The sequence below is a fragment of the Patescibacteria group bacterium genome, assembly GCA_041662965.1.
In the GTDB taxonomy this organism is placed as follows: Bacteria; Patescibacteriota; Patescibacteriia; order Patescibacteriales; family GWC2-42-12; genus JACPHD01.
In genome coordinates this window covers 57,672-113,733 of sequence record JBAZRI010000002.1, presented here as the reverse complement: position 1 = coordinate 113,733, position 56,062 = coordinate 57,672, and the positions used below count along the sequence as shown (strand labels likewise).

General features: G+C 39.6%; 61 protein-coding genes, 12 tRNA genes, 1 rRNA gene and 1 pseudogene (2 of these 75 only partly in view). 38 read left to right on the top strand and 37 right to left on the bottom strand.

Annotated features, from left to right (window positions below; genetic code table 11):
* The 6 genes from WC639_01940 to WC639_01915 all read right to left on the bottom strand — a co-directional run.
* Positions 1-128: the 5' end (the start) of a methyltransferase domain-containing protein gene (locus WC639_01940; GenBank protein MFA6306537.1), read on the bottom strand. 427 nt of this gene lie to the left of the window's left edge; the window shows 128 of its 555 coding nt (coding positions 1-128); the start codon lies at positions 126-128; its stop codon lies beyond the left edge, outside the window.
* Between the two features lie 56 nt (positions 129-184).
* Positions 185-802 carry a ribonuclease HII gene (locus WC639_01935; GenBank protein MFA6306536.1) on the bottom strand — a complete coding sequence of 206 codons (618 nt, stop codon included), beginning with the start codon at positions 800-802 and terminating at the stop codon, positions 185-187.
* Positions 803-926: 124 nt separating this feature from the next.
* Positions 927-1,838 (bottom strand): FAD-dependent oxidoreductase, encoded by a 912-nt coding sequence (locus tag WC639_01930; protein ID MFA6306535.1) that lies wholly within the window; start codon positions 1,836-1,838, stop codon positions 927-929.
* A gap of 171 nt (positions 1,839-2,009) precedes the next feature.
* Positions 2,010-2,324, bottom strand: a complete 315-nt coding sequence (gene trxA, locus WC639_01925; protein MFA6306534.1) for a thioredoxin — start codon at positions 2,322-2,324, stop codon at positions 2,010-2,012.
* A 57-nt stretch (positions 2,325-2,381) separates the two neighbouring features.
* A tRNA-Ala gene (locus tag WC639_01920) sits at positions 2,382-2,457 on the bottom strand.
* 90 nt (positions 2,458-2,547) lie between these two features.
* Positions 2,548-2,619, bottom strand: a tRNA-Arg gene (locus WC639_01915).
* Positions 2,620-3,011: 392 nt separating this feature from the next.
* On the opposite strand from WC639_01915, the gene WC639_01910 reads away from it, so the two are divergent.
* A complete protein-coding gene (locus tag WC639_01910; protein ID MFA6306533.1) occupies positions 3,012-3,398 on the top strand; it encodes a polymer-forming cytoskeletal protein in 387 nt (128 codons plus the stop codon).
* A gap of 15 nt (positions 3,399-3,413) precedes the next feature.
* On the top strand, positions 3,414-4,163 hold the full coding sequence (locus WC639_01905; GenBank protein MFA6306532.1) for a diacylglycerol kinase family protein: 750 nt from the start codon (positions 3,414-3,416) through the stop codon (positions 4,161-4,163).
* A 296-nt stretch (positions 4,164-4,459) separates the two neighbouring features.
* Here WC639_01905 and WC639_01900 read toward each other — a convergent pair whose 3' ends face one another.
* From WC639_01900 to rpmH, 4 genes are read right to left on the bottom strand one after another with little or no spacing between them, the layout of a single operon-like run.
* A complete protein-coding gene (locus WC639_01900) occupies positions 4,460-5,176 on the bottom strand; it encodes a YidC/Oxa1 family membrane protein insertase (protein MFA6306531.1) in 717 nt (238 codons plus the stop codon).
* A 12-nt stretch (positions 5,177-5,188) separates the two neighbouring features.
* Positions 5,189-5,437 carry a membrane protein insertion efficiency factor YidD gene (yidD, locus tag WC639_01895; GenBank protein ID MFA6306530.1) on the bottom strand — a complete coding sequence of 83 codons (249 nt, stop codon included), beginning with the start codon at positions 5,435-5,437 and terminating at the stop codon, positions 5,189-5,191.
* A 1-nt stretch (position 5,438) separates the two neighbouring features.
* Positions 5,439-5,789 (bottom strand): ribonuclease P protein component, encoded by a 351-nt coding sequence (gene rnpA / locus WC639_01890; protein MFA6306529.1) that lies wholly within the window; start codon positions 5,787-5,789, stop codon positions 5,439-5,441.
* 44 nt (positions 5,790-5,833) lie between these two features.
* Positions 5,834-5,971, bottom strand: coding sequence for a 50S ribosomal protein L34 (gene rpmH, locus WC639_01885; protein ID MFA6306528.1), 138 nt, complete (start codon positions 5,969-5,971; stop codon positions 5,834-5,836).
* A 303-nt stretch (positions 5,972-6,274) separates the two neighbouring features.
* Here rpmH and dnaA point away from each other — a divergent pair, with 303 nt between their 5' ends.
* Both dnaA and dnaN read left to right on the top strand, forming a co-directional pair.
* The gene (gene dnaA, locus WC639_01880) at positions 6,275-7,621 is read left to right on the top strand and encodes a chromosomal replication initiator protein DnaA (protein ID MFA6306527.1); all 1,347 of its coding nucleotides are present in this window, start codon (positions 6,275-6,277) and stop codon (positions 7,619-7,621) included.
* 293 nt (positions 7,622-7,914) lie between these two features.
* Positions 7,915-9,066, top strand: coding sequence for a DNA polymerase III subunit beta (dnaN, locus tag WC639_01875; GenBank protein ID MFA6306526.1), 1,152 nt, complete (start codon positions 7,915-7,917; stop codon positions 9,064-9,066).
* 59 nt (positions 9,067-9,125) lie between these two features.
* Here the strand turns inward: dnaN and WC639_01870 are convergent, their stop codons facing one another.
* Positions 9,126-12,074 carry a penicillin-binding protein gene (locus WC639_01870; protein MFA6306525.1) on the bottom strand — a complete coding sequence of 983 codons (2,949 nt, stop codon included), beginning with the start codon at positions 12,072-12,074 and terminating at the stop codon, positions 9,126-9,128.
* A gap of 187 nt (positions 12,075-12,261) precedes the next feature.
* Between WC639_01870 and WC639_01865 the strand changes: the two genes are divergently transcribed.
* The 8 genes from WC639_01865 (at position 12,262) to WC639_01830 (ending at position 16,003) form a co-directional block, all read left to right on the top strand.
* Positions 12,262-12,681, top strand: a complete 420-nt coding sequence (locus tag WC639_01865) for a pilin (GenBank protein MFA6306524.1) — start codon at positions 12,262-12,264, stop codon at positions 12,679-12,681.
* Between the two features lie 221 nt (positions 12,682-12,902).
* Positions 12,903-13,289 carry a hypothetical protein gene (locus WC639_01860; protein ID MFA6306523.1) on the top strand — a complete coding sequence of 129 codons (387 nt, stop codon included), beginning with the start codon at positions 12,903-12,905 and terminating at the stop codon, positions 13,287-13,289.
* 56 nt (positions 13,290-13,345) lie between these two features.
* Positions 13,346-13,768 carry a hypothetical protein gene (locus tag WC639_01855; protein ID MFA6306522.1) on the top strand — a complete coding sequence of 141 codons (423 nt, stop codon included), beginning with the start codon at positions 13,346-13,348 and terminating at the stop codon, positions 13,766-13,768.
* Positions 13,753-14,208 carry a pilin gene (locus WC639_01850; GenBank protein MFA6306521.1) on the top strand — a complete coding sequence of 152 codons (456 nt, stop codon included), beginning with the start codon at positions 13,753-13,755 and terminating at the stop codon, positions 14,206-14,208. The genes WC639_01855 and WC639_01850 overlap by 16 nt, the downstream gene beginning before the upstream one ends.
* Before the next feature lie 81 nt (positions 14,209-14,289).
* Positions 14,290-14,664, top strand: coding sequence for a hypothetical protein (locus WC639_01845; protein ID MFA6306520.1), 375 nt, complete (start codon positions 14,290-14,292; stop codon positions 14,662-14,664).
* A gap of 43 nt (positions 14,665-14,707) precedes the next feature.
* Positions 14,708-15,133 carry a hypothetical protein gene (locus WC639_01840; GenBank protein ID MFA6306519.1) on the top strand — a complete coding sequence of 142 codons (426 nt, stop codon included), beginning with the start codon at positions 14,708-14,710 and terminating at the stop codon, positions 15,131-15,133.
* A 28-nt stretch (positions 15,134-15,161) separates the two neighbouring features.
* Positions 15,162-15,548 (top strand): hypothetical protein, encoded by a 387-nt coding sequence (locus WC639_01835; GenBank protein ID MFA6306518.1) that lies wholly within the window; start codon positions 15,162-15,164, stop codon positions 15,546-15,548.
* A gap of 5 nt (positions 15,549-15,553) precedes the next feature.
* Complete coding sequence (locus WC639_01830; protein MFA6306517.1) at positions 15,554-16,003, top strand: pilin; 450 nt, start codon at positions 15,554-15,556, stop codon at positions 16,001-16,003.
* 115 nt (positions 16,004-16,118) lie between these two features.
* On the opposite strand, the gene WC639_01825 is transcribed toward WC639_01830, so the two are convergent.
* Positions 16,119-16,661 (bottom strand): hypothetical protein, encoded by a 543-nt coding sequence (locus tag WC639_01825; GenBank protein ID MFA6306516.1) that lies wholly within the window; start codon positions 16,659-16,661, stop codon positions 16,119-16,121.
* A gap of 316 nt (positions 16,662-16,977) precedes the next feature.
* Between WC639_01825 and WC639_01820 the strand changes: the two genes are divergently transcribed.
* From WC639_01820 to WC639_01800, 5 genes are all read left to right on the top strand, one after another.
* The gene (locus WC639_01820; GenBank protein MFA6306515.1) at positions 16,978-17,538 is read left to right on the top strand and encodes a hypothetical protein; all 561 of its coding nucleotides are present in this window, start codon (positions 16,978-16,980) and stop codon (positions 17,536-17,538) included.
* A gap of 122 nt (positions 17,539-17,660) precedes the next feature.
* Positions 17,661-17,732: transfer RNA gene (locus WC639_01815), tRNA-Cys, on the top strand.
* Positions 17,733-18,414: 682 nt separating this feature from the next.
* Positions 18,415-18,786 (top strand): TraR/DksA family transcriptional regulator, encoded by a 372-nt coding sequence (locus WC639_01810; GenBank protein MFA6306514.1) that lies wholly within the window; start codon positions 18,415-18,417, stop codon positions 18,784-18,786.
* Positions 18,787-18,796: 10 nt separating this feature from the next.
* A complete protein-coding gene (gene lspA / locus WC639_01805) occupies positions 18,797-19,252 on the top strand; it encodes a signal peptidase II (GenBank protein MFA6306513.1) in 456 nt (151 codons plus the stop codon).
* Positions 19,245-20,153 (top strand): hypothetical protein, encoded by a 909-nt coding sequence (locus WC639_01800; GenBank protein MFA6306512.1) that lies wholly within the window; start codon positions 19,245-19,247, stop codon positions 20,151-20,153. The genes lspA and WC639_01800 overlap by 8 nt, the downstream gene beginning before the upstream one ends.
* Here the strand turns inward: WC639_01800 and tsaE are convergent.
* From tsaE to WC639_01760, 8 genes are all read right to left on the bottom strand, one after another.
* Positions 20,150-20,569 carry a tRNA (adenosine(37)-N6)-threonylcarbamoyltransferase complex ATPase subunit type 1 TsaE gene (gene tsaE / locus WC639_01795; GenBank protein MFA6306511.1) on the bottom strand — a complete coding sequence of 140 codons (420 nt, stop codon included), beginning with the start codon at positions 20,567-20,569 and terminating at the stop codon, positions 20,150-20,152. The genes WC639_01800 and tsaE overlap by 4 nt on opposite strands.
* A 1-nt stretch (position 20,570) precedes the next feature.
* A tRNA-Val gene (locus WC639_01790) sits at positions 20,571-20,642 on the bottom strand.
* Between the two features lie 12 nt (positions 20,643-20,654).
* A tRNA-Leu gene (locus tag WC639_01785) sits at positions 20,655-20,738 on the bottom strand.
* Between the two features lie 6 nt (positions 20,739-20,744).
* Complete coding sequence (gene rplS, locus WC639_01780) at positions 20,745-21,095, bottom strand: 50S ribosomal protein L19 (protein ID MFA6306510.1); 351 nt, start codon at positions 21,093-21,095, stop codon at positions 20,745-20,747.
* 39 nt (positions 21,096-21,134) lie between these two features.
* Positions 21,135-21,776, bottom strand: a complete 642-nt coding sequence (locus WC639_01775) for a hypothetical protein (protein MFA6306509.1) — start codon at positions 21,774-21,776, stop codon at positions 21,135-21,137.
* Position 21,777: 1 nt separating this feature from the next.
* Complete coding sequence (locus WC639_01770) at positions 21,778-22,728, bottom strand: RluA family pseudouridine synthase (GenBank protein ID MFA6306508.1); 951 nt, start codon at positions 22,726-22,728, stop codon at positions 21,778-21,780.
* Between the two features lie 140 nt (positions 22,729-22,868).
* Complete coding sequence (locus WC639_01765) at positions 22,869-23,900, bottom strand: glycosyltransferase (protein ID MFA6306507.1); 1,032 nt, start codon at positions 23,898-23,900, stop codon at positions 22,869-22,871.
* Positions 23,901-23,951: 51 nt separating this feature from the next.
* Positions 23,952-25,385, bottom strand: coding sequence for a flippase (locus WC639_01760; protein ID MFA6306506.1), 1,434 nt, complete (start codon positions 25,383-25,385; stop codon positions 23,952-23,954).
* A 78-nt stretch (positions 25,386-25,463) separates the two neighbouring features.
* Between WC639_01760 and WC639_01755 the strand changes: the two genes are divergently transcribed.
* The 4 genes from WC639_01755 to WC639_01740 all read left to right on the top strand — a co-directional run bounded on the left by WC639_01755 (position 25,464) and on the right by WC639_01740 (position 28,482).
* Positions 25,464-25,916 carry a pilin gene (locus tag WC639_01755; GenBank protein MFA6306505.1) on the top strand — a complete coding sequence of 151 codons (453 nt, stop codon included), beginning with the start codon at positions 25,464-25,466 and terminating at the stop codon, positions 25,914-25,916.
* Between the two features lie 109 nt (positions 25,917-26,025).
* Complete coding sequence (locus WC639_01750) at positions 26,026-26,445, top strand: pilin (GenBank protein MFA6306504.1); 420 nt, start codon at positions 26,026-26,028, stop codon at positions 26,443-26,445.
* A gap of 30 nt (positions 26,446-26,475) precedes the next feature.
* Positions 26,476-27,477 (top strand): beta-galactosidase, encoded by a 1,002-nt coding sequence (locus WC639_01745; protein MFA6306503.1) that lies wholly within the window; start codon positions 26,476-26,478, stop codon positions 27,475-27,477.
* A gap of 141 nt (positions 27,478-27,618) precedes the next feature.
* Positions 27,619-28,482, top strand: coding sequence for an ROK family protein (locus tag WC639_01740; protein ID MFA6306502.1), 864 nt, complete (start codon positions 27,619-27,621; stop codon positions 28,480-28,482).
* Positions 28,483-28,824: 342 nt separating this feature from the next.
* Here the strand turns inward: WC639_01740 and WC639_01735 are convergent, their stop codons facing one another.
* The 16 genes and pseudogenes from WC639_01735 to rpsO form a co-directional block, all read right to left on the bottom strand.
* Positions 28,825-29,271, bottom strand: a complete 447-nt coding sequence (locus WC639_01735) for a pilin (GenBank protein MFA6306501.1) — start codon at positions 29,269-29,271, stop codon at positions 28,825-28,827.
* Positions 29,272-29,385: 114 nt separating this feature from the next.
* Positions 29,386-31,077, bottom strand: a complete 1,692-nt coding sequence (locus WC639_01730) for a hypothetical protein (protein ID MFA6306500.1) — start codon at positions 31,075-31,077, stop codon at positions 29,386-29,388.
* Positions 31,078-31,607: 530 nt separating this feature from the next.
* Positions 31,608-32,315 (bottom strand): tRNA (guanosine(37)-N1)-methyltransferase TrmD, encoded by a 708-nt coding sequence (gene trmD, locus WC639_01725; protein ID MFA6306499.1) that lies wholly within the window; start codon positions 32,313-32,315, stop codon positions 31,608-31,610.
* A gap of 146 nt (positions 32,316-32,461) precedes the next feature.
* On the bottom strand, positions 32,462-32,791 hold the full coding sequence (locus WC639_01720; GenBank protein ID MFA6306498.1) for a KH domain-containing protein: 330 nt from the start codon (positions 32,789-32,791) through the stop codon (positions 32,462-32,464).
* A 158-nt stretch (positions 32,792-32,949) separates the two neighbouring features.
* Entirely contained in the window at positions 32,950-33,327 is a 378-nt protein-coding gene (gene rpsP, locus WC639_01715) for a 30S ribosomal protein S16 (protein MFA6306497.1), read from the bottom strand.
* 98 nt (positions 33,328-33,425) lie between these two features.
* Positions 33,426-33,500, bottom strand: a tRNA-Gly gene (locus tag WC639_01710).
* Between the two features lie 84 nt (positions 33,501-33,584).
* Positions 33,585-33,655 (bottom strand) — tRNA-Pro (locus WC639_01705).
* Between the two features lie 20 nt (positions 33,656-33,675).
* Positions 33,676-33,747 (bottom strand) — tRNA-Phe (locus WC639_01700).
* 17 nt (positions 33,748-33,764) lie between these two features.
* Positions 33,765-33,837: transfer RNA gene (locus WC639_01695), tRNA-Met, on the bottom strand.
* Between the two features lie 37 nt (positions 33,838-33,874).
* Positions 33,875-34,111 carry a GIY-YIG nuclease family protein gene (locus WC639_01690; GenBank protein ID MFA6306496.1) on the bottom strand — a complete coding sequence of 79 codons (237 nt, stop codon included), beginning with the start codon at positions 34,109-34,111 and terminating at the stop codon, positions 33,875-33,877.
* 47 nt (positions 34,112-34,158) lie between these two features.
* A tRNA-Ile gene (locus WC639_01685) sits at positions 34,159-34,232 on the bottom strand.
* A 252-nt stretch (positions 34,233-34,484) separates the two neighbouring features.
* Positions 34,485-35,973, bottom strand: a 16S ribosomal RNA gene (locus WC639_01680).
* Positions 35,974-36,623: 650 nt separating this feature from the next.
* Positions 36,624-37,538, bottom strand: coding sequence for a galactose-1-phosphate uridylyltransferase (galT, locus tag WC639_01675; GenBank protein MFA6306495.1), 915 nt, complete (start codon positions 37,536-37,538; stop codon positions 36,624-36,626).
* 205 nt (positions 37,539-37,743) lie between these two features.
* Positions 37,744-40,002: a polyribonucleotide nucleotidyltransferase gene (locus WC639_01670; GenBank protein MFA6306494.1), complete on the bottom strand. Its 2,259-nt coding sequence runs from the start codon at positions 40,000-40,002 to the stop codon at positions 37,744-37,746.
* Between the two features lie 82 nt (positions 40,003-40,084).
* Positions 40,085-40,582, bottom strand: coding sequence for an NYN domain-containing protein (locus tag WC639_01665; protein ID MFA6306493.1), 498 nt, complete (start codon positions 40,580-40,582; stop codon positions 40,085-40,087).
* A gap of 277 nt (positions 40,583-40,859) precedes the next feature.
* A pseudogene (gene rpsO / locus WC639_01660) lies at positions 40,860-41,120 on the bottom strand (30S ribosomal protein S15).
* Between the two features lie 133 nt (positions 41,121-41,253).
* Here rpsO and xerA point away from each other — a divergent pair.
* The 9 genes from xerA to WC639_01615 all read left to right on the top strand — a co-directional run bounded on the left by xerA (position 41,254) and on the right by WC639_01615 (position 48,442).
* Entirely contained in the window at positions 41,254-42,177 is a 924-nt protein-coding gene (xerA, locus tag WC639_01655) for a site-specific tyrosine recombinase/integron integrase (protein MFA6306492.1), read from the top strand.
* 314 nt (positions 42,178-42,491) lie between these two features.
* Positions 42,492-42,563: transfer RNA gene (locus WC639_01650), tRNA-Arg, on the top strand.
* Positions 42,564-42,780: 217 nt separating this feature from the next.
* Positions 42,781-43,323 (top strand): DUF4430 domain-containing protein, encoded by a 543-nt coding sequence (locus WC639_01645; GenBank protein MFA6306491.1) that lies wholly within the window; start codon positions 42,781-42,783, stop codon positions 43,321-43,323.
* Between the two features lie 54 nt (positions 43,324-43,377).
* Positions 43,378-45,477, top strand: coding sequence for a prenyltransferase/squalene oxidase repeat-containing protein (locus WC639_01640; GenBank protein MFA6306490.1), 2,100 nt, complete (start codon positions 43,378-43,380; stop codon positions 45,475-45,477).
* 21 nt (positions 45,478-45,498) lie between these two features.
* The gene (locus WC639_01635) at positions 45,499-46,020 is read left to right on the top strand and encodes a DUF6580 family putative transport protein (protein ID MFA6306489.1); all 522 of its coding nucleotides are present in this window, start codon (positions 45,499-45,501) and stop codon (positions 46,018-46,020) included.
* A gap of 165 nt (positions 46,021-46,185) precedes the next feature.
* Positions 46,186-46,659 carry an HNH endonuclease signature motif containing protein gene (locus WC639_01630; GenBank protein ID MFA6306488.1) on the top strand — a complete coding sequence of 158 codons (474 nt, stop codon included), beginning with the start codon at positions 46,186-46,188 and terminating at the stop codon, positions 46,657-46,659.
* 12 nt (positions 46,660-46,671) lie between these two features.
* A tRNA-His gene (locus WC639_01625) sits at positions 46,672-46,746 on the top strand.
* Positions 46,747-47,214: 468 nt separating this feature from the next.
* Positions 47,215-47,736, top strand: coding sequence for a hypothetical protein (locus tag WC639_01620; protein ID MFA6306487.1), 522 nt, complete (start codon positions 47,215-47,217; stop codon positions 47,734-47,736).
* A 175-nt stretch (positions 47,737-47,911) separates the two neighbouring features.
* A complete protein-coding gene (locus tag WC639_01615; protein MFA6306486.1) occupies positions 47,912-48,442 on the top strand; it encodes a hypothetical protein in 531 nt (176 codons plus the stop codon).
* An 89-nt stretch (positions 48,443-48,531) separates the two neighbouring features.
* On the opposite strand, the gene WC639_01610 is transcribed toward WC639_01615, so the two are convergent.
* Positions 48,532-49,029, bottom strand: coding sequence for a GreA/GreB family elongation factor (locus tag WC639_01610; protein MFA6306485.1), 498 nt, complete (start codon positions 49,027-49,029; stop codon positions 48,532-48,534).
* 76 nt (positions 49,030-49,105) lie between these two features.
* On the opposite strand from WC639_01610, the gene WC639_01605 reads away from it, so the two are divergent.
* From WC639_01605 to WC639_01570, 8 genes are all read left to right on the top strand, one after another.
* Complete coding sequence (locus WC639_01605) at positions 49,106-49,408, top strand: hypothetical protein (GenBank protein ID MFA6306484.1); 303 nt, start codon at positions 49,106-49,108, stop codon at positions 49,406-49,408.
* A gap of 2 nt (positions 49,409-49,410) precedes the next feature.
* On the top strand, positions 49,411-50,646 hold the full coding sequence (locus WC639_01600) for an NAD(P)/FAD-dependent oxidoreductase (GenBank protein ID MFA6306483.1): 1,236 nt from the start codon (positions 49,411-49,413) through the stop codon (positions 50,644-50,646).
* 204 nt (positions 50,647-50,850) lie between these two features.
* On the top strand, positions 50,851-52,302 hold the full coding sequence (locus tag WC639_01595) for an ATP-binding cassette domain-containing protein (protein ID MFA6306482.1): 1,452 nt from the start codon (positions 50,851-50,853) through the stop codon (positions 52,300-52,302).
* A gap of 71 nt (positions 52,303-52,373) precedes the next feature.
* Positions 52,374-53,336 carry a matrixin family metalloprotease gene (locus WC639_01590; GenBank protein MFA6306481.1) on the top strand — a complete coding sequence of 321 codons (963 nt, stop codon included), beginning with the start codon at positions 52,374-52,376 and terminating at the stop codon, positions 53,334-53,336.
* A gap of 93 nt (positions 53,337-53,429) precedes the next feature.
* Positions 53,430-54,710 carry a bifunctional DedA family/phosphatase PAP2 family protein gene (locus tag WC639_01585; protein MFA6306480.1) on the top strand — a complete coding sequence of 427 codons (1,281 nt, stop codon included), beginning with the start codon at positions 53,430-53,432 and terminating at the stop codon, positions 54,708-54,710.
* A complete protein-coding gene (locus WC639_01580; GenBank protein MFA6306479.1) occupies positions 54,685-54,972 on the top strand; it encodes a DUF5654 family protein in 288 nt (95 codons plus the stop codon). Before WC639_01585 ends, WC639_01580 begins: the two co-directional genes overlap by 26 nt.
* 266 nt (positions 54,973-55,238) lie before the next feature.
* A complete protein-coding gene (locus WC639_01575; protein MFA6306478.1) occupies positions 55,239-55,673 on the top strand; it encodes a PPC domain-containing DNA-binding protein in 435 nt (144 codons plus the stop codon).
* Positions 55,655-56,062, top strand: the 5' portion of a protein-coding gene (locus tag WC639_01570) for a GerMN domain-containing protein (protein MFA6306477.1). It continues 495 nt past the right edge of the window; only the first 408 of its 903 coding nucleotides appear in the window; the start codon lies at positions 55,655-55,657; its stop codon lies beyond the right edge, outside the window. Before WC639_01575 ends, WC639_01570 begins: the two co-directional genes overlap by 19 nt.

The window sequence follows — 56,062 nt, the reverse complement described above, 5'->3', positions numbered from 1 at the left end:
CCTGGAAAAACAAAATGGCCGGAAGAGCCGCAGCCCAAATCCGCGATTTTCATTTTTTCTCCGACTTGAGCTTTGCTAAAAAGCAAATTGACGTCAATCAATGTATTGCCTCCTGTTGATCCTATCATATAAAAAAATTATTGCTATAGCTCTATTATAATATACTTTTTTCTATAAAACAAGCTTATCTACTGCCATATTTAACCTTATTAAAACTTAACCGGTGAATCGCGCATGGACCATATTGCCTTAATTTCTCCAAATGAAATTTAGTGCCATAGCCTTTATGCCGGCTAAAGCCATAATTAGGATATAGCTTGTCCATCTCCAGCATTATGCGGTCTCTGGCCACTTTGGCGATAATTGAAGCCGCGGCAATGGTAAAGAGCCTTTCATCGCCCTTAATATAAGTCTGCTGCGGAATTGAACAGTTCGGCAATTTAATTGACCCGTCAACTATAATAAAATCCGGCTTACTTTTTACAGAACTAATCGCCTTTTTCATGGCTAAAAATGTAGCCTGCAATATATTAATTCTATCTATTGTGTTATGATCACAAACGCCTATGCCGACTTCAATAAAATTTTGCTTAATTAACTCAAACAAAAATTCTCTAGTCTTTTCGCTTAATTTCTTTGAATCATTAACCATTAATAAATCACTATTTATCTTAACGCCGGCATTAAAAATAACGCAAGCCGCTACCACCGGACCGGCTAACGGCCCTCGGCCGGCTTCATCTAAAGCGCCTATTATATTATAACCTTGAGAAAATAATTTTTTTTCCTCATTTAAATCCATTATAATATTTTATAGGATTATTTATCTTAATATTAGATAAAATATATGATTTATATTATCAAATTATTATCATCTATATTATCATTTTATGCTCAAATAAGTGAATCTGCTCAACCTATGCCAACTATTCTTTCGTCTGCAAATACTTATAAGCTGACAATGCGGCCACTGCTCCTTGTCCGCAACCGATAATAATTTGTTTAAATTCGCTTTGCGTCACATCTCCGGCCGCAAAAATGCCATCACAACTAGTTTTGCCATTTAAGTCCACAACAACCTGTCCTAAACTATCTCTTTCTACCAAATCCGCCACCACATCTGTTTTAGGCTGATACCCAATCTCAATAAATAAGCCGTCAGCATCTAATTCTCTTGATTTTTGGCTAATATTACTAATTATTTTTAATTTCTCTAATTTTTCATTACCTATTATTTCCTTAATTTCGCTGCTTAATATTATCTCTACATTGCTTTTATTTTTAACCGCCAAAATCATGGTTTCAAAAGCCTTAAGCTTGGACTTGCGGTAAATCAAATAAACTTTTTCTGCGATTTTAGACATAACTTCAGCCGCGTCCAAAGCCGCATTACCGCCGCCAACCACGGCCACATTTTTTCCTTTAAATAAAGGTCCGTCGCAATTAGCGCAGTAGCTTATTCCCCTGCCAGTTAATTCATTTTCTCTGTCTAAATTCAATTTTTTAGACTCAAGGCCCATGGCGATAATGATCGTTTTAGCCGAATAACTGTTTTTACCGGTTTCAACTAAAAAACTGCTGTCGCTATTTTTGCTAATTTTTTTTATTTCTTCAGTCTTAATATCAACCCCCAAATTTTTCACTTGCTGGCTCATTTTATTTATTAAATCAACGCCACCGATAAATTCAATGCCTGGATAATTTTTTATATCAGAAGCCCAAATAACTTGGCCGCCTATATTTTTAGAAATTACCAGCGCTTTCATCATTCTTCTGGCGGCATATATTGCGGCCGTCATCCCCGTTGGACCGGCTCCAATAATTATTGTATCAAACATAAAATTTATATAATTATAACAATCTATCCTTATTTACCCCCAACTTATGCACTTAAATATATTTTGCTAATATTAAACACCTCGCTAAACTTAAGTCTACAAATTTGTGGACTTATCCACGTTTCATATAAAAACTTTAAGTCCACAAATTTGTGGACTTAAAGTTATAATCTATTTATTTTTTGCGATCAACTGCTCAATCTCTTCTTTGTCTCCATAACCTATCTTTTTATCAACCACCTTACCATTCTTAAAGACTAAAAATGTCGGGATGCTCATAACATTATATTGAGTGGCTATTTCCTGATTTTCGTCTATATTAAGTTTGCCGATCTTAATCTTCTCGTCTTTATTCTCCTTAATTATCTCTTCCAATATCGGAGACATTATCTGGCAAGGACCGCACCATAAAGCGAAAAAATCAACTAATACTAGGCCGGCAAAATCCTCAACTTCTGGCTTAAAATTGTCTTTATTAAATGTCATATATTTTTTGAGTTATTTATTAGAGTTTTTGATAGAACAGGCAATTGTTCAATCTGTTGGTGGACCGTACCGGATTTGAACCGGTGACCTTCTGCATGCCATGCAGACGCGCTACCAGCTGCGCCAACGGCCCTTATAAACAATCAAATAATTATAATTTTATTTAATATTAGCTAAAATATTAATATTTATGCTAACTTTAGCAAAATAAAAAACAACCATGTGCCCTCGGGAGGAATCGAACCTCTATCTAGGGCTTAGGAGTCCCTTGTTCTATCCATTGAACTACGAGAGCTCATAATAACCTACAATAACTCCATCTATGATCAAACTGAAATTAATTTAAACAACAACTTTCTCCTAAGCTTTAAAGTTGTGTAACTACACCTGCCAAACCATGTTATCTGCGCAGGGTAAATCAATTATAATTGAAAATCAAAAAAAAATAAATCCCCACGCCTTTTGGGAATAGAACCACGCAAAAAGGCTTAAAACTTCCTTCGCCCCCGTAAGCCAGAGGCACTTAGGAAGGTGTGAGGATAAACACCGTATATGGATATTTTAACTCCAATTACATAATAACTTAATTATTTTATTTTGACAAACCGACTAGACTTGCCTAGAATTAATATAGCTAAATTCCTAAAGTCTGTTTATCTATAATAACTTATAATTTACATATACTTTATGTTCAACAAACAAGACCAAGGAGAAGTTTTCAATGAATTTGAAACTGTCATCGGGCCATCAGTTAAAGTTAAGGGCGATTTTAACGGCCAAGGCAATATTATCGTGGAAGGCACGGTTGAAGGCAGCCTAAAAACTAATGGCAATCTGGAGGTCGGCAAAACAGCCAAAATAACCGCCAACGTAGAGGCTAAAGAAGCAAAAATCGGCGGCCAAGTCGCGGGCAACGTTAAAATTAAAGGCTTTCTGGAGATTACGGCCACGGCTAAAATTTTCGGCGACATCGAAACTTCCGGTTTATCAATTGAACGCGGGGCTGTCTTTAACGGCAAATGCGTTATGACGGCCGGAACTGAAGAAATTAAAAAAATAAATAAAGATAAATAGGCCTAAATTTTTATAATGAACATTTTTGTTTACGATTCTTTTTTGAATCAAAAAAAATACGACCGCTTGTTGGCGCGCGTTGAAACCAGAATCACTGATTTAGGATTAAACGGCAAAATCTCCAGACTTAGCCCGACCAGAAACATCCAAGAAACAATTAGCAGCGAACTTAGGCGCGGAGCTAAAACTATTATCGCGGTCGGCAATAATAAAATCGTTAATCAAATTATAAATTCTTTGGCCGGCAGCCAAGTTCCTTTAGGCATTATACCGATCGGCGAAGACAACAATCAGATTGCTAAAAGCTTAGGCATTGAATCGGCCGAAGCGGCTTGCGATATTTTATCAGCCAGGCTGCTGGTTAAGCTTGACCTGGGGTTGGCTAACCAAACATATTTTTTATCTAATATTAGCATAAATAATCAAGGAACCGTGATTGACATGAATAAAAATTACACTATTGAAACTACGGAAAAAGGTTTAATCTATATTTTTAATTTAATCGGAGAACAAATCAAGCTGCCGCCTAACGTAAAATTTATCCCCGATGACGGACTTTTGGAATTAGTTGTAAATACTTACGGCAATAAAAATTTTTTTACCAGGCAAGACCACCAATCAATTTTTAAAATTAAAAAAATCACCATCCATAATTTAAAACATCAATTGCTTTTAGACGGATCAATTCCCATAAACGCGCCGGCCGAAATCACGGTTGTTAAAAAACATTTAAACGTAATCGTGGGGAAAAATAGAAGCTTTTAAAAAATCTATTCCTAAATTTTTCTAGGTTCGCCTTAAAATACAATTAAAAATCACCAAGGGGGTTCGGGGGTTGGAGTTGGCGCCATTGCTTACAGAGATAAGATAAATCAGCTAGATAGCCAATCGGAAACCCCCGAGACTTCCTGCCTGCCGGCAGGCAGGTTTGCTTACTTTTTAGTCATAAAAAGTAAGTCCTAGCGAAGCGCCACGAATATAAAAATTTATAAAAAAGTACACCATATAAAAAACCACCCCTTACTGGCAAGAGCGGTTTTTTTATATTGTACAAATATCTTTTATACTGTCTCTTTCTTCTTAAACAAATACAATTGCTGTAAGGCTGTTAAAAGAGTAGTGACCAGCCAATAAAGCGCCAACCCTCCGGGAAAAGACAATCCGATAAAAACAGTTAAAGCCGGCATCATATAGAGCATCTGCTTATTCATAATCGCCATCATATTTTCATCTTTGGCGCCCTGGCTTTTAACTTCCGGACGCTTTATAGTCATCATTTTCGCCTGCCAAAATTGAGCTAAACCGGCTAAAACAGCTAAAACTACATTGGGTTTTGCCAAATCAATAAAACCCAAAGATATGGTGTTAATTAATTCCGGCTGATGAATAAAAGAGTAAACCAAATTAAGAGATTTACCGCTTAAACCTGCTCTAAAAACCATAAAAACCGCCCATAAAAACGGCAACTGGATTAATAGCGGCAAACAAGAAGAAAGCGGATTTACTTTTTCCTGTTTGTACAACTGCATCATGGCTCGGCCCTGTTCTTCTTTATTGTCCGCGTATTTTTTCTTGATTTCATCAATTTTGGGCTGTAATTCCTGCAAAGATTTTTGTGATTTTATCGACTGTTTGGACAAAGGCAATAAAATTAATTTAATGACCACTGTCATGATTATTATGGCCAAGCCGATATCATGCCCCGGGACGATATTATATAAAAAAACCAAAAGATTAAGTATGGGCTGATAGAAAATAAGGTTAAAAATTTGAGACATAAATAATAAAAATTATTTCAGAGGGTCAAAACCTCCGGAATTAAATGGATTACAGCGCAAAACCCGCCAAATCGCCTTGCTTCCGCCCTTTAAAAAGCCGTATTTTTCTATAGCCTCTATGGCATAATCAGAGCAAGTCGGGTGAAAACGGCAAAAACCGTTAGGATATAAAAATTTAAAAATACCATGATCAAAAGAAAGCGTTTTCTGATAAATCTTTAAAATTTTTACCGCGATATAGCGCGGATAAAATTTAAGCATGTTATTTGCCGAGCTTAAATAATTTTAATGCAACCAATAATTTTTTCAGCTCGCTTTTTATAAATTCGTATTTTTGGCTTAAGACGGCCGGAGCCACTATAATCACCAGATCAAATCCTTGGATAATTTTTTCATCAAATTCTTTAATAATTGCTCTTAGCTGCCTTTTTAATTTATTCCTATCTGTAGCTTTTTTGCTAACATTAGCACTAATTACAATGCCATAACGATTAACCTCTAGCTTATTAGCTAAAACTTTTATACCAAAAATTTTAGCATAAGAAGATTTCCCCAGCTTAAATATTCTCTTAAAATCTTTTTCTTTGGCTAAACGGAGTCGCCTGGCTAACATAAATATTAAATATAAACGAATTGCCGAACAGGCTTTAGTTAGCTTTATTTTGACAGCCTTTTTCTGCCTTTAGCTTTTCTTCTTTTAACAACATTACGGCCATTTTTTGTCTGCATTCTTTTTCTAAAACCATGTTTTCTTTTAGCTCGTTTTTTATTCGGCTGATAAGTTCTTTTTGGCATAAAATATAAACAAATATTATTAATAAAAATTTAAAGAGATAAATATACGGCTTTATCTCAAATAAAACATAACATTTAACCTTTTTAAAGTCAAACTAAAAAATATTATTACGCTTTTTTAAAAATAAAAAGCTAATATAATCTTTTCCACTATTTATTAACAGTTTGTAAACATTAAAGTCTATTTTACATTTATAATTAAGCTGTTATAATGGCTATTGAAATGAACTCGCTAATTATTTTATCAATTTTATATTACTATTAGATATTTTTATTTTAAATAAATCGTAACCCCCTCGCGCTATGAACAATGAACAACTTTGGCAAGCTATTTTAGGTGAAATTGAACTTAGCTTGTCCAGGGCTAACTTCACTACTTGGTTTAAAAGCACTTTTATCTCTTCTCTGGAAAATAACCGCGTCATTATCTGCGTGCCCAATACCTTCACTAAAGCCTGGCTGGAAAAAAAATACCACAAAGAAATCGCCAATGCTTTCAAAAGCGTCGGTTCCGGAGAAATTAAGGAAATTCTTTACAAAGTTGAAGCTAAAAAAGACTCAACGCCGGAAAATTTTATAAAAAGAGTTAAAACTGAAAATACGATCGAGAGCAAACCGAAAATTGTTAACCGCTTCGGCCTTAACAACCGTTACGTGTTTGACAGTTTTATTGTTGGAAAAAACAACGAATTGGCGCATGCGGCTTGCCAGGCCGTAGCCGCTAACCCGGGCCATGCTTATAATCCGTTGTTTATTTACGGCGGCGTCGGCTTGGGAAAAACCCATTTACTGCAAGCTATCGGGCACGAATTATCCAAAAAAAGTGATAAAATTTTATATGTTTCCTGTGAAAAATTCACTAATGACTATGTCCAGGCGGTGAGAAACGGCCAAGCCAAAGACTTTAAAGACCATTACCGCAATGTTGATTTGTTGCTGATTGACGATATCCACTTTATGGGCGGCAAAGACGGCACACAAGAAGAATTTTTTCATACTTTTAATGAACTGCATCAAACCAATAAACAAATAGTAATTTCTTCAGACCGGCCGCCCAAAGCCATACCGGCCTTAGAAAAAAGGCTGCTGTCGCGCTTTGAGTGGGGCATGATTGCTGATGTCAGCTCACCGGATTTAGAAACCAGGATAGCCATACTGGAAACTAAGTGCCGAGAAAAAAATTATAAGCTTGATAGAGAAATTTTAGCTTACATTGCGACTAATATCACTAATAACATCCGCGAATTAGAGGGGGCTTTAAATCGCTTAATCGCTTATTATGAGTTTAATAACTCTCTGCCGTCGATAGATTCAACTAAAAGCATTTTGGCCGGCATAATTTCTAATTTTCAATCTAAATCAACTACGGCTAAAACCATTATTGAGGCAGCGGCTAAATTTTTTGATATAAACATTAAAGATCTGATCGGGCAAAGCCGTAAAAAAGAATTGGTTGTGCCCAGACAAATCGCTATGTACTTAATGCGCAAAGAAATCAATGCTTCTTATCCTTCAATCGGCCAAGAATTAGGCGGCCGCGATCACACAACAGCCATGCATGCTTACAATAAAATAGAACGCGAGTGCCAAGAAGATGAAAAAATAAAACAACACGTAGATTCTATTAAACAAGTAATTTATAGCGGTTAATAGTTTGGTGAAAAGTTCTGATTTACCTGTTAACTATTCGTTAATAAATTTACCAATAAAAATTTTATCCCCAAACGGTTTATTTTTCAACACCCTTTTTAACATATATTTAACCGCTAACAAAACCAATAAAAAATCAAAGATCAGCTAAAATTTAATACTAAACCAGTTTATCAACCCGCTTATTGTTATTATTATTTCTTAATATTATAAATACTATATTAATTAATAACTAACAAGTTTATCAACCCGTTGAAAATTTATAAAAACGGGACGGATAATTAAAATATATTATGACAAGTCAAAACTCCGGCGGATTAAAAATATTCAGCTTGCAAGAAAATTTAAAGCAAGGCTTGGCGCTAGTCGGGCATGTTTCGGGGAAAAACGTTAACTTGCCGATATTGAATAATGTTTTAATTAAAGCCGAAGAAGGCAAAATAAAGCTAATCGCCACTAATTTGGAGATTGGCGTAGTTAGCACGGTTAGGGGAAAAATTGAGCGTGAAGGGTCGTTTACCGTAAGTTCAAAAATTATTTCTGATTGCATAAATCTTTTGCCGAATAAAAAGATCGGCCTGGAGCAGAAAGAGAATGATTTGTTAGTAGATTGCGAAAATTATCAAGCCAAGGCTAAAGGCCAATCGGCCGAAGAATTTCCTTTGATACCGGAAGTTGACAGAAAAAATTATTTTAGCGCGGAGGCCGAAGAAATAAAAAAGGCGATTTCCCAGGTAATTTTTGCCACCGCTTTAAGTGAAACCAGACTGGAATTATCCGGCGTACTTTTTGATTTTTCTGGTGGCAGTTTAACTCTGGCCGCGACCGACAGCTATCGCTTAGCTGAAAAAAAGATTAAAATCAAATCAAACAACGAAGAAGAAAAAAAGATTATTGTGCCGGCTAAGACTTTACAGGAGCTATTAAGGGTTTTATCAATTAATTTAGATGACGAAGTGGAAGAAAAAAACTCGGAAATAAAATTTTATATTTCAGAAAATCAAATTTTATTTACTTATGGTTCAACTGAATTGGTCTCGCGTTTAATTGAAGGTCAATACCCCGACTATCAGCAGATTATCCCCAACAACAGTAAAACTAAAATTTCTATTGACCGGCAAGAATTAATTCGCGCCGTAAAAATGGCCTCTTTATTTTCTAAAACCGGCATTAATGATGTTAATTTAGATTTTCCTTTAGGCAAAAATCAAGTAGTGATTTCTTCGGTTTCCGGGCAAACCGGGGAAAATATAACAAATTTAGAGGCCAAGGTGTCGGGTGATGACAATAGCATTGTGGTAAATTATCGTTATTTATTAGAGGGCTTAAGCAATATTGAAAAAGAAACGGTTAAGATTGAGGTTATAGACTCTAATACTCCGTGCATTATCAGGCCGGAGCAAGATGAAAGTTATTTGTATATCATTATGCCGATAAAACAATAAGATAAATATAATAAAAAACCGCCTCTATATTTATGAAGCGGCTTTTTTATTATAAAGTATTATTGGGCAGCCGCCGGTGTGGTAGTGGCGGCTAGGGGCAGGCTATTAACAGTTATAGAAGCTTCTTCGCTTTTAGCGGTTTGGCCATACCAGCCGCGCGCTTCGGCATAAAATTTATAGGAGCCGGGAGTTAAAATATTGGTCATTTGGGCCTCGGCGGTTTTATCTATAACTTGGCTTTTGGCAATCTGCTGTATTTTACCGCTAGAGTCTTTAAAATAAAAAGTGACGCCGGCGGCCTGCTCCGGATTAACCACCTCGGCTTTTAAGAGTAAAGGGAAATCATATTTATTAATGCTGGTCGCGTCAAGAGGCTGAGTTAGAGTTAGGCTGATTTTAGTGGTTTTTGGCTTATTATTATTTATTAAATTAAATTCTATTTTTTGCTCAGAGTAATTATCAACATCATCGCAAACGCGCACGGTTAAACTATGGAAGCCGTTGCTTAAAGAGCTTACTGATTTATTAAGATCAAAGGGATAGGCAACCGAGGAACCGAATAAGTAACCGTCAATATAATATTCGGCTCGGTTAATGCCGCGCGGAGCCGTAGCGCTGATTTGCACGTTTAATAATTGGTCAGCGATGGTTTGATTATTGCTCGGAGAATCAATTGATATGATCGGGTTAAATTCCGGCCGATGGACGTTATCATATTCGGTCGGCGGCGCTGAATTTACAATGCCTTGTTTTTTTGCCCATTCTAAAACTCTGCTTTCCCATAAAGCAAATTGTGGGTCGTTTTTCGGATCGGACGGCGCCGGTCCGCGCGGGTCGTCTTTATTAATATAGTATAAAATACAATGAGTTTGTTTAAATTGTTTTTCTACGATAGCGCTGGCCGGCGTAAATTCATTGGCTAAAAGCCCGGAGAATTTATCAATTTTAACCGCGGTATCAGGGTCAATCACGCCGTCCAACACGGGTTTGCCGGTTGGTTTGTTGTCCGGGGGATTAAAATACTCAATCGGCGTATTGCCTAAAACTTTATCCATGTAATCGTGCCAAATCGGCGCGGCCACCACCGAACCGTCGGCGCCTCGTTTCATTTCTTTGCCATTGCTGTTGCCCACCCAGACGCCGGTGACGATTGACGGCGTGTAGCCGATGGTCCAGGCGTCATGGTAGTCGTTGGTAGTGCCGGTTTTGGCCGCTACCGGCCTTGAACCTAGGGTCAGATAGTTGTTTTGGCCGAAAATATAAGCGCGCGCCGAATTATCGGATAAAATACTGTTGGTTAAGCGCGCGATACCCGCGTCTAAAATTTTTTCATCCTGATTTTTAAATTCTTCCAAAATCTTGCCGTCCTTATCTTCAATTTTTAAAATAACGGCGATCGGATGCTTAACGCCTTCGCGGGCGAAAGCGCTAAAAGCGTTGGCGTGTTCCAATAATTTTACCTCGCCGCCGCCTAAAACCAGAGACAAGCCAAAACGCTCTTTGTCATTAAACGTGGTATAGCCGAAATTTTGCGCTAAACTTATAACATTATTAACTCCGGCAAGATAAAGAGCCTTAACTGCCGGTATGTTTAAAGAGCCGGCCAGGGCCTGCCTGATGGTAACCGGGCCATGCTCTTTTAAATCATAGTTATGTGGTTCGTAAGCATTGGCCGGATTCGGGTCAGTGGAAAAATTAGTCACCACGTCGTACAGCACGGTCTCGGGCGTGTAGCCCTTGATAAACGCGGCCGAGTAGACTATAGGCTTAAACGACGAGCCTGGCTGGCGGGGCTGCAGCGTCACGTTGACCTGGCCGTCAATATCGTCGTTAAAATAGTCGCGCGAGCCCACCATGGCCAGAACTTGGCCGTTTTTCGGGTCAATGGAAATCAGGGCGGCGTTTGTTGCCTGGTATTTTTTTTCGTTATCAACCGCTTTGGCGCTGATTACTTCTTCGGCGATTTTTTGTTTGTATAAATCAAGCGTGGTATAAATTTTTAAGCCGCCCTGCTCTATGGTTTTTTCCCCGTATTTATCCGCTAAGATTTCTTTAACATACATAACAAAATGCGGCGCCGTGATATTGTCTGATTGGGGCTTGAATGTTAGTTTAAAATTTTTTGCTTCTTCGGCCTGGGCTTTAGAAGTATAGCCGTACTTTACCATTAAATCTATAATATATTTTTGCCGCGCCAATAAAATATCTTTATTCGGGCCGTAGGGCGAATAGCGGCTGGGCGCTTGCGGTATAGCCGCTAAAATGGCCGCTTCGGCCAAGTTTAAATCGCGCGCCGATTTGCCGAAATATTTTTGGCTGGCCGCTTCAACGCCGTAAGCGGTTGAACCGTAAGGGATTTCATTAAAGTACATCTGCAAAATTTCATCTTTAGAGAATTTTTTTTCCAACCGGTAAGCTAAAATTATTTCTTTGATTTTTCTGGTGATGGTTTTTTCATTGGTTAAAACCGAATTTTTAATAAATTGCTGGGTTAGGGTTGAGCCGCCGGCTCGCTTGCCGAAAAGAACGTCGGTTACCAGCGTTCTAAAAATAGCCCAGAGGCTGAAGCCGCCATGTTTATAAAAATCTTTGTCTTCTATGGAAATAGTGGCGTTTTTTAAGTTATCCGGCACGTCACTCAAACTAATCATGGTGCGCTTCTGGTCGCCGTGGATTTCGTAAAGGATGGTTTGCCCGGTGCGGTCATAAATTTTTGTGCTCTGCGCCACTTGGCGTTCAATCAAGCGGTTAGGATCAGGCAGATCGTGCGTTAGCCAAAGAAAACCGGCATAGCCAAAAATAAATAAAGCCAAAAGGCCGATAAAGATGGTTTTAGCCAGGTTTATTTTTAGGGGATTCTTATTTTTTCCGCTTGAATATTGTTTAACGCCTCCCCGATTGCCGAAATCAGATGAATTTTTCTTGGCTTTGTTTAAAAAATATTTTTTTTTGGCTTGGCGCCAATTTTGCGGCGATTTTACGCGGTTTGATGAATATGAAGCAGTCATAATATAGAAAATTATAACAGTTTTCGCCGTAGCTCGCAACTTATAGCTTTTGCGTTATTAGTTATTGGCTCGCTTTTGCGTTTTATGGTAAAATATATTTAGTGTTAATAACTTAAATTATTTAAACGGCACAAATATCGCGGGTTGAATTCGCGCATATTCGTGTTTTCTTGAGGGGAGGTGAAAAATGAAAAAAATATTATTGAAAAAAGCAGTGGTATTTGCCATGGCTTTGTTGGTGCTGACTCCGGTTATGGCCTTCTCTTTACCGGCTTTAGCTGTTGATGGCGTTGACGTTTGGGGAGAGGGAACCGGTAACGATGCTGGGTCGGCGGTTATAACAGACGCGACCGGCTTAGGAGTAAAAGATCCGCGCGAAATTGCCGCCTCCATTATCAATGTAATTTTAGGCTTTTTAGGTATTGTCGCTGTTATTATTATTCTTTTAGGCGGCTTTAAATGGATGACTGCCGGAGGCAACGAAGATAAGGTTGGCGAAGCCAAGAAGTTAATCACCGCCGGCATTATCGGCTTGGTAATTATTCTTGGAGCTTTTTCCATCGCGACTTTTGTCTTGAATCAATTGTCTGCCGCTACCGCGACATAAAATTTTTAACACCGGTGTTAAAAAAGGTGGTTCCGGGCTTAGCCCGGGCCACTGCCCTGAACATGATTTTGATCTCGTGAGCAGAGCGGTGGAATAATTAAATCGTCATTGCGGGCTTGACCAGCAATCCAGAAATTTGTTCGTTGCGCTGAACTCTGGATTACGGCATCCTGTATCAAGTACAGGACAGGCTACGGCCGGAATGACAGAAATTTTTGTGTATGTTTTTGACCAAAAAATTTAAATTTATCTTTATTAGCCTGTTATTTGTTTTATCATTTTTAATGGTGGCGCAGGTAGGGTTGGCCGCTATTGAAGATGACACAGGTTTAAATAAAACCGCGACAGGTGGATTTGGCAACAATATAACAAAGACCGCAACTCTATCAGAAACAATTGGCAAAATCGTTGGCGTGGCCTTATCTTTTTTAGGCGTGGCCTTTTTCATTTTGATAATTTACGGCGGTTATATGTGGATGTTTTCCATGGGCAACGAGCAGACTGCCGGCAAAGCCAAAGATATTATAATCGCCGCGGTTATCGGCTTGGTCATAGTTCTAATGGCTTATGCCATAACTACTTATCTTAGCGGGATTGTAGGCAAATAATATCTTTATGAAACCCGTTAGAAATTATAAAATTTTATGAGTGTTATTTTAAAAATATGCAAGCTAATAAAACCAGAATTTCTAACGGGTTGAAAAAAATATTATGTTTTATAGTCGGCGTTGTTTTATTAAACGGTTTTTTGTTTAACGCCGGCATTATAAAAATATCAGCAGCATCATCATTCAACAAAGGCTTAACAGAGGCTGGCGCAGGAATCGGTTATACTGCGGACCCGGCGAATAGTTTATCTCTGCCGCAAAAGATCGGTAAAATATTAAATATTTCAACAACTTTTTTAGGCGTAATTTTTTTGGGCTTAATGATATATGCGGGATTTCTCTGGATGCTGGCGCGGGGCAATGAACAGGAAGTCGCCAAAGCCAAAAATATTATAATTTACGCGGTAATCGGTTTAGCCGTAGTTTTAGGCGCTTACGCCATAACAGAATTAATGGTAATTTTATGGAGAAAATCATAAATTTTAAAGTTATAAAAAATTTAGCCTTGGTTTTGATTCTATGGTTTGTTATTTTAGCGCCTCTTTTTTCCCAGGCCAAGACTGATAATTTGTATGATGCTTTTGGTAAAAACAGCACGCTTGATGAAGTGGCCGGTCCAGATGGAGCAGGTTATAATGTTAGCGATAGCGTAACAGCCGAAAGTATGATTTCTTTAGTTATTACAACGGCCTTAAGCTTCATCGGAGTATTATTTTTAATTTTGGCGATTTACGGCGGTTATATTTGGATGCTGGCGCGGGGCAACGAGCAGGAGGTGGAAAAAGCCAAGCAAATTATCCAGAATGCGATTATTGGCTTAGTGGTTGTTCTAGCCGCTTACGCCATTAGCTGGTATGTAATTAATGCTTTAGGCACGGCCACCTTAGAAGAGTCGGGGCCGGAACTTCTTTCAGAATGACACACGAATTATTTTAGAAAATTTTCAGGACGCTGGTATTATAAAAATATTTATTGAGTAATTAGTTGAAATATAAATATAATGATTAAAAAATATTCAAAAATTATTTTATTGGTTTGGCTGGCAATTATTATTGTTTTGCCGCAATTGGTTTTAGCCGAAAATGCCGCGCTAGGAAAATTGCAGGAGGTTGGAGCAACAAAAGGGCCTTATCAAGTAGCAGGAGAATTTGGCTTATCTGTGGCAATCGGAACTATTATAAGTTCCGCCTTAGCTTTAGTGGGTTCAATTTTTTTGATTTTAATGATTTACGCCGGTTATAACTGGATGACGGCGCGCGGCGAAGAGGAGAAAGTCTCTAAAGCTAAAGATACTATAAATCGGGCTATAATCGGCATAATTATCGTAGTTGGCGCTTACGCTATTTGGAGGTTTATTTTTGACAGACTGTTTTAATTTAATTGGATTAATTATGATTTATAAAAGTAAAAAATTTTATTTGGCAATAATATTATTTTTCTTTGTTTTTTTGATTGGTAATTTATGTTTTGCTGGTTTATTAAAAGAGGAAACGAAAAATGATATAGATGCTAAAACGCTATTCGCTGGATCTGACGGCGGTTATGATACTTCCGGAGATTTATTATCTTTAATTCAAATCGTCATCAACGCTTTTTTAAGCGTTATCGGCGTGGTGCTTTTAACTTATATGCTTTACGCCGGCTATAATTGGATGACGGCGCAGGGCGAAGAGGCAAAGGTGGAAAAAGCTAAAGACACGCTAAAGCGGGCCATCGTCGGTGTTATTATAATCGTCGCGGCCTACGCTATTAGCGTTTTTGTTATGGCTAGAATAGAAGTCGGAACTTTAAAAGGCGCCGGATCAGGGCAGACTACGCCTGCCCCTACTCCACAACCCGAATAAAAATCGCAGATAAACTAAAATTAATTTTATGGCAAAAAAAATAGTAATTTTAATATTTTTACTGATGCTGATTTTTCCGTCGTTTGTTCTAGCTTCTAGCGATGCTTATAATAGTTTAAAAAAGGTTGGAGAAGAAGGCGGCACCGCGCCATATGCGGCTGCCGATCAATATAAGCTGGCGGAAATCGTTGGCATAGTTATTCAGGCTTTTTTAGGCTTATTAGGCGTTATATTTTTAGTTTTGATAATTTATGCCGGTTTTAACTGGATGACAGCGCAGGGCGAAGAGGAAAAGGTTAATAAAGCTAAAGATACGCTTCAGCGCGCGGTTATCGGTTTGATTATAACTATTGCCGCCTATGCGATTAGCACATGGGTACTAGTTAAGCTAATATTTACAGCCAGGATATTATAATAAATATGGCCAAAAAATATATTAAATTTATTTTTAGCGTTTTATCTGTTATTTTTTTGATAAATAGTTTGTTTAGTATTCAGTCCTGCCAGGCCAGGGCAGGAGTAGAACTTTTTGATCAGTTGGATAAAGCAGGTACTAAAGGTTGGGGCGGCGAAGAGGCTACGGTAAATACTATGCCGCAAATGATTAGAATTGCGATTAGCGCTTTTTTAGGCTTATTAGGCATAATTTTTCTAGTTTTGATAATTTATGCCGGCTATAACTGGATGACGGCGCAAGGCGACGAAGAAAAGGTAACGCTGGCAAAAAATACTTTAACGCGCGCGGTTATCGGCTTAATTATTATTACCGCGGCTTACTCCATAACTTATTTCGTGTTTAGCAGTTTGCCGGATGGGGGAGGCGGTGGAGGCGGGGCACCTTCAAATCCAGTAAATAATACAGGCGAGTAATAAATATAAGTAAGTGTATTAATAAAATATTAATTTGGTGAGAATAAAATAAGGCGTTTATCGATGAAAATTGATAAACGCCTTTTCGTTATTTAGGATTATATTTTTTACCGTCCTACTGCGGTAAGTGAGTCATCCAATAACCCCTTACTTCTTCCTCTTTATTTTCCCTCTTAATTTTTGTCCTCACGTCAGCGTAAGGCGCAACTTTTAGGGTGTTGGTGTATTTTTGGTAGCCATCAGACCAGACCGTAACATATTCTCCCCATCGTAGCCTGTGCTCAAGTTTTTTCTCCGGAGGTACGTTAGTTTGGAAAATTGTTAACCCGCCAATTTTTGTTTTGATAGTCAGATCCCATGTTTTGTGTTTGTCGTTGATAATAAACCCTAATGCCTCGCCCTCCCGATTGGATTGTATCCCGTTTTGGCTGTAGCTTGCGATAAGGCCAACTTCGGCATTTGTTTTTTCAACGATTGAGTAAGCCGTCGCCGCGCTGACGGCATTATCCGGGCCAGGGACGATGCCTCGATGATTCGACGTATAGATTTTCTGTTCGTCCCCGCCCTTTATTGCAACCTGCTGTACGGTGGAGCAACCAATAGTGACCGTTAACATAATCGCGGATAATACCAACAAAATTGATTTTTTCGTTTTCATGATAATCGTATCCTCCTTTAAGGGAAAAGTTGATTTATATTATTTTCTAAAATTATCCTAAGCAAAAGGCTATAAAGACTATGTAGTAAAAACAATTTTCTCTTCGGGACAATTTTGAGAAAATTTTTAATGAGCTGATTTTGTATAATACAATAAAATAAAATAAAAGTCAAGGTCTGCCTGTTAGGCAGATAGGTTGACTTCGGATCGTATCCATGATACCATTATAATATAAGACAAGAAAATCCCTATCTAATTATTCCCCAAAGGAAATGATAGGGATTTTTATGTAGTAAAATATCTAAAATTAGCCAATATGGAAGCTTTAAAGAAAAATCATAATAAAATAATTACTCTAAAACAAGCCAAAAAAGTGGTTATTGTTTTAGTTGCTATTTTATTTTTTGAGTTTTTATTATTCCCGGCGCCGTTAATGGCGAGCCAAATGGAAAAAGATATTGATATTAGCCAAGAAAAAGGCATTATTTCTAGCCAAAATGAAATTAACCAAGATGTAGCCGTTAATATTATGGAATTTAACGGTAAATTACCGGAAAGCAGAGGGGCTGATATTGATTTTTCTCGTCATGTTACCATAACCGCTTATAATTCAGAGGCCGGGCAAACCGACAATTCTCCTTGTATAACCGCCAATGGCTTTAATGTTTGCGATTATGGGGTTGAGGATACGATCGCGGCTAACTTTTTACCTTTCGGCTCTAAGGTTAAAATACCGGAATTGTTTGGCGATAGAGTCTTCGTCGTGCGCGATAGGATGAATAAGCGGTTTTCTAATAGAGTTGATGTTTGGATGATAGAAAGACCTGACGCGGTTAAGTTTGGCGTGAAAATGGCTAAAATAGAGGTTTTAGAGTAATTAGAGATTTTAGATATGTTGTCTATTAGAATCACACCTTAAAAGGGTGTTTTATTATACTTGTTTTAAGGTATTTTATTTGGTATATTTAATTAAGATTTGAAAGTAAAATTTAGCATTAAGGCCTGATAGCCAAGCGGTAAGGCGAGAGTCTGCAAAACTCTTATGCGTGGGTTCAATTCCCACTCAGGCCTCAAATACTTAAGTCTAGAGAATTGTGGACTTAAGTTGTTTTGATAAATTGTGGATAACAAGTGGTCTATGTGGATAAATAACGGACTTAAGTCTACATTAATGTAGACTTAAGTTATAGCTAATAAAAATAAAAAATATAAATTGGCTAATATTAAAGCATTGTAATCTTAGCTTAGATTATTGACTTATCTTATTTTTAGTGTTATACTTATATTAGGTCATTAATAATATATATAGAAAAGTCTTCCGAAAATACATTTTTGGGAAAATTTTTCTTTTTTGCTGACTTAAAATGCCAGAGTTCACATGGCAATTTACAAAACAAAAACAAAATAACGGTAGGTCTTCTTACTAAATAAAAATAAAGGAGATTTACCAAAAGACAGCAAAAATTTGCATTTTTCAAGTGAACGAGAATGCTTCAGCCTCGAAGACTAGGGATTTTCTTATCTATCCATCGGATGGAGAAGGAATAAATCTTTGGGGATGCGGCTCGATTAGGCCATTTATTTATTTTATATATTAAGGGCCCTTCATCGGGCCGCTTTTAAATTTAGGGAAACTCTTGCCAAAAAGCCGTTTATAGCGTATATTATAAGTGATAATTTATTCTTGGTATCAAGAATAAATTTTTAGTTTAAAGCGGATTATTGAGTTTAGTTTTACAATAACTATAAAAATATGGACAAAAAGGCTATAGAGAAAATAAAAAAAATATTATTGGCCAGTAAAAAACAGCTAGGCGAAGATCTAAAGAGTTTTACTAAAAAAGACGAGCATACCAAAGACGAGCACCAGGCTAAATTTCCTAATTATGGCGACAAGAGCGATGAGAGCGTTCAAGAAATTGACGAATACACCACTAATTTGGCCACGGAAAAAGTTTTAGAGAGCGCTCTGCGCGACGTTGATAATGCTTTGGTGAGAATTGCCAAAGGAACTTACGGCATCTGCAAATATTGCAAAAAAGAAATCGGCGAAAAAAGGCTTATGGCCAGGCCGGTGGCCAATACTTGCATTGCTTGCAAGACCAAGCTGCAAAAAATGGCTTAGCGCGAGACTTATGCTTAAAGATTTTAAAAAAATGATAGCGATTAGCATGGCTGTCATTTTTTTTATTGCACTGGATAGATTTTTTAAGGTTTTTTCTTTTGCCAATCAGGCGAGCGAATTTAATTTATTGGGTGAAATTTTAAAATTTAGCTATAAAAATAATTACTATATTGCTTTTTCCTTGCCTTTAGCCGGCTGGCCGCTGATGATTTTAATCGCCTTGATAATAGTAATTTTAATATTATTCGGCTTGGCTTGCCTTAAAAAGGCGCAAATCTTTAAGGCCGTGGCGTTATCTCTAATTATCGCCGGCGCCAGCAGTAATTTATTTGACAGGCTTAAATATGGCTTTGTAATTGATTATTTGGATTTAAAATATTTTACCGTGTTTAATTTAGCTGACATAATGATAACGGTTGGCGTAATTTTATTGTTGTTATCTATTAAAAATCATAAATATGAATAAAAATTTTTCACCCGAAGCTATATTAATTAATAAACAAGAAAGAGGAAGTGATAGCGAAGAACATGAAATAAATTTGAACATAGCTTATAAAAAAGCTGTTGAATTACTTAACGAAGAAAGAATAAGTCAGGACGAATTTAGAGATTTATATAAAAGTCGGATAATAAAAGAGCATGGTGATTATGTGGAGCAAAGACAGCAAAAATTTAAAATTGATAATACGCCCGAGCAAATAGAAGCGCAAAAATATGCCATAGTTTTTGAAGCCATAATTCATGATCAAATTGATATGAACGGCTGGCTGGGGGAGCATGCTACCGCTCAAAAAGCCTCTTGGTATGATGATTTAAAAAATGGCATAGATGAAATAATCGAGTTTGAGCAAACCGAGACATCATCAACCTCCCATTTAGCTTTAGGCGTAGATATAACTTTTGGCAAAGGCATTATTGATAAAATGGACAGTATAAAAAAACGGATAGATAAAGGGAATATTGGGGTTATTCAATACCTTTTAACCGATACTTATCGTGGAGAAATGAAAAATGTTCCTAGAGTAATTATCGGCGTTGATATGAAGAATTTAAATGAAATAATTAAGTTGTGGGTAGATAATAAAAAAAGAAGCCTAGCCCAACATCACGTAAAATTTTTAATTATCAGCCAGATTGAGATGCAATTGAATGATTTTGCCGAGTATGCGAAAAAAAGAGGTAAAACAACCATCGCCGATAGTTATGGTAGAGTTTTAAAAATTGTACAAAATATACGGGATGAAGAGGAAAAAAAATATCCTGGCGAAAGCAATAATATTAACTTTGGAGAAGATCGAGTTTGTAGCGATATCCAAAAATATTGTAATAGTTTAAATGAAGAAAAAGCTGGACAGGAGGTAAATTAAAAAATAATTTTTCTTAAATTATTTTTTAGGAAGCTTATTTTAACCAATTTTGCCTTTTTAGGCAAGATTTTTTTTATTTTATCCGCCCATTCTATGATAGTTACCGTGTCCGGCCGGTTAAAATATTCATCAGCGCCGATAGCTATTAAATCACGGCCTGATTTAATTCGGTAAGCGTCAATATGAACTAAAAATTTAATGTTTAATGATTTAACGGAGTAAACTTTCATCAAGACAAAAGTCGGGCTGGTGATGTTTTTTTTAATGCCTAAACCAGCCGCCAAACCTTTGGTGAAAACAGTCTTGCCGGCCCCTAAATCGCCGATTAGCCCAAGTGTAGCGCCGCCGGTTAATTTTTTAGAGAAGTTTTTTGCAAAGCTAAAAGTTTGTTTTGGAGACGCGGAGAGAAATTTCATGTGGACAGTGCAGGGCTCGAACCTGCAACCCCTGCGATGTAAACGCAGTGCTCTACCATTGAGCTAACTGTCCGCGAGGCGTGGGTGCCGAGGACAGGACTTGAACCTGCAAGGGGTTGCCCCCGCTACCACCTCAAGGTAGTGCGTGTACCAGTTTCGCCACCTCGGCCGGAGTTTAAGCGATTTTTACGTCTTTAATCTTTTTATTGTAATCGCGCAAAAAATATAATTTAGCCCGCCTTACCCGGCTTTGCTTTTTAATTTCTATTTTAGTGATGGTCGGCAGGTTAAGAGGAAAGATTTTTTCCACGCCAACGCCGTCGGATACTTTTCTAACCGTAATCGTTCCGCCGGCTTCTTTACCGTGCTTTTTAGCGATGATTATGCCTTCATAATACTGCACCCTTTCTTTCTCCTCGCCTTTAGAATTAAGCTCTTTAATTTTTTGGTAGACTCTGACCGTCATCCCGGGCTTTAAATCTTCCGGGTTTATTTTCGCCATGACTGCTTCTTTTGCTTTTGCCATATTTTTTATATTTAAAAATAGAACATTAACGGTTCTATTTTAAATATGCTTAATATTTAATGATTTAGTTATACTATAATAATAAACCGATTTTGTCAATCTTTTTCCTTTAAGCTTTTTTATGATTTTAATGACTTCTTTTATAGCCAGGTTAAGCTTTCCTTGCGCATTTATAACAGTAAAATCGTAAAAACGTGATTCATTTTTTATTTCATTTCTAGCATTTTCCATTCGTTTTTTTAATTCAACTGGTTTGATTTTAGGATCTCTGGCAATAAGCCTTTTTTTGATGCTTTCAAGTGAATCGGGTTTTATAAAAATTGTGACAGCATTATAATATTTTTTATAATATTTTGCCCCCACTGCGTCTGGATTAATAATAATGTTATAGCCTTCATTTAATTTTTTTTCTAGATCCGGCTTATAACTGCCATAATATGCCTTACGGTTTTTAATATAGGTATGTTCAATAATGTTGCCTTTTTTTATTTCTTTTTTGAATTTTGGTTTGTTAAAAAAATAGTAATCAATTTTATGTTTTTCTTTAATTCTTGGCTTTCTGGTAGTGGCCGTGACCAACCTTTTAAAAGAAGGGTAGCGATTTATTATTTTATTGGTGATAGTACTTTCTCCTCCTCCTGTCGGACCGGCAATAATAAATATTTTTCCTGTTTTTTTCATATTATTTTACAATTTTTAGAAGATTTTTTAATTCTTCGGTCAGATTTATTTTATAATCTTGCCGCTTATTCTTAAGGTCGTTAAAAGATAAATGGTCGGCGATTAAGAAAATCCGGCCTAAGTTTAATTTTTTATTTTGCGCTCTGGTTTTAGCCGTGCTGTAAGTATCATCGCCGACGATCGGGTGGCCGTAGGCGGCCAGATGGACCCTGATTTGATGAGTGCGGCCGGTTTTAATTTTTATTTTTAACAGCGTGTAATTTATCAATCTTTGTAAAACCATAAACTCCGTTTCCGCCAGCCGTCCGGCCTCGGTCGGTTCGCCTTTGACCGTCGCCGGTAGAGCCGCCATTTTATAGCCTTCGCGCGAGCGTTTAATCGGAAAGTTAATAATAGCGCTGTCTTTTATTATTTTGCCATGAACTAAAGCGGTGTATTGTTTTTTTATTGTCCGGTTTTGAAATTGTTTTTTAAGGCTGTTAAAAGCGGCCTGGGTTTTCGCTATGACCATCAGTCCACTAACGTCTTTGTCCAGGCGGTGCACTATGCCCGGCCTTTCCGGGTCATCGCCTATTTTTTTTATTTTTGGATATTTTTCCATCAGCCAATCAGCCAGGGTGTAATTATTTAGCCCATGCACGGCCAGTCCGGCCGGCTTATTTATCACTAAAAATTCAGCGGTCTCATGGATAATTTTTATTTTATGATCCGGCAGGCCGGCTAATTTCTCTTTATCAATTGATTTTTTATCCAAAAAAAGATTTTTGGCCACATTAATAATGTCGTTTGGCCTAAGCAGGTAATGCGCGGAAACGGTTAAGCTGTTTATGCTGATTAAGCCTTGCTCAATCAGTTTTTGGATTTGGTTTCGCGAAAGCTTTAAATGGCCGGAGCCGGTTAAAAATTTATCCAGCCGTTCGCCGTAATTTTTTTCGGTTATTTTTATGGTCATAAGAATATGATTCATGCTATTTTATGACATGAAAGTTCAGGCTAAATTCACAAAATTTTCTACTGCGGAACTCGCTCGCTAACGCTCGCTCAAACAGTCCTCGCACGAAAATTTAGTAAATTTAGCCTGAACAAAAATAGTTAATTTTTTAATATGACTGCTAATTTTTCAACCATTATTTCCAAAGTGAATGATCGGCTGGCGCGTTCTCGGCCGTTTTTGCCTAAAAACAGGCGTAAACGCTTGTCTTGATGTAATTTAATAATTTGCCGCGCCAGCATCTCGCTGTTATTGGATTCAATCAGCGCGCCGGTATTATTTTCCATAATTAAGTCTTCCAGACCGATATTGCGCGGAGCTAGAACCGGCAGGCCGGCGGCCATGGCTTCTAGAATATTGCCATAATCATCAAGCGATAATTTTTCTCCCAAAGCCAAAAAAACATCAAAACTGTCAAGCCATTTTTTCAGCTGTTCCTGTTCGCCGACCAGCCAGACTAGATTATCAATTTCCATTTTTTTTGCGAGCCATGAGAGATTCTTCCTTTCTTCGCCCTCGCCGATTATAATCAGCTGGATATTGGGGATTACCGGCAAGCTGGTTTTTATGGCCTGGAAAATCGTTTCAATTTTTTGTTTTTGGTTTAAAGCGGTTACGAGGCCGACCGTAAAATATTTGCGGTGGAAATTCACCCGGCCGGCGCTAGCCAGCTTATTAAAAATATTTTCTTGGTAGGGAGAAAGCTTGGCGCCCGGAGTTATCAGGCTTATTTTATTTTCATCGCAGCCGATATTTTTTAATTTTAGTTTAGAATAATTATTAAAAGCAATGGTTTTCGCCAGCCGGAAATTTAATTTATATAATGCCAATAAAAATTTATTAAATTGCCGGTAGTCTGCTTCCGGCCCTTCAAGCCATATAACTTTTAAGCCAAACAAGCGGGCCAACGGGGTAATAACAATTTTCTCATTGAAATTAAGGCAGGCGACTATGTCAACTTTTCGCTTAAGCCTAAAGCCGGTTAATAAAAACAGGAATTTAAATTGCCCGAGCAGGGGTTTTTTTGAAGACAGAAAAGCCAAGGAAAAGTTTTTTTGCTCCAGTTCTTTACAGGCGCGAATCAGCAATAAATTTTTTTCAGCCGATGAATTAATCAGGAGAATTTTGGTCATAAATAATTTTTTGTCATTGATAAATACAGTAAAATTCCCCTAGCCCCTTTATTAAAGGGGGTGAATACTGGATTCCGGCTCGGAGGCCGGAATGACAGAGCTAAAGCCTTTGAATAAGTAGAGGCAAAACAGATAAATCGCGCCGGCGGATAAAATCGTTAAGATAAGGCTAAGTTTGCCGATTAATAAATAAATGCTTAAAGCCATTATCAGCGAGGCGGCCGATGATTTAAGGATAATGCTTAGATTCGGCCTGAATTGGCTGTGTTTGATTACAATATAGAGGGAAAACAGGGCAATGGCAAGTTCGCTGTAAACAGTCACCCAGGCGGCGCCGTAATAGGAAAAGCGGGGGATAAAAATAAGGTAGCCGGCGAGCGCGGTCAGGGCGGTAAAGATATAAGCGCCAATAATATTTTTTTGCTTGTCTAGGGCGATAACCGCGTGAGCGAATAAGCAGCCGATAAAAATAAAGCCGATGGCTAAAATTAATATTTTTAAAAGATAGCCGGATTGGACGAAATTTTCTCCGGCGATTAGTACCATCAGCGGATCGGCGGTAAGCTGGGCGCCGACAATCAGGGGAATAGCCAGCATAACCATGGCGTCAAAGGATTTTTGCAGGACTTGGTTGAATTTTGGGAAATTTTTGCCGGCCCACTCGGAGGTCAATATTGGCAAAATCAAGCCGGCGAACATAAAAGGTAAAGTAGTCAAAACGTCAATCACTTTATAGGTGGCGCCGTAAATGCCGACGTCCGCCTGGCTTTTAAAGAGCGATAAGATAAAAATATCGGCTCTTAAATAAATTAGATTGAAAAAAATAGTTAGCCCGAGCGGCCATGATTTTTTAATGATTTCGCGCCAGACGGTTAGGTCGATTTGCCAGCCGATTTTAATAAAACGGCGGGAAAACCAATAATGCATAATAAAGCTTACTAAGCTGGCGGCAACCGTCGCTACCATAATGGCTAATAGGCCTAAATCCAAATAGGCGGTTATAATAATGCCTATAAGCAAAAGCGCCCGGCTAACCGCTTCGGCTATTGCCACCACGGTCATAGTCAGGTTTTTTTGGAAAAAACCCACTAAAATTTGGTTTAAGGCCGTGAAAAAAAACGACAGCGCGGCTACGGCCACGCCTAATTTAATGATCGGCTCATAAGGGAAGAATAAAACAATTAAAGGCGCCAAACCCAAAAAGAACACGGCGGAAATCAAGCGCAGGCTAAAAAGGTTATTTAATAAGGCGGCCTGGTTATTGCCCGGCCGGCTGATCATTTGCGAGGTTACCAAAGTTAAGCCAAAATCCGCTATAATGCCGAAAAACGATAAAAAAGTAATAATGGTGGTATATTGGCCAAAGCCGATCTCGCGCAAGTATCTGGCCATAACGGCAATGGCCGCTAGCCCCAGGGCGGTAGAAACGGCTTTGCCGGCTATTTGGATGATAGTGTTGTAAGCGACTTGGGCGGATAAGGTCATAACTTTGCTTGATTTACTAATTTTAGATATAATATTAATAAGATTATTATAATTAAATTATAGCAAAATAATATGTTTATGACTAAAAAATTTAAATCAATTATTAAGTATAGCCTAAGCGCTGTATTTTTGTCTATGTTTTTAGCTCTAGCCCCGGTTACGGCCGATTTTAGCGCTATTAATCAAGTCAAGGCTGAAGGTGATTGGTGGCAGAGGGTTAACGACGGCGGGCTTAATCAGGTTGGCCAAGCTTATGACGGGAGCACGCCTAGAGATATCAGAATGACAATTGTGGATATAATTAAAATTGTTTTGGGGTTTTTAGGAATAATAACAGTGGTGATAATTTTATACGCCGGCTTTAAATGGATGACTGCCGGAGGCAACGAAGAAAACGTCGCTACGGCTAAAAAAATGCTGATTAACGCGGTGATCGGCTTAGTTATTATTTTATCGGCTTATGCCTTAGCTACTTTTATTATAAGCTATATAGTCGGAGCGACTACCGATACACCGGTGATTTGGCAGTAGCTTTTATGCCCGGAGCACTTTAAGTTAACAAATTAATTTATTCACCCTGTTAAATAAATTCGCTTTTAGCGAATTTCCGCAGGGCGGATTTAACGGGGTAAATAAAATTATGAAACAAATTTTTTTTAAGAAAGTCATTACGGCGGCGATGATTTTCTCGTTGGCCATTTTAGTTTTGGCTCCAGCCTCGCAATCCTTAGCCGTGAGTTCAGATGATTATTGGGGAGGCAATGATTTAAAAACTTATACTAGAGATAATTCAGGTTTGGGCGAGGCAGCTGACCGCGATCCGCGCCAGGTTGCGGCCGATATTATTAAATTTATTTTAGGCTTTCTCGGCATCATCGCCGTTATCATAGTTTTATATGCGGGTTTTAAATGGATGACGGCTGGAGGCAACGAAGAAAACGTCTCCGAGGCTAAAAAAATGCTGATTAACGGCGTGATCGGCCTAATTATTATTTTATCGGCTTACGCGCTGACTAATTTCGTCATAAATCAAATCGTCGGAGCGACTACCGGAGCTTAGCCGAGCGCGTTTAGTCCAGAGAATTTAATTATGTTGAAAAATTTTCGTCTGGTTAAAATATTTTTTATTGTTTTAATTTTAGTTTTATTTTTTGTTTTTGTTTTTAGCCAAGGCCGTGTTTATGAAAAAGATGAATTAGAGTACGGGCTGACTTTTTCTAAAAAACACGCCGAAAGCTTAGGGCTTGAGTGGAGAAACATTTATTTATCAGTTTTTGATGACTTAGGGGTAAAAAAGATAAGGTTGTCGGCCTATTGGGATGAAATTGAAAATCAAGAAGGCGATTATTTTTGGGAGGATCTTGATTGGCAAATAAGCCAAGCCGGCGCGCGGCAAGCGGAAATTATTTTAGCGGTTGGCGCTAGGCTTCCCCGCTGGCCCGAATGCCATTTTCCGGATTGGACAAAGGGGCGGTTAAAGGCGCAAATAGAAAATAAAACTTTGGATTATATTTCCCGGGTAATTGAGCGCTATAAAGACCATAAAAATATCATTGCCTGGCAGATAGAAAATGAGCCGTTTTTATCCCATTTCGGCGACTGCCCGAAATTTGACGCCAAATTTTTAGACCAGGAAATTTCGCTGGCCAGAAGCCTTGATGCCCGGCCGATTGTTGTTACCGATTCAGGTGAGTTGTCTTACTGGGTGGGCGCGGCTAAGCGCGCTGATATTTTCGGCACGACCATGTATTTAAACACTTACTCCAATTTTTTTAAACGCTATATTCATTATCCGATTACGCCAGCCTTTTTTAAATTTAAAAAGAACATGGCCGGCTTATTCGCCAAGCCTAAGAGCTGGATAGTAATAGAGATGCAAGCCGAGCCTTGGGGGCCGAAAGCTTACCAAGATTTATCCCAAGCCGACCGCGATAAAACTATGAGTCCGGAAAAATTTAAACAGATGATAGAGTTCGGGCGCCAGACCGGTTTTCGCGAATTTTATCTTTGGGGCGTGGAATTTTGGTATTGGGAGATGCGAGAGGGTCGGCCGGAGATGTGGAGGGAAGCTAGGAAATTATTTAATAAATAATCCATTTAAATTATAAATCGCATGAGAGATGTGGCTAAATTTATTAAATTTTCTCCTCTCGTAACTTCGCCCGAGAGTACTCGAGCTCAGACAGTCCTCGTTCAAAAATTTAATAAAATTTAGCCCCATCAACTAAAATATATGACTAAATCAATCAAAAATTATACTATCGGCGTAGACATCGGCGGCACAAAGATGAGCGCGGTTTTGTTTGATGGGGAAAAAGTTATCGCCGACTATGTTTTAGCCACGCCCAAAGACGATTTGGAGCATTTTATGATTATGCTTAAGGCTTTGGTTGAGCCGCTTATGGATAAAGCTAAGGCCGGCGGCGGCGTTATTAAAGGCCTGGGAGTGGGCATAGCCGCTATGCTTGATTATAAAGAAAATAAAATCGTGGAAGCGCCGAATTTACCGCTACTCAACGGCCTTAAGCTGCCGGAAAATTTAGCGGCTAAGCTGGGCATAGAGCAAATTAAGATAGATAATGACGCGCATTGTTTTTTACGCGCGGAAATGAAATTTGGCGCCGGTAAAAAGCACACTAATGTTTTTGGCATAACCGTGGGTACAGGTATTGGCGGCTCCTGGTGGCGTAATGGCGAAATTTATCGGGGAGCGCACGGTTCGGCTACCGAAGCCGGCTGGCTGACGGTTGATTTTAAAGAAGGCATGAAATTAGAAGAAGCCTATCACAAATTAATGCAAGACAGTCCGGCGGCTTTAGCCGACGAAGCTTACCACGGGGATATTTTAGCGGAAAAATCTTATGACGAGTTCGGTCATTATTTAGGTATTAGCCTGGCTAATGTGGTAAATCTTTTAGATCCGGAAATAATAATCGTAGGCGGGGGAGTAGTTGAATCTAGCGATTTGTTTTTATCGCGCACTAAAAAGATTATGAGGCAGTATATTAAGTCGCCGGAGGCGAAAGTAGTAAAAATAGTAAAAGGCAAGCTAGGCGCTAACGCTGGAGCGATCGGAGCAGCGCTGCTAATCTCATAAATTTTTTTGTTTTGTCATCCCGGGCTTGATCCGGGATCCAGGGGTTAGTTATATTAATGTGGTGTTATCTATTTATTTGATACTTGTTTGAACATTGTAGCTTACCTTTCCTAAATTAATCTGTTCGTGACGCTCCGCTAGGGGTTACTTTCTTATAACTAAGAAAGTAACCAAAGAAGTTTTGGGGTGCCTCAATGCGCTATCACGTTGATTTATCTTTTGATGCTCACGCCTTGGCGCTTATTCGTCACCCCAAACCCCGGGGTGATTTTGATAAATTTTGAAAATATAAAACACGGTCAAGACCGTGTTTTATGTTATAGATTGTAAACTATTAGTTTATTAACTAGTTACCGTCGTCAAAACAAATCTAACCAGCGCGTAGGCAGTAAAGATAATCACAATGCCAACGGTCGCCCAGATTAGAATATTTTTGCCTTTGGTCACCTGCTCCTGGTTGCCGGCCGACAGCATCCAGGTAATGCCGCCGTAGATAAACATAACCAAGGCTAAAGAGCCGACTACGCCGAGGACGGAAGAAACGATTTTGCCGAGTAGAGTGGGGATGTCGGTTTTTCCCTCGCCAAGGGGGTTGGGGAGGGAGACGGGACCGGCGGAGCCGCCAGATTCAGTTTCTCTCCATATGCAGAAATCTGATGCTAGCCTGTCTCCACAAGCAGTCTCGGTGTCACTTGTCGGATTACCATTACAAATACACCCAGCTAAAACAAAATTTCCAATAAATAGGCTTACGGCGATAAATAAGAAAATTAGTAGTAATTTTTTCATAGACATTTATTAAATATTATATTAATATAATACCATTTTTTCTATTTTAAGCAAAATAAAACGAGGGTGAACAAAAAAGTTCATAGCCCTCGTAAGTTAAACTGCTTTCCTCCTTTACAGCAGTTTAACTGTGATTGTTTTGCCTGCTTCACCCTTCAGGGTGACTTTGGCAAAAATTTTGTTAGTGATTTCGGTGTTCAAAGGAACCGTACAGAATTCGCCTGGGTTGCCCATAACTGGCCACTGAAGATTTATAGCCTCCGAAGCGGAGATGAGGAATCGTGAATTTAGAGGAATATCTAACTCTATGGGGTCAGCGTTTTTGAAACTGACAATCCAAAGGCCCCCCGACATTTTTTTAATTTCACGATCATTAGAATTATCAATCCATGCTCCAGTAGTCAACCATGTTGCTATTAAGCTATCGGTTTTCCCTAATAGCGAGTGTATAGCAGTGGCAGTTGCTGGTAAGAAACACACCGTTACTTGGAGAATAAACATTAGCGCTACCAAAGTTTTGATGATTGACCTATACCAGGTTATACCTCCCCACCGGAGACTCATTAGAGCCATTCCAAGAGCAAGCAGGATCATCACCGGGATACGCGAAATCGCATTCCAGTAGGGGATAAAAGTAAAAGCCAATGAGATGATTACTTGCCAAAGCAGAACTCCGCAGACGAAATTCAGCCACCATTTTGCTTGAGTGATTCCTACATTCGTTGCCCCCTTAATTCTTAAGTGGGTAATTTCGTATATTACCGCTATAATTGCGACTAGCGGGGTCCACCACACCAAAATGGCAAAAAGTATCGGGGCGATTAACAAACCAACTACTGAATTCGGCCATCCCAATTGTGTAAATCCTCCGATGAATATACCAGCCAAGAAAATAACAAATGAAATGATCGTTCCCCAGATGGCCAAACGCTTCGCCCAGATCCACCATTGTTGTGCTTTTTGCTTGGTTATATTTATAATGTTTTTTACCTTTTCAAGAGCATCATTCAGGTCGCCGGTTTTATATTCAGCCGATAGCCATTCAAATGTTAAAGTTAGGAATACCGAGATGGTCATCTTTTTTTCTTCGCATTCACCTTCAGTAGGCGGGTATGGAGATTCTTCGAGTGTTTGGATTCTCTCCCTCATTTTTTTTGCAGAACCAGCCATTATATCTTGAGCAATTTGGCTACTTTCAATTTTTTTTGCGATTTTGGAGATTTCCTCGCCGGCGTGGCTTAAGCCTTCGCCGATATTATCCATTGTCGATTCCATAATGCCAGAAGCTTTGCAAATTTCCAGCATCTCCTCTTCACTTAATCGAGAAAAACTCTTAAGAAATTCCAACCCGAGGTTACTTTTTGTCTGTTTGGTTGTTTTTTCAATAACCGGTTTACCGCCCTTAGGGTTTGGAATTTGTTTTTCTGTGACTAAATCTTCTTTGATATACTCAATATTGGCGAGTTTGCCCACCACGACCCTAAACCTTCGCCGTTGGCCATGGTTTTGAAAATTGTTGCCATTAACGAAACTAGAAATTTTAATTGCCGCATTTTTTAATTGAGGATCAGATTCCATTTTTGCCATTAGACTTAAATAAGCTGTTTCCTCGGATAAATCAAAAATGCCGCCAAATTTAATTTCATCAGTTCCGGGAGCAGTGGCGGTAGAAGCAGTAGTGGCAGTAGCAGCAGACCCTTCTTGTCTGCTTGCTCCTTTCGCTAACAGTTTGGTCAACATTTTAATACTGAAAACGTCAGCCAATAAAGCCGTGCCAAATTCGCTAAGAATTGATTTAATGTCCATTTTTACCTCCTATATGTTTATTGTTTTTTCAAATTGTTAAAGTCCGACTAAGTCGAACCTTTTTTCTCTCGCTTTTGGCCGTAAGGCATTTAGGCTCTTTCTTTAAATTAAAGCTTTTCTGAATTCGCGCTTATGCGGGAATGATAATGCTGAATATGACTAAAAGTGAGAGAAAAAGGTACGACTAGAATATTATATAATAGCATAAAATCAAAAAAAAGTCAACCATAATACCAAAAATTGGTATATTGTTGACTTTTTATGGCTAAAATTAGGTAAAATATAAGAAGAATATTTTAGTCTTTTTGAGGTAAGAAGAATATTCGCAGTTAATTAGCTTTACTTGTTAATAGTTATTCGTGAGATTGCTTCGCCTGCCTGCCGGCCGGCAGGTCGCCCGAGTACGGGCTTCTCTCAATGACAGGTGAAAAGGAAATGGATCCCGGATCAAGCCCGCAATGACAAAAAAGTAGTGGGAATGACAAAAGTAAAATCCCCCCTGCCCCCTCCGCCAGAGGCGGATAAATTTGTTAAAGGGGGCGAATATGTTTGGATTTTTTGGCGCGCCAGTCGGCTATTTTTTTATGGTTGCCGGAGAGGAGGACTTTTGGTACGCGAAATTTTTTGCCGTTAGCGATGAAAATTTCCGGCCGAGTGTATTGCGGGTGTTCTAGGATGCCGGGAATAGTGTGCGATTCAAATTTAGTGCTGTCCGCGTTGCCTAAGGCGCCAGGCAGTAGGCGAGTAATAGAATCCACTATGGCCATAGCGCCAATTTCGCCACCGGTTAAAACATAGTCGCCGATGGAAATTTCTTCATCAATAAATTTAGTGATTCTTTCGTCAACGCCTTCGTAGCGGCCGCAGATGAGAATGATATTATCTAATTTGGCGTGCGATTTAGCTAATTTCTGATTCCAAGTTTTACCTTTGGCGGAAAACAAAATGGTCCTAGTATCATGTATCAAGTATTTAGTATTAAGGAATTTTTTATTATTCTTAGCTACTTGATACTTTATACTTTCTACTGCCTTATATAGCGGTTCAATTTTCATAACCATGCCGGCGCCGCCGCCGAACGGCGTATCGTCTACGGTTTTATGCTTATCAGTCGTCCAATCGCGCAAGTTATGGATTTTTATGTTTATCAATTTATTGGTTTGTGCGCGCTTAAGAATGCTCTCGTTGAAATAAGAGTTAAAGATATGGGGGAAGATGGTGATGATGTGGAAAGTCATAGATGTGTAGCTATCTTTAGATTATTATAATAATTCGTGAGATTGCTTCGTCGCCTGATTACAGGCTTCTCGCAATGACAATACTTTTATTATAACAAAAAACCACAACGGTGTGTGGTTTTTTGCTTATATATCTAAGTTTGATGTTAGATTTTTAAATCATCAACAGATGAAGTGTCAATGCCGGCGCTTTCATTTTCAGTTCTGGCCGGTCGTCTTGAACCTTCCGGTTCATAGATTTTTAAATTAACGCGAGCATTGTTTTTAGCGCCAACGATCTTTAATAAAGTTCGGATGGCTTGAGCGGTCTGACCTTTTCGGCCAATAATGTAGCCCATGTCGGCCGGATCGGTTTTAAGCGTTAACAAAACTCCCATTTCGTCTACTGTTCTTTCCACTGATATTGCATCAGGGTTAGAGACAACTGACTTGGCGATGAACTCCAAGAATTCTTTATCGGTTGGTTGAGCAGCCATAGTTTTCTTTTTCTTGCAAAGCTGACTTTAAGGGTTAGCCCCTGTAAATATTTTCAGTCAGAATTGAAAGATCTCTTAATAATTAGACCCAAATTTATTGGGATTATGTTATTATAACATAAATTAAATATTTGTCAATATGCCGGGCAAAGCCAGTTTTAGGCGGCAGGTTGTTCGGTTTTTGGCTCTTCGGCTGGGGCTGGGGTTGGAGCAGCTTCTTCCATAGCCGGTTCGGCGGCAGTTTTAGCCGGAGCCGGGGCTTTTTTAGGCTTTCGATCTTTTGAAGCTTTTACCTTTTTGCCTTCAATAATTTTTTTCTCAATTAATAAATTGTTGACAGTGTTTGACATGCCGGCGCCTTTAGAAATCCAATGTTTGGTTTTTTCGGCGTCAATTTTTAGCTCTTTGGTGTGTGGATTGTAAGAGCCTAAAATTTCTAAAGAGCTGCCATAAAGATCTTTTTGCTTCTCCGAGATGATGACGCGGTATAGCGGCATATTCTTTTTGCCTACTCTTGATAGTCTGATAGTTAACATGTTTTTGTTGCTTATTAATTAATTTATAACAATGACGGTTATTGATGGATATTAGCCCAGTAATGGTTTTTTGTCAATCCACCCGAGGCGGATAAGTTTGGAGCGGGTAACGGGAATCGAACCCGTCTCTCCAGCTTGGAAGGCTAGCATAAAAGCCACTATACGATACCCGCCTACGCTTTTGCTACCGCAAAAGCTACGGCGGGCAAGCCCGCTTATTGTTGCGGCTTGCCCTCTGAAGCTTTAGCGAAAGAGGGTCGGGCTGCTGGGAATTGAACCCAGTCGACATGCTCCCAAAGCATGCGTACTACCGGTATACGACAGCCCGAGTTCAATTATTGTTTCTAGTGCCCCGGGTCAGAATCGAACTGACGACACAATGATTTTCAGTCATTTGCTCTACCACTGAGCTACCGAGGCTCAATTAACTTTCTATGTTGCGGGGGTGGGATTTGAACCCACGACCTCCAGGTTATGGGCCTGGCGAGCTGCCAACTGCTCTACCCCGCGATACTACGCTAAAGCTTCGTATCGCAAGCTTAGCGAATTAAACTAATCTTTTTTTAAAGAATGCATTACCAGATCCGGTTTTTAGATATTTTTCAAAGTTTGCGGCAATCTTTTTATTTTTAAATATTCCAATCCAAATAACTTTAATTAGTAATCTATATTTTGTATAATCAACTAAACTGTTTTTATGTTGTATTATTCTTTTTTTAATATTCTCAGTTAATCCAACATAATAGGTTTCGTCTGAGCAAAATAAAATATAAATATAATACATAGACAATCCTCTAATGGCTTGTCCTCCGTAGCTTCAGCGAAGGAGGGTGGGCAACGGAGGAGTTGAACCTCCGACCTCGACATTATCAGTGTCGCGCTCTAACCAACTGAGCTAGTTGCCCCAATAAAAAAACTGCTTCTAAATAGTTTAGGACCAGTCTTTTTATGATTTATCCTCCGTAGCTTAAGCGAAGGGGGACAAATAGGCCCATAAAACTATTTGTTTATTTTCTCGCAACTCGTAACCCATAACCCGTAACTCAATTAATAAATTATTTGAGTTGTGAGTTACGAGTTATGAGCTACGTGATTTTCAACACTAACAGGCGCTAACTCTTCGACTCTTTTGATTGTTCACCAAAAAATCTCCCTAGAAAGGAGGTGATCCATCCACAGCTTCCGCTACGGATGCCTTGTTACGACTTCGTCCCTATCATCGATCCTACCTTAGTACCTCTTACGAGGTCCTTCGGGTATTACCGACTCTCTTGACGTGACGGGCGGTGAGTACAAGACCCGAGAACGTATTCAACGTGACGTGGCTGATTCACGTTTACTAGCGATTCCAGCTTCATGAGGTCGAGTTGCAGACCTCAATCCGAACTGAGAGAAGTTTTAAAGGATTTGCTCCATCTTGCGATTTGGCGTCCCTTTGTGCTTCCCATTGTAGCACGTGTGTCGCCCAAGGTGTAAGAACCATGCTGATTTGACGTCATCCCCACCTTCCTCCCACTTAAAGCGGGCAGTTTCCTATGACACATGAAACATAGGATAGGGGTTGCGCTCGTTTCCCGAATTAACGGTACATCTCACGACACGAGCTGACGACAACCATGCAGCATCTGTCCGGCACCCTCGAAGGCTGCCCTGTTTCCAGGGCTCTGCAGCCGGATGTCAAACCTTGGTGAGGTTCCTCGCTTACTGTCGAATTAAACCACATGCTCCACCGCTTGTGCGGGTCCCCGTCTATTCCTTTGAGTTTTAAGCTTGCGCTCGTACTCCCCAGGCGGAATGCTTAAGGTGTTAACTTAGGTAGACAGCACTGGAAGGGTCGATACTTCCAATGCTCAGCATTCATCGTTTACGGCGTGGACTACTGGGGTATCTAATCCCATTCGCTCCCCACGCTTTCGTACCTTAGTGTCAGAACCGTTCTAGTAAGCTGTCTTCACATTTGGTGTTCTTGCTGATATTAACGGATTTAACCCCTACACCAGCAATTCCACTTACCTTTCCCGGTCTCCAGTTTAGCCATCTCTCCCGCAGACCCGAGGTTGAGCCTCGGGATTTAACAGGAGATGCGATAAACCACCTACGTACGCTTTACGCCCAATAAATCCGGATAACGCTTGGGGCACTCGTATTACCGCTGCTGCTGGCACGAGTTTAGCAGCCCCTTATTCAACCGGTACCGTCATAGATTCTTCCCGGTTAAAAGCACTTTACACCCCGAAGGGTTTCTTCATGCACGCGACGTCGCTCCCTCAGCCTTTCGGCCATTGGGGAATATTCTTGACTGCAGCCTCCCGTAGGAGTCTGGGCAGTATCTCAGTCCCAGTGAGGCGGGTCGATCTCTCAATCCCGCTACCCGTCATTGCCTTGGTGAGCCATTACCTCACCAACTAGCTGATAGGCCATAGGCCTTTCCCGAAGCGATAAATCTTTAAGCGAGAATGACTTTAGTCCCCTCGCTTCCATCATGTATTAGACCCGCTTTCGCAGGCTTATTCATGACTTCGGGGTAAGTTACCAATGTGTTACGCACCCGTTTACCGGTGTCCGTATTGCTACGGACCCCTCGATTTGCATGCCTTAGACACGTCGCCAGCGTTCATCCTGAGCCAGGATCAAACTCTCAATAAGTTTTTATTCAGGTTGCTCCTGCTTAACTTTTTTTACATGGATTTAGCCATGTTCAATATATATTTCTTACGAAGATAAATATTGAAATATTTGAAGAAATTAATCTCCAGATTTATTCTTCCCCGGTTTAATAAAAAACCGGAGAAAAGTTAGAATTAGCGCCTGTTAGTATTGAAATTTGCTCTTTATCTATTCGCCGGGGGGCGAATTTTCAGAGCCTTACTCTTGTGGAAATATTAATGCTGCTTATCGCAATTTCGAAACCTCTGATCGAAATTGTTCCACAGAGTAGATTTAATTGTTAAGTTGCGTCTTTTGCTTTTAGCGAAAGAAAAAAACAGGGATATTTGCCCAAGCAACTATCACTGTTTTTTTCTTCATGTGTTTTCAAGTTGTGCCTGTTATTTATTCAGTTAATTTTTCATTTATGAATAAATTTATATTGTATTGTAATATTAAAGAAAATCTTTATAAATGTCAAGGGCTAAGGCCTTTTTATTTAATATTATTAAATTTTATAATATTTTTGGCTAATTTTAGAGTATTAAATTAATCTGAAAAAATTACTTAAGCCGGCATGGATAATATAATGCACAGGTTTTAAACAAGCTATGCCCCCCGCACGCCTATAAATAGGCGAAGGGATAAACTTATTTCCTGAAAAATTCAGCCGCTTCTTCGGGTTCTACGGAGTTTATTATAAGCCCGGAGCCAAGCTCAATGCCGGCCCAGACGCTGTCGCGCGGCTGGATTTTTAAATAAAAATGCTGTTCTTTTTCGGAAACAGACTGATGCAGGAAATAATTAAAAGATAAATCTAGTTCGCTTAATTTTATCAAGATTTTTTTTAATGATTTGGCGAATGATTTAAATTCGCCGTCATTCAGTTTGGTTATGTTGTCTAAATGGCGCTTGGTGAAAATCCAGCTTTCATAATGGTATTGGCTGGCGTAAGGCGCGAAGGCGGCGATATATTTATCTTCGTAAATTTTTCTGGGCGATTTCATTTCCTTTTTTATAACGTCGCAGTAAGGGCAGGTTTTATGGTTGAGCTGGTATTCATGAGATAATTTTAATTCTTCTTTAATTTCCGAGGGCATGATATCGGTGGCGAAAATCTGGGAATGGGCGTGCACGATGGAAGCGCCGGCTTTTGAGCCTTGGTTTTTAAAGCATAAAACATATTCAATGTTTTTTATATTGCATAAAGCCGCGGTGCGCTTAGCGTACATTCTTAAAAGCTGCTCAATCTGCGCCTCGCTTAAATCATGGAGTTCTTTTTCATGATCAGGGGTTTCAATCACTACTTCTTGCGCTCCGTAAGCTTTTTTATTGTCCAGCGTCACGGCCGGAAAGATATTTTTGACGCTTAATATTCTGCCTTCCGGGCCGTTAATTTCATCAACAATATTTTTTTTGTCTATTTTTTCCGGGCAAAACGGGCAATCGGAAACGCGGGAAATAATGGTCTGCTCCCTAATATCGCGCGGGCGCTTGGCGCGGCCGGGCGTAATGATGACATATTTATCTAATAAATAGTCTTTGCGTATTTCGGATTTTAACATATTTTATCGCTTATAATTATAATTCTATTATAGTATGTCTAGTCTATTGTGGCAAAGACAGCAAACAAAAACACCCCTTTTTAAAGGAGTGTTTTTTATGTGAAGGAATTTAGAGATTGCTTCGTCGCCCGAGTACGGGCTCGCTCGCAATGACAAATACTTCTGGATTCCTGCCTACGCAGGAATGACGGTATGGGGCGGCAAATTAATATCTGTCTCTGTTTCTGCCGCCTCTGCTCCCGCGATCACCGCCGCCGAAGGATGGACGCCCGCCATTGCCGAAAGCTCCCATTTCTTGTTTGCCTTTGCCGTCTTTCCAAAGATGCTCGTTTTCCGGCAGGTCTTTTAAGCTTAGATTGATTCGACCCATGTCGTCTATTTCAATAATTTTAACCGTTACCTCGTCGCCGATGTTTATGAAATCAGCCGGTCGGCCGACTCGGTACGGAGCAAGTTCGGAAACGTGCGCCATGCCGTCTTTGCTCGGAGTTAATGAAATAAAAGCGCCGAAATCCATTAAGCGGACGACTTTGCCTTTAAAAATTTCGCCCGGCTCAAAGTCGCGCACGATATTTTTAATCCAGTCTACGGCTTCAATTACTTTGGCCGCGTCAGTGCCGCAGACCATAACCAATCCGTCATCGTCTATATCAATCGAAACGCCGGTCGCGGCAATGATTTCGTTAATGACTTTGCCGCCGGTGCCGATAACTTCCCTGATGCGATCCGGTTCAATATGAAAACTGGTAATGCGCGGAGCGTAAGGCGATAAATCAGCCCTTGGCTTATCAATGGCTTTATTCATGGCCGAGAGAACTTCCAGTCTGGCTTTTTTTGATTGGGTAATGGTTTTGGTAATCATTTCTTCGGTTAAGCCGTTGGTTTTTGTGTCTAATTGAATAGCGGTTATGCCGTCGGCCGTGCCGGTGATTTTAAAGTCCATACCGCCGGCGCCGTCTTCTAAGTCCTGGATATCGGTTAAAATTTCCCATTGGCTCATATCTTCGTTAGAGGCTAGTCCCATGGCAATACCGGCCACGGTTTTTTTAATCGGCACGCCCGCGTCCATTAAAGCCAAACTTGAACCGCAGGTCGCGGCCATAGAAGACGAGCCGTTTGAGCCCAAAGTTTCCGAGACTACGCGGATAGTATAAGGGAATTCTTCTTTGGTCGGCAAAACCGGCACTAAAGCTTTTTCCGCTAAAGCGCCATGCCCGATTTCTCTTCGTCCGGTTGATCTTATCGGCCTGGCTTCGCCGACCGAGAATGGGGCGAAGTTATAATGATGCATATAGCGTTTAGTGCCAACGCCTTCCAGGCCTTCTAGAGATTGTTCCATGCCGGGAGCGCCTAAAGTAACGATGGATAAAACTTGGGTTTCGCCGCGGTTGAATAAGCCGGAGCCGTGGATGCGCGGCAATACGCTGACTTCGGCGGATAAATTTCTGATTTCGTCAAGTTTCCGGCCGTCAACTCTTTTTTTGTCTTTAAGGATCGCGCGGGTGACTTCAGTCTCAACCATCTCGTCAACTAAATGGCCGATGGCGGCCGCGCGCTTGTCTTTACTGATATTTTGATCAAATAAATATTGGTCCAAGCCTTCTTTAATCGCGGCTACGGCCGATTTTCTTTCGCCTTTGGTATAATGAGTTTTATCAAATAAAATTTTAGCGATATTTTCATCAAGCCAAGCTTTAGCGGTAGCAAAGATTTTTTCCATTTCTTCGGCCGCGGCGATTTCGTCCGAGCCGACTAATTTTTTAGCGGCCGGTTTTTTCGTTACCGCGACATTTTTTTTCACTTCCTTTATTAAATCAATGGCAGCTTGCAGATTTTTTTGCCCGACATTAATCGCCTCTATCATATCGCTTTCTGTTATTTCTTTGCCCTCGGCTTCAATCATAATGACTTTGGCGCCGGTGCCGGCCACGATTAGATCCATATCGCTGATTATTCTTTCCTCGTAAGTCGGGTTAAAAATATATTGGCCTTCAACTCGCCCGACTCTAACCCCGGCGATCGGCCCGTGCCAGTTTAAGCCGGCGATGGACAAAGCGGCTGAAGCCGCGACTAAGGAAACGATGTCATAATCGTTTTTCCCGTCGGCGGATAAAACCGTAATCATCACCTGCACGTCTTTTTTTGAATCAGCGCCGAAGAGCGGCCTGATAGAGCGGTCAATCATGCGCCCGGTTAAAACCGCTTCGTCGGACGGACGGCCTTCGCGCTTAATCCAGCGCGAGCCTTTAATAATGCCGGCGGCGTAGAGTTTTTCTTCAAATTCAACCATCAGCGGGAAAAAATCAATGCCTTCCCGTTCGGTTTTAGCCTCCACAACGGTCGCTAAAACAGACGTATCGCCGTATTGCACGGTCACGGCGGCGTCAGCTTGTCTGGCCAATTTGCCAGTTTTAATAGTGAGAGTGCGGCCAAGCCAGTCGCAACTGAATGTTTGTTCGTTCATACTTTTGTGCTTGGCCGACAAACTACAGAACTATGGTTAAGCCACAGTACTATCTGTTCGCAGGTCAAGCGTTAATTATTATTTATTTCAATAAGTATCTTTTGTCTTCGCTTAAATTTGTAAAATCATCGGCTTCTTCAATTAATTTGCTTGAGGTGGTTTGGCGGAAAGCCATAATTTCCACTAAACAGCCTTTGGTGTTCTGCAAAAAATTTACTAACGGTATGTAGTCGCCGTCGCCGGTGACTAAAATTATAACATCTAATTTTTCCGCCAGTTTAATGGCGTCAACCGTAATGCCAACGTCCCAATCGGCCTTTTTAGCGCCGCCGGCGAAAATCTGCAAATCTTTCATTTTAACTTCAAAGCCTTGCTGGCTTAAAGCTTCAAAAAAAGCATTGCCTTCTTCGTTTTCGGTTTTTATAACATAAGCTGTAGCCCGAATCAACTTTCTGCCGGCGATGGCTGTCTTTAAAATTTCTTTAAAATTAGTTCTTCTTTTATAGAGGTTTTTAGCGCTATGGTACATGTTGGAAACATCAACTAAAACGCCGATTCTCTGCTCCTTGTGTTTTATCATAAATAGTTATTTTTGCCGGATAAAAATTTTGGTTTTTCACTTAGACGAAATTTGGGTATTTTTTTTCAAGAAAAATACTACAATTTCGTATGCGCTCAAAACCAAAATTTTTATCCGGCGCTTTTTATTCTTCGTCTTCTTTATTTTTATGGTCTTCGGCTTCGGCTCGCTCATTTTCCGCTTCTTCGGCCTGCTCGGCTTTTAATTCTTGCTTGGCTAAAATTTCATCCTCAATTTTTTGCCTGACTTCTTCGTCTTCAATCATCTTTTTGGCGATTCTTAATTTTAAGGCCTTAGCCAGTTCGTCAAAAGCTTCTTTATCTTCTTTTTGCAGATATTTCAACAGGCGCCTGCGCTCGCCGACTTTTTTTAGAAGGCCGCGTCTTGAAGAATGGTCATGCTTGTGCTTTTTCAAGTGTTCGGTCAATTGCTTGATTTCTTCGGTTAAAATGGCGATTTGCACCTGCGAAGATCCGGTATCGGTGTCATGGATCTTAAACTTGTTGATGATTTTTTGCTTGGCTTTTTTGTCTAACATGTTGGCTTTGGCCCAGACCGAGACAGGGAGACAAAACCCTGACCAAGACTGGGTACTGTTATTTTTTAATAAATTATGAGCTAAGACTAACATAAATTGTAAAAAATTGCAAGGTGTCGTAAAATAACAATATATGGATAAGGTAATAAATAATTTTTTGGAATATTTAGAGGTGGAAAAAGGCTTATCGCGCATCACGGTTAGTAATTATGCGTTTTATTTGAAAAGATTTGCCGGTTTTGCTAAAGAATCTGGCGTGGTTAATGCCGTTAAAATTAGCAAAGAATTAGTACATAAATACAGGTTATGGCTAAATCGCCTGAACAATGCTAAAAACGAGGGATTGAAAAAAAATACGCAAAATTATCATTTAATCGCTTTGCGCGGTTTTTTAAAGTATTTGGTTAAAAACGACATAAAATCGCTGGAGCCGGAGAAAGTGGAATTGGCCAAGCAGGAGCAAAGGCAAGTTGATTTTTTAGAAGGCGCGGATTTAGTGAGGATTTTAGAAGCGCCGTTTAAGATTGAATCGCCGGAAATTATTAAAAAGCGCGACAAGGCTATTCTGGAATTATTTTTTTCCACCGGCCTTAGAGTTTCCGAGTTATGCAAATTAAAAATTGAGAACATTAATTTAAAAAAAGACGAGTTTACGGTGCGCGGCAAAGGTTCTAAATTACGCGTGGTGTTTTTATCCGATGATGCCAAGCGGGCGATTGAGGAATATTTAAAATCCCGATTAGATACGAACCCCTATTTATTTACGAGCCATGATAAAGCGGCTTCTGGTCGTGATACGCAAGATGGCCTGACCCCTCGCAGTGTTCAGCGCTTAGTGCAGAAATATTCAAAAATCGCCGGCATTACCAAGGAAGTGACGCCGCATACTATGCGCCATAGCTATGCTACTGATCTTTTAATGAATGGCGCGGATATCAGGAGCGTGCAGGCTATGCTCGGCCATGCCTCCATTACCACCACGCAAGTTTATACCCATATTACCGATCAGCAGTTGCGCGACGTGCATAAAGCGTTTCACGGAAGACATAGGAAATGATATTGCCGCATGAATGTTTACGATTTATTTATGAAATTTTCTACTGCGGAACTCGCCCCGCTGCCGTGGGGCTCAAACAGTCCTCGCACGAAAATTTCATAAATAAATCGTAAACAATAATAATTATCAATTATTGTTTTGACAAATCATGTTTAAATCGGTAGTATTTTGGTATTGCTGAAAATTGGCAATTTTATTTTATGGTTATTTTATGCTCCCATAGTTCCCCCTGCGCTTATGCTCCGGGGACAAGCAGGCTAGAGTAAACGCTTGCGTAAGAGATATTTGTTTAATTAAATTTTAGTCTAAATCGAGCGCCCATAGTTCAATGGATAGAACACCAGCCTTCTAAGCTGGATATGTTGGTCCGATTCCAACTGGGCGTACTAGTTGAATTTTTTAGGTAATTAGTTATACTAATCATATCAGGAAAGTCCTCGTGCGATTCGAGGCGCTGTGCCGCAGCTGTAATGTCCGCCGTGATGGTGGAACAAGCCAGAATGCTGATAATCAGCTAATATCACGATTTTTCTTCGAGCAAAGAAAATAGATTTAATTTTTTATTAAATTTATAATACCCGCTCGAAAGGCGGGTTTTTGTTTATGAGAACTAAATATTTAGCGATAATTTTTATTTTATTTTTGCTGATAGCCTTAGCTAGCGGTTTAGTAATTTTTTTAACTGAAGAAAAAGGCGAGCCGGTCGTAAATGAGCAGGCCGGCGCGGTTGAGAAGAGAACTGAACCGGCAGTGACCGGACCGGACGAGGTAGCGCCTACCGCTTTGGAAGAAGTTGTTAAGCCGGAAAAAACCGAAGCGCCTAAGCCGGTGATTGCGCCGACCGAAGAAAAAATCAAAGTAGTAATGATAATCAGCGGAGTAAAATATGAAGCCGCGGTAAAGCTCGGCGGTTCGGTCTATGATTTAATGAATATATTAAATCAAGAAAACAAAATCAATTTTTCCGGCAAAAATTATTCGGGTTTGGGTTTTTTTATGGAAGAAATTAACGGCGTGAAAAATAATCCGGCCGGAGCCAATTGGCTGTATTATGTTAATGGCCAGCCGGCGCAAACCGGCGTGTCTAATTATGAATTAAAAAATAATGACACGATAGAATGGAAGTATGAAAATAAATCATTTTGATTAATATAAATATTTCTGGATCCCCGCCTTCGCGGGGATGACAGATGCATGAGTATGAAGAAAAATCTTTTTAAAATTTGTTATTTTATTTTTACGTTTGCGTTAGCATTTTGGTTTTTTACTGACATAGCTAAAGCCGATACGGCCACGACGACTATCAGGCTGCAAATAAAAACCAACGACGCCAGCCTGTATGACCAAAGCATTGATGTAATCGCTTGCGCCGACAGCGTTAGCGCCAGCACTACTTCGGTTAATGCCAAGTGCGCGGTTGAGCAATCAGGGATAATAAGCGACTTTGGCTGGTGGGGCGACGATATATTTTTAAATTCCCTTGGCGGTTATGTAAATAATGACGCGGGCAACGGAGTCTATTGGGCTTGGTTTAGTGACTTGGAATATGGCTTAACGGCGCTGAACAAACACATGCTGGCTAACGGCGAAGAATTATTGTTAACCTATAATATCAATCCGTTAAAAATTTCTACGGATAATGCTTCGCCTTATGTTAATGCCACTTCTACCATAACGGTGGAGCAGTTTGGCTTAGACGCCAGCTGGAATCCGGCTTGGTCTTTAGCCGCTTCCAGCGCTTTAATGATCGGCGGCGAGGAGCTGGAAAATGTAAGCGGAATTTATGAATATACGGCTACCACGACAGCGCCGATTTTAATTTATGGCAAAAAAAGCGGTTATATTAACAGCGCTGAAGTTACTATTACGGCGCAGGCAAGACAGGAAGAAAATAATAGCCAAGATCAAGACCAGCCAAGCGGCGGCGGCATAATTTTACCGCCTGCGTCCGGCGGCGGTTCCGCGGTTGTTCCGCCTTTAAAGGTTGATTTAGGCAAGGCCATAGATTTTTTAATCGCTAAACAAGGCTCTGACGGCTCTTTCGGCGCTGTTTTGCAATCCGATTGGGCGGCTATAGCTCTAGCCTCGGCCAACTCCAATGGTTCGGCCGCGCAAAAAATTAAAAATTATTTATTGGCCGACCCTGATCCGTTAGCCGGCATGAATTTAGCGTCGGATTATTCGCGCCGCGCCATGGCTTTAATGTCTTTAAATATCAATCCCTATAACGGCGTAAAAACAAATTATATAAATAAAATAATTGATTTGTTTGACGGCCAGCAGTTCGGCGACGCTTCATTATATAATGACGATATTTTCGCGCTGTTGGTTTTAAGCAAAGCCGGTTACGCGGCTGACGAGGAAGTAATAAAAAAAACAGCGGATTTCATAATAGCTAAACAGCAAGCCGACGGTTCCTGGGGCAGTTCTGATTTAACGGCCGCCGCCATACAAGCTCTGGCCTCCGCGCCATCTTTAAGCGGCGTTGCGCCGGCTTTGCAAAAAGCCAGAAATTTTTTATTGAACGCCCAGGGCGCCGACGGCGGTTTTGGCAGCACTTATGCCACGGCTTGGGCTATGCAGGCTCTAGCGGCTTTAGGCGAATCTAGCGATGCCTGGCAAAAAAATAATAATACGCCGGAAAGCTATTTAGCTTTAAGCCAGGGCGCTGACGGCGGTTTAGAAAAAGAAAACGCCTATGAGGCTAATCGCCTCTGGTCAACCGCTTACGCCATACCGGCGGCGCAGGGTAAGCCGTGGCTTAATATTATGCAAAATTTTTCCAAACTGGCCGCGCCGAGCCTGACTGAAGTGCCGGCTGATAATATTGACGTAGTTGAAAATGAAATCGCCACCTCAACTTTAGAAAAGTTAGATATAGCCACCTCATCGCCTAAAGATTTAATTACAGCCAGCAGTACGGAAAGTTTGCTTCAGGCTGAAGCTAACGAAGAAAAGGCCAGGTCAGAAACGGTTAAAACCATAAGCGTTGCCGTTAAGCCGGTAAAGCAAGTTACGCCGAAAGTGCTGTCCGCGAAAATAACCTCGCTAAAGCCGACTGTTGTCGTGAATAATATAGCTAGTAAGAAATCAGGCCAGGAGATGGCAGAAAATAAAACCGCGTCAACTACGATTAATAATGTAATTCAGGCTCAGGCTCAAAATAATGGCGTTATCGTTAAAGTAACAGCTAAAGAAAAAATTAATGCCGTGGCTAAAAAAGCATTATATGTTGCCGGCGCAGGCGCTATTATCGCCGGAATTTTTTTAGGGTTGAAATTGCTGTTGCTTCTGCTATAATTAAATTATAAATATAATTTTATGAAAAAGTATCTGCCAGCGTTAGTTTTAATTATTTTAGGCATCGCGGCCAGGTTTTTACCCCACCCGGCTAATTTCGCGCCAATCGGGGCAATCGCGATTTTTTCCGGATTATATCTTCCGAAGAAATGGGCGCTTATTCTGCCTTTAGCCGCCATGTTTTTCAGCGATTTGTTCATCGGTTTTTACGGCTGGCCGATTATGCTGTCGGTTTATTCAAGTTTCACGGTTATGGGTTTAATCGGCCTATTAGTCAGGCGGAACAAAAAATTAAGCACGGTTTTAGGCGGTACGATTTTAGGCAGTGTGATATTTTATTTAATGACAAACGGAGCGGTCTGGGCGTTCGGCTCTCTTTATCCGCAGACCGCGGCCGGATTGCTACAAAGTTATTATATGGCCGTTCCTTTTTTTAGGAACAGCCTGCTCGGCGATTTATTTTATACCGGAGCTTTAGTCGGCGCCTGTGAGTTTAGCTTGGCGTTATTATATAAAGAAAAGAAAGTAACGGCGATGGTGTAATCATTGACTTTTTAGCAAATTCTGTTATATTATAAAAGTTGCCGCAAGGCAACTTTTATTTAAAAAAACCATGGTGGCTGGCTATAGTACAATGGTAGGACATAAGTTTAATCCACAAGACAGTACATTGACATTGCGAGTTAATTTTGATATTATTAATGGTATATGCCTATAGCAAAATGTAAAATTTGTAAAAAAGAATTTTATATTAAACCAAGCCATTTAAAACTGGGTTATGGTAAATACTGTTCGAGAAAATGCAAATATTTAGGGCAAAGAAAAGGTAAGTATGTTCTTTGTGAAATTTGCGGTCAGGAAACATGGAAAACGCCAAAGGCATTGAAAATTTCAAAGAGCGGGAAGTTTTTTTGCAGCAAGAAATGCCAGACTATTTGGAGAAATAAATATTATATTGGCAAACTTCATTCAAATTGGCAAGGCGGTGAATTCACTTATTATCGCGTTATGAAAGAGAGTAAAATCCCAATAAAATGTAAATTATGCGGCTTGGATGATAAAAGAGTTCTAATTATACATCATAAAGATTGTAATAGAAAAAATTATAAGATTAATAATTTAGTTTGGCTGTGTCGCAATTGCCATTATTTGGTTCATAATAAAAATGTGAAAGTAAAATAAGATATTATCATGGTGGGTATAGTTCAACGGCTAGAACTCTTGCTTGTGGTGCAAGAAATCTGGGTTCGATTCCCAGTACCTACCCCAAAAAAGGAACAGCACTTTTAAAAAGGTGTTGTTTTTATTTTATAAAAATTGGGGCGGATGATAGCATGGCTACACCGCCCCGGAAGTTTTGCCGCCTAGTTTTTAGGCAATGCAATCATCGTTGTTGCAACTGCAACGTTTTATCCATTGGTCTCAAACGAACACTTCGAACTCAGTTTCATCGCCTTTCTCGCATACTGGGCATTTGTTTCCTGTTGGGACAACGTTTCGCACCCTTGGGCCTTCAAAATAACTTTTTTCCATGGCATTATCCTCCCCCCTAGAAATGTTAATTGGATAATGACGAGATTATATGAATTAATATTTTTATTTTACTCTAAAATTAGAAAAGAGTAAAATATTCAGGAGAATATTTAAATTAACATTTAAGTAAATATTTAAAAATACGTATTAACAAATAAGTTTACGTATGTTAATATTAATATATAAATAATAAATATTAAAATTATGAAAAAATTATTAATTTTAACTGTTTTTTTGCCATTATTGGCGATTACCGGCTGTACCAGAGAAACAAAACGCACTAGTGAAACTCCGGCGGTAATTCCGCCCCAACAAGAAGAAAATAACGCGGAGCCGCTGATTGGCGGGGATAAAGACGAGCATGGCTGTCTCGGCCCGGCCGGCTATCAATGGTGCGAAGTTAAAAATAAATGTTTGCGAATTTGGGAAGAAGCGTGCTACGCTGGCGCGGAGCAGGAAATCCAATATCGGCTGGCGCAGAAATATAACAAGCCGGCGGCTGACGTTACCGTAACGGCCACAAAAAAATCCGCCGACTATATGGTCGGCAAAGTTTCTTTCGCGGCCAAAGGCCTGCCGGCCGGGGGAGCAGGCGGATTATTTTTAGCGGCCAGGCAGGGTAATATGTGGGAGTTGGTTTATGACGGCAACGGCAGTATTGATTGCGAAAGCATTAAATTAGATTATCAGTTTCCCGCCGACATGCTCGCGGGCTTTTGCGATTAAAATATTAGACGGATAATATAAAAATCGCTCGGTAAAATGCCGGGCGATTTTTTATATTGACATAAAACAATTATTATGATAATTTTTATTGAAGTTTAAAAATCGTACATTTTATAAAGGTCGCTATTTAAGAGCAGTATAATTTTTGCAACGTTTAACGAGAGGAGATGAAAAGATGAAAGATGACGAGAACAGAAAACGACTGAAAAAAATTGAGGAAATTTTAAAAAGGGAATTAGGTGATATCCCGGAGATTCGTTTCACCATCCGTGACGACACGAAAAATCCCGGCCAAATTATTGCCGAGTTGACTGTTGCTGCATTACAGGCCGGCATGCATGAGTTATTAGACAAAACATTGGGCGAGCTTTTCATTTATGAAAAACAGGTGATTGATCTGGAGAATCAACTCAAGACGGTCGAAGAGAACAAAAAGGCCGATGGTCAGAAGTTTTTAGATCTACTCAAAAGATATGATGATCTTGTTGTTGCAAGCGAAGCCATGGTTAAATCGAAAGCTGAACTGCGGAGTTCTGCAAAAACAGAGTTGGACAGCATTCTTATGAGGGAGAATAAAATGGAAACGGCCATTCAAAAAGTAATTGCCACATGCACTGGTTTAAACCCGAGTAATAAAAAAGCTGACTTTATCGCCTGTTTGGAAAAAGTCAAAAAGATTTTGTCCGACGCACTGTCAGTCATTTAACAATTTAAAAAAGAAAAACAGCTGACGATGTGCTAAATTAAAACCAAAAGACCTCGAATCTATCCAATCGAGGTCTATTTTTTTTAAAGCTATTCTATTTTTATAATTTTATATTCAACTACTCTATCGGCCAGTTTTATTTTTATCTGCTCGCCGAGTTTTCCGCCGATTAGGGCCGAGCCGATCGGAGAATTGCGCGAGATAATGCCGCTTTGCGGGTTAGTTTCCGACGACCCTAGTATTAAATAGGTTTTTTCTTTTCCGCCGGTAGCAACGGTTACGCTTGAGCCTAGTTGGACTAGGCCGCTATTTTTAACAGGCTTAATTATTACGGCGAGTTTTAGATGATCTTCTATTTCTAAAATTTTTTGGTTCATGCCTCTTAAACGGCCTTTGGCGATTTGGTAAGCCGCGTTTTCCGAAAAATCGCCGTCTGAAGCGTATTTTTTAACTTCTTCCGCCAGCCGCGGACGGTTAAATTTAAGCCGGTCCAGCTTATTTTTAAGCTCGCTGTATTTGACCTCGGTTAGATGCCTATCAGGCTTTAGATGAGTGTATTTTCCAGGTTTTCTAATTGGAGTTTGCATGATGTTAATATAAAATTTTTTTTGTGTTTTAGCAAGTAAAATGGTAAAATAATAATATAATTTAATAAATAAAATTATGTTTTTTAACGCACCAGGCAATCCAACCAATTTTAAAAAAGCGATTTATTTATTCGCCGCCACTATTTTGGGCGTGCTTTTAAGTTTTATCGCTCATGCAGTAATTGAAATTAATTATTTAAATTCTGTTTTAAGCCAGGGTAGAACAGTACGTTTTTACGGCAATTGCGCTTTACCGCCCGCGCTCTCAATTTTACTTTTAATTTTAGGCGCGGTTGGCGGATTTCTCTTAGGCCGGGTTTGGTGGCGCTTGGTTTATATTGACAGAGTTTGGGCTAAAAAATATTCTTCTAAAAAATAATTATGCTTTATGATGTAATAGTAATCGGCGGCGGGCCGGCCGGCATGATGGCGGCCGCTCGCGCGGGCGAACGGGGAGCGCGCGTTCTTTTACTCGAAAAAAATAATCAGCTCGGGGCTAAACTGCTCGCGACCGGGCATGGCCGTTGTAATATTACTAATGTACTGGCCGATAAAAAAGAGATGATTAACGTTTATGGAAAAAATCATAAATTTTTATTTTCCGCGTTTAATAAATTCGGCGCCGAAGATACGATAAAGTTTTTTAACGATTTAGGCGTGGCGACAAAAGAAGAAGACCGCGGCCGTGTTTTTCCGCTAAGCGATAAAGCGATTGATGTGCGAAGCGCGCTAATTAAATATTTAAAGCAAAACAGCATTGATATAAAATTTGGCGCCGAGGTTAAAAAGATTTTAGTTATTAAAAATAAAATTGCCAGCGTTATTTTAAATAATGGCCAAGAAATTTTAAGTAAAAATTTTATCATTTCAACCGGCGGCAAGTCGTACGCCGAGACCGGTTCAACAGGCTCGGGCTTCGAGTGGCTGGAAAAATTAGGCCATAAAATTATTACGCCTAGGCCGGCCTTAACGCCGGTAATAGTAAAAGAACCAATCGTTAAAAATTTAGAAGGCTTAAGCTTAAAAGATATTAGAATCAGCCTTTATCAAAATAATAAAAAAATTATTAGCCGCATGGGAGAAATTATTTTTACGGCCGACGGCATAAGCGGTCCGGCGATTATTGATTTAAGCGAGCGCATCGGCGCGATACTGCCGGCCCCGACTTTTTTAAGAATTGATTTTAAGCCGGAGATGGAATCGGCTGAATTAGAAAAAAAACTGCAAAATGATTTTCACCAAGCGCATAATAAAATGTTTAAAAATTATTTAACCGGCTTGGTACCGCCGAAATTAGCGCCCGTTATTATTAAACTAGCCGGCGTTAATGCCTTAAAACAAGTTAATATTATTACTAAGTCCGAACGCCAAGCTTTGGTAAAAGCGCTTAAAGAATTTTCTTTAGAAATTAAAGAGCTAAAAGGCTTTAATAAGGCCATGATTACGGCCGGCGGAGTTGATATTAAAGAAGTTGATCCTAAAACCATGCGCTCGCGGCTATATGAAAATTTATTTTTAGCCGGAGAAATACTGGATTTAGACGGGCCAAGCGGCGGTTATAATTTGCAAATTTGCTGGAGCACGGGCTACGCGGCCGGGGAGAGCGTGATTTTTTAAGCTAGACTTTTTTAAATAATATGTTATATTAACATTAATGGCGTAGTAAACGCCTTTTTTGTTTACTATATTTTTTTGGTTTGACGGATAGATTTTTTGATTTTTCACTTAGACGAAATTTGGGTATTTTTTTAAAAAAATACTACAATTTCGTATGCGCTCAAAATCAAAAATTCTATCCGTCAAAATTTATCATATTATTTTATGTCCGAAGAAGTAATTTTGCGATTTGACGAAGTAAATTTTGAATACGAGCATGATAAGCCGATTTTAGATGGAGCCGGTTTTAGCGTGCGTAAAAGCGCTAAAATTACATTAATGGGGCAAAACGGCGCGGGCAAGAGTTCAATGTTCGCTTTAATTATGGGCGAATTAAAACCTAAGTCCGGCCGGGTATCTATCACTAACGGCGCGACTATCGCTACGGCCAAGCAAGTTATGGCGCGCGAAGATTTCTCTTTAACAATCATAGAATATTTTGCCAAAGCTTTTGAAATAGTACAACCAAATTTGGCCAGTAAAATATCTAAAGTTTTAGAAGCGGTTAATTTAGACGCTCCGACCGATCGGCTAGTCGGAGATCTTTCCGGCGGGCAGCAGGCCAGATTGCTTTTAGCTTTTGCCTTGATCCAAAATCCGGATATACTTTTGCTTGACGAACCGACTAACAATTTAGATCAGGCCGGCATTGATCATTTAATTGAATTTTTAGTTATGTATGATAAAACCGTAATTGTAATTTCCCATGACGCGGATTTTTTAAATTGCTTTACCGAAGGCGTTATTTATCTTGATGTTTTTACCAAAAAAATCGAAACGTATGTCGGCGATTATTTTTCGGTAGTTGAAGAAATTTCCAAGCGAGTTGAGCGCGAGCGGAGAAAAAACGCCCAGCTTAAAAAATTAATTATCGATCGCAAAGAAAAAGTGAATTTTTTCGCCAACAAGGGCGGCAAGATGCGCAAACTGGCTAAAAAGCTTAAAGACGAAACCGCCGAGCTTGAAGAAGATATGGTAGACGTCAGGCAGGAAGATAAAACTATTAGGGAATTTAGTATTAAGGCGCAAGATATCGCCGGCGAGATTGTTAAAATCAGCGCCGTAAAAGTTATCCATAATCATCAGCCCATAATAAAAGAGGTTGATAAAATAATTCGTAAAAAAATACACTTGCTCGTTACCGGACCGAATGGAGTCGGCAAAAGCACGTTTTTGCGTTCGCTCGTTTCCGGGAAAAACCAACAGGCAAAAATTTTAGATAAGGTGCGCGTCGGTTATTACAGCCAGGATTTTTCCAATTTGGATTTTAATCAGACGGTTTTTGATTCGCTCGCGAGTGCTCTGAATGAAGGCACGGATACGCAGGCCATGCGTTCGGTCGCGGCCGGATTCTTAATCCACGGAGATTTAATGGGCCATAAAGTAAGTGAGTTATCCGAAGGGCAAAAGGGGTTATTATCTTTCGCGCGCCTTACGCTTATGCAGCCCGGACTATTAATTTTAGATGAGCCGACCAATCATATTAATTTTCGCCATCTGCCCATAATCGCCAAGGCGATTAATGAATACGCCGGCGCCATGATTATGGTTAGCCATATGCCTGATTTCGTCAAACAGATAAAGTTTGATGATGATTTGGATTTAGGCAAAGTTTAGGTCTCGGGCAGTTTACGATTATTCAATGTTGGCGTAAAATAGAGGTATAGATTCATATAACGGTGAGTTTTATGAAAATATTTTATAGAATAATTACAATAGTTTTTTCCGCCGCTTTAATTATCGGTTTGGTGTTTTATTTTGAAGACGATTTAAAGCTGGCCGAAAAAAATTTAACTAAGATAATTAATCCTTGCGATAAACCGATTGAATATTCGCTCGGCGATTTTGATTCTAAATTCGGCTTGAGCCAGTCCGATTTTTTAAAAGCCATCGATCAGGCGGCGCAAATTTGGCAAACACCCATCAACAAAAATTTATTTACTTACGCGGAGAACGGCGCCCTGCCTACCGGACAGGCAGGTTTAAAAATTAATTTGATTTATGACTCGCGCCAAGAAGCGACCGATAAGTTAAAAAAATTAGGCCTTAACATTAATAACGATCAAGCCAGTTATGAAGTTTTAAAAGTTAAATATAACGCTTTTGAAAAAACTTATAACGCGCAAAAAACCGAGCTTGATAATATTGTTAAATATTATGATGAGCAAAAGGCTAACTACGAAGACGAAGTTAAGGCGGCTAATAAGCGCGGCGGAGCAAGCGCGGCCGAATACGATATTTTAGAGCAAGAAAGAAAAGATTTAAATAAGCTGGTAGAATCAATCAAGCAAAAGCAAACTGCGCTTAATAAAACGGTTGACGATATTAACGCCGTGGCCAGCGTTATAAATAGGTTGATTCGCGAATTGAATTTAACCGTGGGCGATTATAATACTATTGGCGCCAGCGCTTCGGGCGAATTTCAGGAAGGCCGATATGTTAAAGATGAAACCGGTGAAAGAATAGATATTTATCAGTTTGATAATCAAGAGTTGTTAGTTAGAGTTTTAGCTCATGAGCTTGGCCATGCCTTAGGAATTGATCATCTGGATAATCCCCATGCGGTTATGTATAGATTAAACGAAAGCGGCAATGAAAAAATAACGGCCGACGATATAACGGCTTTAAAGGCGGTTTGTAAAATAAAATAAATTTTTTAAGAGCAATAATTAAGATAAAACAACGTCCGAGCGGCGTTGTTTTTTAGATTTTTCATTTATTGATTTAAATGTTATATTATATTCATGTTTAATATCAATGATTTTTTATTGAATTTGCCCTTGCCCCTGCTTGACCATTGGGGCTATATTATTATATTTCTTGCGGCTATCGCCGAGGCTTTACCGATTTTCGGCACTTTTATTCCCGGCCATACGATAATTATATTAGGAGGACTTTTGGCCAAACTCGGAGTATTTAGGCTAGAAGCGGTTATGGCCGCGGCGGCCGTTGGCGTGGTTGTCGGCGATTTGCTAGCTTACTATATTGGCCGTAAATTCGGCTATGATTTTGTTATCCGCTACGGCAAATACTTTTTTTTAAATGAGGAGAAATATAAGAATACTAAAAAATTGGTGGCCGAACATACGGGTAAAGCTTTGATTATCGGACGGTTTAGCCCGTTTACCAGGGCTTTAGCGGCTTTTTTAGCCGGCATTTACAAAATAAAATTTCCTAAATTTATTTTTTATTCTATCGTCGGCGGCGCTAGCTGGGCGGTTTTATCCGTTCTTTTAGGTTATCTTATGGGCCAAGGCTTTGAAGGCGCGGCCAAATATTTCGGCCGGATAGTTTTAGCCGCCATAATTTTAATTATTTTAATATTTTTTGCTTATCGGACGCTTAATAAGAGAAGGCAGATTTTTGTCAGAAAGCATAGTTTGTATTTAGCCCTGAACGCCATGTCAATTTATGTTTTTTCCAAGATGGTTGAAGATTATTTTGACAAAGAAGCAACCTATCATTTTGATCTTTGGCTTACGCAAAATATAGCTTCAATTCATCAGCCATGGTTAAATAAGCTGATGATTTTTATAACCAATGCTTTAAGCCCGGAAGTTTTATTGGCCATAGCCATGCTCGCGGCTGTTTATTTTTTCATGAAAAAAAATTGGCATAAAGCCGCTTTAATTTTTATGAGTTCGGCCGGCGGTCTAGTTTTAGGCGCGATTTTTAAGCAGTTAATCGGCCGTTCAAGGCCGGCCGGCGGCCTAGTTTTAGAAACTAGCTTCAGTTTCCCCAGCCAGCATTCGCTCATGGCTATAATATTTTTTTCTTTAATAATGTTTTTGTTTTACGAAAAAATAAAAAATAAATTGTTAAAATATTTATTTATTTTCAGCAATTTATTTTTAATAATGTTAGTCGGTTTCTCAAGGGTTTATCTGAAAGTGCATTATTTTAGCGACGTTATGGTTGGATTCGCCTTAGGCCTATTTTGGCTGACTTTTTTGATTTTGGCTTTTGCCGTTATTATAAAATTATTTAAAGATAAAAAATATGGAAAACAGCAACAATCATTTTGAAAAAATTAAAACAGAAAGTTCAAAAATTTCGCGCGAAGTCAAAGAAAAAACTTTAGGCTTTATTCTTACGGCTTTCGGGCTAGTCGCCGGCTTGGCCTGGAATGAGGCTATTCAATCTTTAATTAAAAGTTTTTTTGCCGTTGATAAAGATTCAATCTTGGTTAAATTTATTTATGCCATTGTTATTACTATCTTGGTAGTAATTGTTACTGTTTATTTAACCAGATTTTTCGGCAAAAACGAAGAGGAAAACAAAAAATAATATTATAATATTTACAACAGCCTAGGCTTGGGCTAAATTTATAAAATTTTCTACTGCGGAACTCGTCAGCCCATGGCTGGCTCAAACAGTCCTCGCACGAAAATTTTCCAAATTTAGCCCAAGCGGTTAGAGCAATATAAAATAATATGAAATCACAAGCGCGAGCAAAAGTCGGCGGCCGACGCGGCAATCCGGGCTTTAGAACGCCTTCAAGTTTTAGATACCGGCAAGCTGTTAAAATTGCTAATTATAAAAAATCATAATTTATGAAAATTAAAAGGCAAAAGATCAAAAAATTAATTTGGCTGGAGATTAAAAACGGCGATGATTTGCACAGCGCCATCTCCGGCTATTGTTTAGAAAATAATATCAAGGCCGGGTTAATTTTCGCTGTCGGCGCTTTAAAAAACGCTAAACTGGGCTTTTATGATCAGGCTAATAAAAAGTATTTAGCTGAAAGCGTGAATAAGCCTTTGGAAATTTTATCTTGTCTTGGCAATATATCGCTTAAAGACAGCCAGCCGTTTATTCATGCCCATTTAACCGTGTCCGACAGAGCCGGTCGAGTTTACGGCGGACACTTGGAAAAAGGTTCAATTATTTTCGCCTGCGAGTGCGCGATTTTAGAAGCTTCGGGCGAACTTTTAAATAGAAAATTTAATAAATTAACCGGTTTAAATTTATGGAGTTTCTTAAAATAAAATTAGTTTGGAAAATTGTAATCGCCGTTTTTTTATTAGCCGTTGTAATTTTAGGCGTAAGACTATTAAGTGGTGATGAAGACATTTGGCTTTGCCAAAACGGCGGCTGGGTTAAACACGGCAACCCGAGCGCGTCCGAGCCAGCTACGCCTTGCGGCGACAAGAAACAGCCGGACGAAGTTTTAGTAACAATGCCGCAAGCGAACCAGACGGTTAGCAGTCCCTTGGCCGTAGAGGGGCAGGCCAGAGGCAATTGGTTTTTTGAAGCCAGTTTTCCGATTGAGCTTATTGATGACCAGGGGAAAATATTAGGCCAAAGCTACGTGCAGGCGCAAAGCGACTGGATGACCGAGAATTTCGTGCTGTTTAAAGGAGAAATAAATTACCAG

Bases quoted from the DNA above. Each gene is read 5' to 3' on its own strand.
- WC639_01900 (MFA6306531.1), bottom strand. From the start codon at position 5,176: ATGTCTCAAATTTTTAACCTTATTTTCTATCAGCCCATACTTAATCTT.
- lspA (MFA6306513.1), top strand. From the start codon at position 18,797: ATGCTTAAAGATTTTAAAAAAATGATAGCGATTAGCATGGCTGTCATT.
- WC639_01620 (MFA6306487.1), top strand. From the start codon at position 47,215: ATGAAAAAATTATTAATTTTAACTGTTTTTTTGCCATTATTGGCGATT.
- rplS (MFA6306510.1), bottom strand. From the start codon at position 21,095: ATGGCAAAAGCAAAAGAAGCAGTCATGGCGAAAATAAACCCGGAAGAT.
- WC639_01855 (MFA6306522.1), top strand. From the start codon at position 13,346: ATGCAAGCTAATAAAACCAGAATTTCTAACGGGTTGAAAAAAATATTA.
- WC639_01850 (MFA6306521.1), top strand. From the start codon at position 13,753: ATGGAGAAAATCATAAATTTTAAAGTTATAAAAAATTTAGCCTTGGTT.
- WC639_01635 (MFA6306489.1), top strand. From the start codon at position 45,499: ATGAAAAAGTATCTGCCAGCGTTAGTTTTAATTATTTTAGGCATCGCG.
- WC639_01590 (MFA6306481.1), top strand. From the start codon at position 52,374: ATGAAAATATTTTATAGAATAATTACAATAGTTTTTTCCGCCGCTTTA.
- WC639_01720 (MFA6306498.1), bottom strand. From the start codon at position 32,791: ATGGCTGCTCAACCAACCGATAAAGAATTCTTGGAGTTCATCGCCAAG.
- WC639_01665 (MFA6306493.1), bottom strand. From the start codon at position 40,582: ATGATAAAACACAAGGAGCAGAGAATCGGCGTTTTAGTTGATGTTTCC.
- WC639_01580 (MFA6306479.1), top strand. From the start codon at position 54,685: ATGGAAAACAGCAACAATCATTTTGAAAAAATTAAAACAGAAAGTTCA.
- WC639_01765 (MFA6306507.1), bottom strand. From the start codon at position 23,900: ATGACCAAAATTCTCCTGATTAATTCATCGGCTGAAAAAAATTTATTG.
- WC639_01905 (MFA6306532.1), top strand. From the start codon at position 3,414: ATGAACATTTTTGTTTACGATTCTTTTTTGAATCAAAAAAAATACGAC.
- xerA (MFA6306492.1), top strand. From the start codon at position 41,254: ATGGATAAGGTAATAAATAATTTTTTGGAATATTTAGAGGTGGAAAAA.
- WC639_01865 (MFA6306524.1), top strand. From the start codon at position 12,262: ATGAAAAAAATATTATTGAAAAAAGCAGTGGTATTTGCCATGGCTTTG.
- WC639_01575 (MFA6306478.1), top strand. From the start codon at position 55,239: ATGAAAATTAAAAGGCAAAAGATCAAAAAATTAATTTGGCTGGAGATT.
- WC639_01775 (MFA6306509.1), bottom strand. From the start codon at position 21,776: ATGAAAAAAACAGGAAAAATATTTATTATTGCCGGTCCGACAGGAGGA.
- rnpA (MFA6306529.1), bottom strand. From the start codon at position 5,789: ATGTTAGCCAGGCGACTCCGTTTAGCCAAAGAAAAAGATTTTAAGAGA.
- yidD (MFA6306530.1), bottom strand. From the start codon at position 5,437: ATGCTTAAATTTTATCCGCGCTATATCGCGGTAAAAATTTTAAAGATT.
- WC639_01750 (MFA6306504.1), top strand. From the start codon at position 26,026: ATGAAACAAATTTTTTTTAAGAAAGTCATTACGGCGGCGATGATTTTC.
- WC639_01910 (MFA6306533.1), top strand. From the start codon at position 3,012: ATGTTCAACAAACAAGACCAAGGAGAAGTTTTCAATGAATTTGAAACT.
- WC639_01735 (MFA6306501.1), bottom strand. From the start codon at position 29,271: ATGAAAAAATTACTACTAATTTTCTTATTTATCGCCGTAAGCCTATTT.
- WC639_01800 (MFA6306512.1), top strand. From the start codon at position 19,245: ATGAATAAAAATTTTTCACCCGAAGCTATATTAATTAATAAACAAGAA.
- WC639_01600 (MFA6306483.1), top strand. From the start codon at position 49,411: ATGCTTTATGATGTAATAGTAATCGGCGGCGGGCCGGCCGGCATGATG.
- WC639_01595 (MFA6306482.1), top strand. From the start codon at position 50,851: ATGTCCGAAGAAGTAATTTTGCGATTTGACGAAGTAAATTTTGAATAC.
- WC639_01755 (MFA6306505.1), top strand. From the start codon at position 25,464: ATGACTAAAAAATTTAAATCAATTATTAAGTATAGCCTAAGCGCTGTA.
- WC639_01605 (MFA6306484.1), top strand. From the start codon at position 49,106: ATGTTTTTTAACGCACCAGGCAATCCAACCAATTTTAAAAAAGCGATT.
- trxA (MFA6306534.1), bottom strand. From the start codon at position 2,324: ATGACATTTAATAAAGACAATTTTAAGCCAGAAGTTGAGGATTTTGCC.
- WC639_01830 (MFA6306517.1), top strand. From the start codon at position 15,554: ATGGCCAAAAAATATATTAAATTTATTTTTAGCGTTTTATCTGTTATT.
- WC639_01690 (MFA6306496.1), bottom strand. From the start codon at position 34,111: ATGTATTATATTTATATTTTATTTTGCTCAGACGAAACCTATTATGTT.
- WC639_01860 (MFA6306523.1), top strand. From the start codon at position 12,903: ATGTTTTTGACCAAAAAATTTAAATTTATCTTTATTAGCCTGTTATTT.
- WC639_01585 (MFA6306480.1), top strand. From the start codon at position 53,430: ATGTTTAATATCAATGATTTTTTATTGAATTTGCCCTTGCCCCTGCTT.
- WC639_01615 (MFA6306486.1), top strand. From the start codon at position 47,912: ATGAAAGATGACGAGAACAGAAAACGACTGAAAAAAATTGAGGAAATT.
- WC639_01770 (MFA6306508.1), bottom strand. From the start codon at position 22,728: ATGACCATAAAAATAACCGAAAAAAATTACGGCGAACGGCTGGATAAA.
- WC639_01810 (MFA6306514.1), top strand. From the start codon at position 18,415: ATGGACAAAAAGGCTATAGAGAAAATAAAAAAAATATTATTGGCCAGT.
- WC639_01845 (MFA6306520.1), top strand. From the start codon at position 14,290: ATGATTAAAAAATATTCAAAAATTATTTTATTGGTTTGGCTGGCAATT.
- WC639_01870 (MFA6306525.1), bottom strand. From the start codon at position 12,074: ATGACTGCTTCATATTCATCAAACCGCGTAAAATCGCCGCAAAATTGG.
- WC639_01630 (MFA6306488.1), top strand. From the start codon at position 46,186: ATGCCTATAGCAAAATGTAAAATTTGTAAAAAAGAATTTTATATTAAA.
- galT (MFA6306495.1), bottom strand. From the start codon at position 37,538: ATGTTAAAATCCGAAATACGCAAAGACTATTTATTAGATAAATATGTC.
- rpmH (MFA6306528.1), bottom strand. From the start codon at position 5,971: ATGCCAAAAAGAACTTATCAGCCGAATAAAAAACGAGCTAAAAGAAAA.
- WC639_01730 (MFA6306500.1), bottom strand. From the start codon at position 31,077: ATGGACATTAAATCAATTCTTAGCGAATTTGGCACGGCTTTATTGGCT.
- tsaE (MFA6306511.1), bottom strand. From the start codon at position 20,569: ATGAAATTTCTCTCCGCGTCTCCAAAACAAACTTTTAGCTTTGCAAAA.
- WC639_01670 (MFA6306494.1), bottom strand. From the start codon at position 40,002: ATGAACGAACAAACATTCAGTTGCGACTGGCTTGGCCGCACTCTCACT.
- WC639_01640 (MFA6306490.1), top strand. From the start codon at position 43,378: ATGAAGAAAAATCTTTTTAAAATTTGTTATTTTATTTTTACGTTTGCG.
- trmD (MFA6306499.1), bottom strand. From the start codon at position 32,315: ATGACTTTCCACATCATCACCATCTTCCCCCATATCTTTAACTCTTAT.
- WC639_01935 (MFA6306536.1), bottom strand. From the start codon at position 802: ATGGATTTAAATGAGGAAAAAAAATTATTTTCTCAAGGTTATAATATA.
- WC639_01610 (MFA6306485.1), bottom strand. From the start codon at position 49,029: ATGCAAACTCCAATTAGAAAACCTGGAAAATACACTCATCTAAAGCCT.
- dnaN (MFA6306526.1), top strand. From the start codon at position 7,915: ATGACAAGTCAAAACTCCGGCGGATTAAAAATATTCAGCTTGCAAGAA.
- dnaA (MFA6306527.1), top strand. From the start codon at position 6,275: ATGAACAATGAACAACTTTGGCAAGCTATTTTAGGTGAAATTGAACTT.
- WC639_01740 (MFA6306502.1), top strand. From the start codon at position 27,619: ATGACTAAATCAATCAAAAATTATACTATCGGCGTAGACATCGGCGGC.
- WC639_01745 (MFA6306503.1), top strand. From the start codon at position 26,476: ATGTTGAAAAATTTTCGTCTGGTTAAAATATTTTTTATTGTTTTAATT.
- WC639_01820 (MFA6306515.1), top strand. From the start codon at position 16,978: ATGGAAGCTTTAAAGAAAAATCATAATAAAATAATTACTCTAAAACAA.
- WC639_01930 (MFA6306535.1), bottom strand. From the start codon at position 1,838: ATGTTTGATACAATAATTATTGGAGCCGGTCCAACGGGGATGACGGCC.
- WC639_01645 (MFA6306491.1), top strand. From the start codon at position 42,781: ATGAGAACTAAATATTTAGCGATAATTTTTATTTTATTTTTGCTGATA.
- WC639_01835 (MFA6306518.1), top strand. From the start codon at position 15,162: ATGGCAAAAAAAATAGTAATTTTAATATTTTTACTGATGCTGATTTTT.
- rpsP (MFA6306497.1), bottom strand. From the start codon at position 33,327: ATGTTAACTATCAGACTATCAAGAGTAGGCAAAAAGAATATGCCGCTA.
- WC639_01760 (MFA6306506.1), bottom strand. From the start codon at position 25,385: ATGACCTTATCCGCCCAAGTCGCTTACAACACTATCATCCAAATAGCC.
- WC639_01825 (MFA6306516.1), bottom strand. From the start codon at position 16,661: ATGAAAACGAAAAAATCAATTTTGTTGGTATTATCCGCGATTATGTTA.